We start from the raw sequence: 57,671 nt of genomic DNA, 5'->3' as shown, positions 1-57,671 counted from the left end.
TGTTCGGCCAACGCCGCTGTCATAGCCGACGTATTGATGATTGAGGCTTGCAGTGGATTGTTGACCTGATAGTTTACCGGATCAGTACGAAAAGGCAGCCACGATAGCCGCAGCAAATCCCAGCCATCACCCGATACGTTGACTTTGACAGTACGGGGCAGCACTGTGGTGGGAATGTACGAAGCCTCGTTAAACTGAAAATGAACCGGGTACTCTACATTCAGTGAATAGCCTTCTTTGTTCAATGCGTTCATGATCCAGAATAAACCAGCTCCGACAAAACAGATCAACCACTTTCCTGGATTAAATGGCTGCTTGGGTACGTTGGCTTCAGCATTCATCATAGAACTGCGCTCATCAGAAGTAGTAAGTTCGCCCAACTGGCTACTGTCAACTGCCACTTAAAAATATGTCTGGAGTGAATATTACGCCTTGTCAGCTTCTGGCTTTACGGTAGCCTCGCGTGAAATAGCTGATTTTTCGAAGGTCAGCTTTGTGCCCCGGTCAACTTCCAGTGTTACCGTGGTGGCTTCTACCGAGGCGATTTTGCCGTGCAGTCCGCCAATGGTAACCACTGAATCGCCTTTTTTCATGCTACTGACGAAGTTTTTCTGGTCTTTCGCTTTTTTCTGCTGTGGTCGGATCATGAAGAAATACATGACCGCCAAAACGCCGCCCCAGAGAGCAAATGTGAATACTCCCTGTGGAATCTGACTGGTGGCTTGTGCCAATACTGTATGCATTGTTTGGGGGGAAGAAAAGCCCGTTACTACCCAACATGGGCGGCAACGGGCCGGTGGTTGACGTGCTTACTTAGCTGTTTTAACTGAATCGGGCTTTGGGTTGACCATCACCTTAAATTCAATATCGGTCATTGTGGGCTGGGTGTTGGCGTAAACGGTAACGGTTTTCCGCTGTTCGCCCTGTTTTCCACGGCTGTTGAACCGTACACGAACCGCTGACTCCTGGCCGGGCGCTACCGGCTCACGGGGCCAATCGGGGGTAGTGCATCCGCAGGAAGCTGTGATGTTATTGATCACCAGCGGCAGTTCGCCTTTATTGACAAACTTATAGAGGTGTTCAACGGTGTCACCCTCCGTGATCTGCCCAAAATCATGAATTCCGGTTTCAAGGAACTCAATTTTGGCTCCTTTACCGGCAACGGCATTCTGCTCGCCAACCGGCTGGCCATTGGTATCACGACGATTACTACAGCTACTCTGACCAAGTAAGGTTAAGCTAACTGCTGCCAACAGGCAGATCCGATTCAGTGAATCTCTCATGGTTATGGCTGCTTAAGCACCCTGCTGTTTAATCTGAGCCATCAGCCGGTCTACATCTTCCAGCAGCCGTTCGGCCTTCTCGCGCGCATCATTGACAACGCGCTGACCTTCCGATTTCTGGAAGTTTTCCGGCAATTCGGTTGAATTCATCAACTCGGTCAGTAGCTGTTCGAGTTGCTCCCGATATTTCGACAATCGGTACGACAACCGATCGCGGGTTATTTCCCCTTTCTCGGGGGCATACAACAGGCCAATGATAGCCCCTGTGGCAATTCCGGTCAGGAAAAACGCCAAATCACGTCCTGATCTGCTCATTACGTTAGTAGTTAGTTCGTGCACTTACCGCAGGTACGTTGCCGGGTTACCCAGCCTTCCGCTCAAAACGGCAGCTCCCTATTTATTTGTTATCGATCAACCCACGGCCACTCTTTCGGAGCGAACCGTCGGCGGTTAATTTGGCCGACAAGTTATCTAAAATTCCATTGACAAAGGTACCGCTTTTGGGTGTGCTATACGCCTTTGCCATGTCGATGTATTCGTTAATTGTTACTTTGACCGGAATGCCTGGAAACGTAAGCATTTCGCAGACAGCCAGTTTCATGATAATCAGATCCAGAATAGCCACGCGGTCAACTTCCCAGTTTTTTAACTGATCGCCCAGTAACTGTTCAAAGTCGCCGTCGCGCTGGATGGCGTTATTGAATAGCTCGTTCAGGAAATGCTCATCGGCCTCCCAGTCGTCGGTGAGTTGTTCCAGTGTCAGCCCGGTAATGGCCTGCGTGGATTTCAGGGTGCGAATAGCCATGCCCCGTACTACCTCACTGTTTTCGGCCCAGGCCAGGTCTATTTCGGCCAGGTAATCCCTGATGGTATCCTTTTTGAGGATCAGCTGCCGTAACAGGTACTGCACCAGCTGCTGGTCTTCGTCGGGCGTGTGGTCGTGCTTCAAACAGTAGGCAATAACTGTGTCGTCGGTTTTCAGCACCTCCCGGTACGTTTTCCGAATAAATGCCAGATCATCGGCCCAGGTAATGCCTCTGCGCACTAACTCGGTCTGTAAGGGCTGATGCGCCGCCAGGGCGCTAATCACTATATTCTGACTTAAATCAGATTCATAGACGAATGGGGTTTCGTCGGGGTCCGGGAAGACCCGCTCCCTGTCAAGGCGCGACATGTGGCCATACTCGACCAATAATTGTAAAATACGGAGGTAATCGCTGTAAATATCTTTTACCGCCTCCAGCAAACGGCCCGAAAGAAACTGCTGGTCTTTACGGTAGCGATTCTGATAATAAACCAGGGCAGAATTGGCCGCGTCGAGTACCGACTTGGGGGCATCATCATCCTGCGCGGTCTGTCCCGCTTTCAGGGCCTCTTCGAAAAGCAGTGATGCGAGTTTCCGGTAGCCTTCCAGTTGCCGCTTGTTCTGCGGCTTCATGGAGTTTAGATCGGGTTGAAATTGGTCGTTGATGCCGTCGAGGGCGAGTTGTTTATTGGAGTGTATGGCCTGCCGAAGCGCATAAAGCGTCTGCATAACCTTAATTCGGAGTAATCGCCTGCTTAACATAGAGCCGCCTAAAACCGTCTGGAACTACCGGGATGAAAAAGAACAATTGTGAAATCGGGTGCAAAAGTACAGCTTTTTCGTAAATGGCGCACGAATTGAATGGATTTAAAGCGATCAACACGGATCGTACGCATACGCTGTTTCAAGGAATTGAACTGATTGGCACGGATGCCTGGATGTAGCTCAATCCGTTTATGATCCTACTCTGCGCCAATCGTTTTGCCTCTATTCGATCCGCGTACCATTTATCTGGCGAACCCAACCGGGCCGTTTACGCGTTGACCAGTTTGAACGTACCTGATTTTTTGTGGAAACTATACGTGCCCTGGCGCATCTGAATAAATACCTTGCCCGCTACAAGTGGTACCTGATCTGGGGCATCGTCTTCACGTTTATTTCTAACCTCTTCGGCATCTTTCCGGCACAGCTGGTGCGCTATGCCCTGGACCTGGTTCGGGAGACGCTCGACATCTACTACCTCTACGCAGGTACGTCGCTGCAACCCGATCTCTACGATATTTTTGCCTTCACGATCACACTCTACGGCCTGCTCATTCTGGCGCTGGCCCTGCTGAAGGGCTTCTTTTTGTTCCTGGTACGGCAAACGCTGATCGTCATGTCGCGGCATATTGAGTACGATCTGAAAAACGATATCTACGACCAGTACCAAACCCTGCCTCTGGCCTTCTTCCGCCAGCATAATACGGGCGACCTCATGGCCCGTATCTCCGAAGATGTGGGCAAGGTGCGCATGTATGCGGGTCCCAGCATCATGTACGGAATGAATCTGCTTATTCTGTTTATCCTGGTCATCGGCTATATGCTCAGCATCAACGTTCGGCTCACCATTTATGTGCTGCTTCCACTACCTATCCTGTCAATCGGTATTTATCTGGTTGAAAGTATCGTGATCCGGCGTTCGGAAGAGATACAGCGGGCCTTATCGCAGATGAGTACATACGTGCAGGAGGCTTTTTCGGGTATCCGGGTCTTGAAAGCCTTTGTGCAGGAAGAGAATTCGGTTAAAAATTTTGAAGGAGAAGCCAATAAATACCAGGAAAAATCGCTCCGCCTTACGCTGGTAGATGCCCTCTGGCAACCCATGTCTGTGCTGCTGATTGGCCTGAGTAACGTGCTGGTTGTTTACGTCGGTGGGCAGGAAGTCTTGGCCGGACGGTTAACGGCAGGAAACATCACTGAGTTTATTCTCTACGTCAACATGCTTACCTGGCCCGTTATGGCTCTTGGCTGGACCACCAGTCAGACGCAACGAGCGGCGGCATCGCAACAACGGATCAACGAATTTATGGCGGTGAAAACAACGCTGGTGTCCCTTAAAGACATTAGCCGGGAGATTACCGGGCGCCTCACGTTCGACCACGTTCGATTTGTGTATCCAGACACCGGGATTGTGGCCCTGAACGATTTCTCGATGGACGTACAGGCTGGCGAATCAGTGGCTATTCTGGGAACTACCGGCTCCGGGAAAAGCACGCTGGCCAACCTGATGATGCGGATGTACGACACGTCGTCTGGCGAAATCAGGATCGACAACATCCCTATCCGTGACTACAACCTGGGTCATCTGCGCGGGCAGATGGGCTATGTTCCCCAGGATGTGTTCCTGTTCTCCGATACGATCAGTAATAATGTGCGGTTCGGCAAACCCGACATGCCCCAGGACCGGGTATTGCGCGCGGTGGATGAGGCAGACCTGACGGATAATATTTCGTCGTTTCCGGAAGGATTCGAGACGCGTATCGGCGAACGCGGCATTACGCTGTCAGGCGGGCAGAAGCAACGGCTGAGCATCGCCCGCGCCATTGCCCGTGACCCAAAAATCCTGATTCTGGATGATTGCCTGTCGGCGGTCGATACCAATACGGAAAACATCATTCTGAACAACCTGCGCCGCATCATGGCCGATCGCACGTCGGTAATCATCTCACACCGGGTATCGTCAGCTAAATTGGCCGACAAGATTATTGTGCTCGATGATGGCGAAATCAAAGAACAGGGCACTCATGATGAACTGATGGCGCTCGGAGGCATTTACCGTGAGCTATACGACAAGCAGCTTCAGACGGAGGAGGCGTAGGTCCGTTGGCGATTATGTAGCGGCCGTGAAAACATTGCTACGGGCCACTACAAAGTCACGGCCGTGTATAAACCAACGGGCGAAGCGCTACGGGAGGGTGATCGCTACACTGATTTCGAGTACAACTATGCCCCCTCTGCGACCGTCGGCTTTACCGGACGCGAGTCGGCTACCCGTGCCAACATAATGGGAATCAGCTATACCAACCGGCGATAGCCTACCCGGTGTATCCGTAGCCAGATGCAGTTATGGACTTGATGCTTCGACCGCCACAAAGCCTGACCAAGTTACGCTGGGGTTTGCGGAGGTCAATACGGTAGCCAGTCAACATAAACAGGGTAAGCACTTAGGGGTCTGAACAGGTACGTCCCTAGCCATTAGGTGCAGGTGTGTTACCCGTGCGCGATGAGACGTTTTTTGTCAGGAATGACCAAGTATTGAAAACTAGGTACGCATGCCTGAGTGACAAGTTTTCCAGGGTCTAGCTACTCTTTCCATTCATTGAATAACTGTACAGCTTCTTCGTTGCCCTGCTGAATAGCCAGGTCGTAAGCTGTCAGGCCCCGAACATCCCGAAGGGTCGTATCGGCACCTGCTTCCAGCAGCAGTTGAACCAACCTGTTCCGGCCAAAAAGCGTGGCAAACATCAGCGCTGTTCCCCCATTGCCATTCTGGCTGTTCAGGTCAGCCCCGTGCTCAATGAGCAGGCGGGCAATGTCGGGGTAGCCCTTGAAGCTGACGCCCATCAAAGCTGTATTGCCCGTGACGTCCTGCACGTTTACATCGGCACCAGCCGCCAGTAAAAGGGTAGCGGCTTCCTGCTGCCCGTCATACGTGGCGATGATTAGCGGCGTAAAGCCTTTCCCATTCTGTGTGTTCACATCGACACCGCTGTCAATCAGTTCGGTCAGGTACGTTGTATCACCCCGACGGGCGGCATCAAAGAGAAGGTCTTCTGGTCGAGTCGACGAAAATGTCATAGTGTGTATAGATAAATGGCGGGTTGAGTCAATGGCTCAACCCGCCAGGTTTAGTTAATAAGCCTGGGCTTCGTGCGCCTTTTCTTCGGCTTGTTGAACGGCCTCGTGGCCCGCTTTCAAGTTGGCCTGTCCGTTGCCAGACGACAGCTTGTCCAGCCCTTCACGCACGCGCCGACCGTAGTCTTCGTCACACTTCGTGAAGAGTTCCACCATTTTATGCTGAACCGATGGGATGGCACCCGACAGCGCACCAACCAGGTTATTGATCAGGTCATCACGTTCCCAATCCTCAAATGTACGATATCGTTCGCCTGCCTGCTGGAAATTGTTAGTCCGGTCAATTGGTGAACGCATCAGGTTACCGGCACTATAAGGCTGGTGCTCGGTGCCCTTCTTCGGCGCCTCCGTTAGTCCATTCATCGACGATGGCTCGTAGTTGACGTGCAGGTTTTGGCCCGGCGCCGTATCGACCCGATAGGCCATTTGCCCGTCGCGCTGATTGGTTGCCACGTGTTTTTTCGGCGCATTGATCGGCAACTGCAGGTAGTTGGTACCAACTCGGTAGCGTTGCGTATCTGAATACGAGAACGTGCGGCCCTGAAGCATTTTATCGTCCGAGAAATCCAGCCCATCAACCAGTACGCCGGTCCCGAAGGCGACCTGTTCCACTTCGTGGAAGTAATTTTCGGGGTTCTTGTTCAGCGTCATCATACCCACTGGTAGCCAGGGGAATGTATCGGGCGGCCAGAGCTTCGTATCATCCAGCGGATCAAAGTCCAGCTCGGGATGTTCGTCATCGCTCATGATCTGTACCAGCAGTTCCCACTGAGGGAAGTTACCCGCTTCAATAGCATCGTACAGATCCTGCGTGGCGTGGTTGAAATTCTTCGCCTGAATCTGCTCCGCTTCTGGTTGAGTCAGGTTCTTTATGCCCTGTTTCGGTTCCCAGTGATATTTCACCAGCACCGCGTTCCCTTCTTCATTTACCCATTTGTAGGTGTTCACGCCCGACCCCTGCATCTGCCGGTAGTTGGCCGGAATGCCCCAGGGCGAAAACAGGAACGTGATCATGTGCATGGCGTCGGGCGTATTGCTGATAAAATCAAAAATACGTCCACCATCCTGCCGGTTTGTTAGCGGATCGGGTTTGAACGCGTGTACCAGGTCCGGGAATTTCATGGCATCCCGGATAAAAAACACTTTCAGGTTATTGCCGACCAAATCCCAGTTGCCGTCTTCGGTATAAAACTTCACGGCGAAACCACGGGGATCGCGTAACGTCTCGGGCGAATGTCCCCCATGAATGACGGTCGAAAAACGCACGAAAACGGGCGTCTGCCTGCCTCTCTGTTGAAACAGTTTAGCCCGGGTATATTTTGATACCGGCTCGTTGCCTACCGTGCCATAGGCTTCAAAAACACCATGAGCGCCAGCGCCCCTGGCGTGCACGACCCGCTCTGGAATGCGCTCCCGGTCGAAGTGCGAGATTTTTTCCAGAAACGGGTAGTTTTCGAGGGTGGTTGGCCCTCTGTTACCAATTGTCCGAACATTCTGGTTGTGCGTCAGCGGATGACCCTGGCGCGTGGTCAGGGTTTGATCGGTGGGCTGATCCTGCGGCTGCAGACCAGTAGCACCAAACGTGGTTTCAGGCACCGCGGTCTGTTCCTGCTGATGCCCCGACTGTCCGTTAGGAAGGTTGTTGTTTTGCGTATTGTCCATAATTCCTATAGAATACATTACAACAAGCCTAACTCAGTGGGCAGAAAATGGTTTGACAGCTTCCAATTACAGTCTTCTGTCCTCAGTTGCTCTGCCAAGGAACGTACCCAGGCTCAAGCGGAGTAACAGAAGACAGAAGACAGTAAACTTAAATTTACATCAGCACCCCCTGAAATACTTCATCCAGTTTCGCAACCGGGCGGATCACAATGTTGAACTGACTGGCATCCAGCCCTTTCAAGTTGTACTTCGAGACGTAAATCTGCTTGAAACCAAGTTTTTGTGCTTCCGCTATGCGGGCTTCAATGCGGCTAACGGCACGTACCTCACCACCAAGCCCGACCTCCGCCGCGAAAGCCACGGTAGTGGGAATGGCAATATCTTCGTAGCTCGACACAATGGCCGCGCATACGGCCAGATCAATCGCCGGATCTTCGACGCGCAGCCCACCGGCTACGTTCAAAAACACATCCTGCTGGCCTAACCGGAAACCGCCCCGTTTTTCAAGTACAGCCAGCAACATCTGAAGGCGCTTGTTATCGTATCCGGTGCTGCTCCGTTGGGGCGTTCCATAGGTGCTCACGCCGACCAGCGCCTGAATCTCGATCATCAACGGCCGATTCCCTTCCATCATGGACCCAATCGCGACGCCGCTCAGCGCTTCGTCGCGTTGCGAGATCAGGATTTCTGACGGATTCGACACCTGTCGTAGACCGCTGCCCTGCATTTCGTAAATACCCAGCTCAGACGTACTGCCAAACCGGTTCTTGGTCGTGCGCAGAATGCGGTAGGTAGTGTGGCGGTCGCCTTCAAAGGTCAGCACAGTATCGACCATGTGCTCCAGCACTTTGGGGCCAGCCAGTGATCCTTCCTTCGTGATATGACCGATCATGAATACCGGCACACCCGACTCTTTGGCGTATTTCATGAATTCGGCGGTGCACTCACGTACCTGCGATACGCTACCCGCCCCCGACTCAACCAGCGACGATTGCATGGTCTGAATGGAATCGACGATCAGTACCTCCGGCTCGAAATGCTCCACCACCCGGAAAATGTTCTGCGTCGACGTCTCGGTCATGATGTGGCAGTCGCTGGTTGGCGTTTCGAGTCGCTCAGCCCGCATCTTGATCTGCTGTTCGCTTTCTTCGCCGGAGATATAAAGCACCCGCATACCGGTCAGGCTCAGGGCAATCTGCAGTAAGAGCGTTGATTTACCAATGCCGGGTTCACCCCCAATCAGCACCAGTGAGCCGGGCACAATGCCACCACCCAACACGCGGTTCAACTCCGCATCGACCGTGAGCGTGCGGGGCTGCTCTTCGTAGTTGATCGCGTGAATGGCTTTGGGTTTCGCCGCAATTTTGGCCGGGCCAGCTGTTACGCGCCAGCCACCTTTATCAGGCTCGTCTTTCTGCACGACCTCTTCAACGATGGTGTTCCATTCGCCGCAGACCGGGCAACGGCCCAGCCATTTTGGTGATTGATGGCCACAACTCTGACAGAAGTACGAGGTCTTTATTTTCGCCACGGGAGTTATTCAGTGAACAGTTACGGAAGAACAATTAACATTTTTTCACAAAGGCATTAAACGGTCGGTGCAGTCGTTAATCAAAGGTCAACAACAGGCAATGTATGGTACGTGCGTGGTTCATGAACACGACCGGAACGATCCTTGCTACCCGTTCATCCTATACTAAAACAACGCCGTTGGCTCAGAAATAGTTGATTTTTGACCTGTCTGTAGTTGTATTCCCGTTAATCTGCTGTATTCCATGAAGACCACTATCGCTTCCATGAAGAAAATCCTATTCGGCCTCGCCATTGCCGTTTTACCCGCGCTTACGTATGCGCAGGGTTTCCAAATTGGCGTTAAAGGAGGAGTCAATCTCTCAAGACTTACATTCGGCGAGTTTGTCAGCACTGGCACGAATGGGAACGGTTCGCCCACTGTCGATGTGAATGGGCAAACACTGCGAAATAATATCTCCGACAGCTACAAAAGCCGCACGGGCACGTCTTTTGGCATTTATACCCGATTTGGTAAAAACCTGTTTCTTCAGCCCGAGTTGATGTATACCACGCAGGAAGGACAGTTCGACGTGGTTAGGAATGGCGTAACAGAAAACGTTACGATCAAAACCACCAGCTTCGACGTACCGGTATTGCTGGGCCTCAAAGGTGGCCCTCTGCGGTTCATGGTTGGCCCGATGGCTTCGTTCCGGGTCGACAACAACGCCGGTCTAAGCGACGCGCTCAAACAATATACTACAGGTACGTTGAATGACGCCTGGTCTAAAGCCTGGTACGGCTATCAGATCGGTGGTGGGCTTGATCTGGGCAGTCTCGGCCTTGATGTGCGTTACCAGGGTAACCTGTCCGACGTGGCGCAGGTAAACACCAATGGCGGCAGTTTCAGTCAACGGGCTAAATCATGGCAGATTACCCTGGCCTATAAAATCTTCTGATTGGCCAGGTAGGTTGCCAACTAGTTTTACGGCCTAAAAAAACCCGCCTCAGCATCTTTGAGGCGGGCTTTTTGAATAAAGCGTAACCAGGTTGGGGATTGTTGCCAGCACATAAGTTATCAGTGGCGGCAGGAACGGATCTTCGGCCTAAAATCTATCTAGTTCAGGTGCTCCTGATATTGATTCATGAGTTGGGTAATTTCCCGCATCCGGCGACGCGAAATAGTCACCTCCCGATTGTCGGCCATGCGGATGATGCGATCACGCGCAAACACACCGTGCTGGACATAAGCCAGATTGATGATATTCGATTTGTGAATACGAATGAAGATGCTGTTGTCGAGCGTTTTCTCAAACTCTTTCAGCGTCTTCGACACCAGGTATTTCCGGCGATCACGGGTGTGTATAAAGGTATAGTTTCCCTCTCCTTCCAGACAAACGATATCGTCAACGGAAACCATCACCGTACGGTTTAAATACGGAAGAGCGATCCGCTGGGCGTTACGAGTGTACGAAGCAGGGTAATGAGGCGTTACGGATGGCGTTGGCGGTGTTAGAAATTTAGCTTCCATAAGTTCTGGGTATTTAATAGGAGTGGTTAGTAATACTATGTTTGACTGGTTCAAAACTACAGGTCTCCTACCGTTTCCTAAAAAAGCCTTTTTTCACACAAACCTGATTTATTTTTCTAATCAATTGATCTACAGATATTTATACAATTGTTGTAGTCCTTTTTTACGTGAATTTCCCCGCACGATCACGTAGTTATACGTATAGTTTATCAAACGGTAGTGCTCTTGTTGATACGCAAAAAACCGGGTCAGCGTAGCTATAACTACGCTGACCCGGTTCGGGTAAGTTCGCTGACGAAGAGTAGAGTAGAATCTAGTTTACCAAGGCAGGGCTGTAGTCACGGATGCGATCCACAAACATCTGGGCACGACGGCGCGAAATTTTCACCTGCTGACCATCAGACAATTCGAGTTCACCTTCCTTTTTAACAAAAAACTTACGTACAAAGCTTAGGTTGACAATGCATGACTTGTGCACACGGACAAAGGCCTGGCCGTCGAGCAGTGTTTCGTATTCTTTCAATGTCCTGGAGACCAGCATTTTAGTGCCGTCTTTCAGGTAGAAATTGGTGTAATTGCCTGACCCTTCAAGCCGAACAATTTCGTCGACGGAGACAGTACGCTTACGGTCGAAAAACGGAATCAATAACTTCTGGTTGTTGCTCGATGGGGTATTTTTTTCCACACTTTTGGGGAATGGCATCGACAGGGCATCAAAGAATGATTCGGACGTCATGATTTTCATAATGGTTTGAGTGAAACGTTAGACTAAGGGTCCTGACTCTAGTAATCAGGCAATTAGGCAGCTCATTTCCGGTAGTGTAGCGAGAGAAATGAGTTGCCCACTGTAATCCTAAGGTTCAATAATCAGGCCCTTTTCGGCTGGTGGGGCAATTTGATGTAACTTTGTGCTTTAGAAACTAACGATGGCCACCGAACAGATTCTGATTATCGATTTTGGTTCACAGTTCACCCAATTGATTGCCCGCCGGGTACGTGAACTGAATGTGTATTGTGAGATACATCCCTACAACAACCTTCCTCCTGTCTCTCCCGACGTTAAAGGCGTAATCCTGTCGGGCAGTCCGTGTTCCGTTCGAGACAGCGACGCCCCCACCATTCATATGGCTACGTTCCGCCATAAATTGCCCGTACTGGGTGTCTGCTATGGCGCTCAGTTACTGGCACAAAGCAGCGGTGGCGAAGTACACCCCTCCTCCATCCGTGAATATGGCCGGGCTCGGCTCGGCACCATAGACGCTGCCAGTCGGCTGATGAAGGGCATCGACCAGCATTCGCAGGTCTGGATGTCACACGGTGACACGATTACGCAGATACCCGACAATTTCGAGGTGATCGCTTCAACAGAAACCGTTCGGGTGGCGGCTTTCCAGGTACGTGACGAAGAAACCTTTGGCATTCAGTTTCACCCCGAGGTAACTCATTCGTTACAGGGGAAACAAGTGCTACACAACTTTGTGGTCGACATTTGTGGCTGCTCACAAAGCTGGACCGCCGACTCGTTCGTGGATACCACCGTAGCTGACCTGAAAGCTAAACTAGGTGATGACAAGGTCGTTCTTGGCCTTTCGGGCGGTGTCGACTCGTCGGTAGCGGCCATGCTCATTCACCGGGCAATCGGACCAAACCTGTACTGTATTTTCGTTGACAATGGCCTGCTCCGGAAAGACGAATTTCAGGGCGTACTGGACAGCTATAAAACACTGGGCCTCAACGTGAAAGGTGTAAATGCACAGGAACAGTTTTACCATTCTCTAGCCGGCCTTACCGACCCTGAAGCGAAACGGAAAGCCATTGGCAAAACATTCATCGACGTCTTCGATCAGGAGTCGCACCTGATCGAAGACGTCAGCTGGCTGGGCCAGGGAACGATCTACCCCGACGTGATCGAGTCCGTGTCGGTGAAGGGCCCTTCGGCTACGATCAAATCGCACCATAACGTAGGGGGGCTTCCCGATTTCATGAAGCTGAAAGTGGTTGAACCGCTCAACACCCTGTTTAAAGACGAGGTACGGGCTGTTGGTCGGTCAATGGGGCTTCCCGAGTTCATTCTGGGCCGTCATCCTTTCCCCGGCCCGGGGCTGGCTATTCGGATCCTGGGCGATATCACCCCCGAAAAAGTGGCGATTCTTCAGGAAGTGGACGCTCTGTTTATCAATGGGTTGAAACGCGAAGGGCTCTACGACCAGGTGTGGCAGGCAGGTGCCATGCTCCTGCCTATCCAGAGCGTTGGCGTGATGGGCGACGAACGTACCTACGAGCGTGTGGTAGCACTCCGCGCTGTAACCAGCGTAGACGGCATGACGGCCGACTGGGCACACCTCCCCTACTCGTTTCTGGCCGACATCTCGAACGAGATCATCAATAAAGTAAAAGGAGTGAACCGGGTCGTGTATGATATTTCGTCGAAACCACCCGCGACGATTGAGTGGGAATAACCAAAACGTAAACGTGTAGTGCATCGTGGCCATTGGCGAAAAAGGTGGATAACTCTTTTCGCCAATGGCCACATCTTTACCATCAGGATTTAAGCACGACCATCCCCCCAGCATGCTTCCACGTTCTGGCTGTCTACTTATTTTTCTGTTACTGGCGGTTTGCCTCGGACAATCACCCCGGCACAACTTGCTCCGCTCACTGGACAGGCAGCGTTTCACGGCTCTAATCAGAAAAGACAGCCTACTGCTAAACCGGCTATTGGCCAACGATCTAGTGTATACTAATTACATTCCTCCACCTACCTGCTTTCGCCCGACCAGGCCCGACAGGACTGTCTATTTTGTAGGCTAGCCAACGGCTGTTTTGTAGTTTAGCGGCCCCATAAACGCTGGAACATTAGGCGCTCCCAGCGGCAAATTCCTCTTATGCAACAGAAAATCAGGCGCGAAGACGCCCTCGACTACCACGCCAACGGCCGTCCCGGCAAGCTGGAAGTCATTCCCACCAAACCCTACAGTACGCAACGCGACTTAACGCTGGCTTATTCGCCGGGCGTTGCCGAACCCTGTCTGGCCATTGCCGATCGGCTCGAGGATGTATATAAGTATACTGCTAAAGGCAACCTGGTGGCCGTGATCTCGAACGGAACCGCCGTGTTGGGTCTAGGCAATATTGGCCCCGAGGCTGGTAAACCGGTCATGGAAGGCAAGGGCCTGCTCTTCAAAATTTACGCCGACATTGATGTGTTTGACCTCGAATTGAACACAAACGATGTGGATGAGTTTGTCAGAACGGTCAAGATCCTGGAGCCTACGTTTGGCGGGGTCAACCTGGAAGACATCAAAGCACCTGAATGTTTTGAGATCGAAGAACGACTGAAACGGGAGTTGAATATCCCGATCATGCACGATGACCAGCATGGCACGGCGATCATCTCCGGGGCCGCCCTGCTCAACGCGCTTGAATTGGTTGGCAAGCAGATCGCCGACGTTAAAATAGTGGTCAACGGAGCCGGGGCATCCGCTATCTCCTGCACCAAACATTACGTGGCGCTGGGTGCCCGGATCGAAAACATTGTCATGTGCGACTCAAAAGGACCAATCCGGGCAGACCGGGCTGATCTCGACGTGCGTAAAGCGATGTTCGCTACCAGCCGCGACCTACCAAGTCTGGAGGCCGCCTTTGCCGGAGCCGACGTGTTCATTGGGCTGTCTAAAGGCAATGTGGTGAGTCAGGCAATGGTGCAGAGCATGGCCGGCAATCCGATCGTGTTTGCCATGGCCAACCCAACGCCCGAGATCAGCTACGAAGAGGCGATGGCGGCCCGCCCCGACCTGATCATGGCAACGGGCCGGTCAGATTACCCCAATCAGGTAAACAATGTACTGGGCTTTCCCTACATTTTCCGGGGGGCGCTCGACGTACGGGCTACGGAGATCAACGAGGCCATGAAACTGGCGGCTACGCTGGCCCTGGCCGAACTAGCCAAAAAGCCGGTGCCCGACCTGGTGAACATGGCCTACAGCACCGACAACCTGATGTTCAGCCGAACATACATCATTCCGAAACCCGTTGACCCCCGCCTGCTGGTGACCGTAGCTCCTGCCGTGGCGAAAGCGGCTATGGATTCGGGGGTTGCCAAACAGCCCATCACCGACTGGGAAGCGTATGAACATCAACTGGCCCGCCGGTTGGGGCAGGATAATCGTATCTCGCGGGTAATCCTGAACAAGGCCAAGAGTAACCCGAAGCGGGTTGTATTTGCCGATGCCGAGAACCTGAAGGTGCTGAAAGCCGCCCAGCAGGTACGTGACGAAGGCATTGCCCAGCCAATTCTGCTCGGCGAAACGGCAATGATCCGGCAGATGATCGAGCAGAACAGCCTGGACCTGGGCGACACGCCCATTCTGGACCCGCGTTCGCCGGAGCAGGATGCGCTGATCGGCCGGTTTGCTGATGTGTTCTTCCAGAAGCGCCAGCGGAAAGGACTGAACCCCCGCGAAGCCCGTAAGCTGATGTACTACCGGAATTATTTCGGGGCCATGATGGTCGAAACTGGCGAAGCCGACGCTCTGATTTCAGGCCTTACCCGTAATTATCCCGACACGATCCGACCAGCGCTACAGATTATTGGCAAGCAGGACGGCGTGAAGAAAGTGGCCGGTATGTACATTCTGATGACCAAACGGGGGCCCCTGTTTTTCTCGGATACGACCGTTAATTTCAACCCTACGGCCGAAGAGATTGTTGAGATTACGGAATTAACCGCACGGGCCGTTGAGCAATTCAACATCAAGCCGCGCATCGGCCTGGTTACGTACTCAAACTTTGGCTCGGCAGCGGGCGACGATGCGCTGAAAATGAGTAAAGCGGTTGCGCTACTCCAGGCAAAATACCCCGACATGATCGTTGACGGTGAAATTCAGGCCCACCTTGCCTTCGACACGGAGCTGCTGAAACAGAACCATCCGTTCAGCAAACTGATCGAAGAAGGAGCGAATACGCTTATCTTCCCGAACCTGTCGGCCAGCAACATTGCGTATAACCTCATGTCGGAGGTGGGTGGAGCCGACGCGATTGGCCCCATTCTGCTGGGGTTACACAAACCGGTACACGTATTACAGTTAGGCTCGTCGGAGCGCGAAATCGTTAACATGGTAGCCATCGCCGTTGTGGAAGCACAAGGTAAATAACCCAAAGTATACGCAGATTTTGCGGCTCAAACAGGATTGGCACTGATTTCATCCAGTCTCTATTCGTGTACATCCAGTCAATCCGTGACCTTCGCGTACCAGTCAACATCATGTCAAGAATATTAACGGGTATCCAGAGTAGTGGACGGCCGCATCTGGGGAATATTTTGGGGGCCATTTTACCGGCCGTACAATTATCGCAACAAGCGAATAACGAGTCGTTTTTATTTATCGCCGATCTGCATTCGCTGACTACGCTGCGGGAAGGCAACACCCGTCGCGAGTTTGTGCGGGCCATTGCCGCCACCTGGCTGGCCTTCGGCTACGATACCGTCAGGAATACGCTCTGGCGCCAGTCGCGGGTGCCGGAACATACCGAATTGGCCTGGTACCTGAACTGCTTCACGCCCATGGCGATGCTGGAAAACGCCACGTCGTATAAAGACAAGCTGGAAAAGATGCCGTCGGCGGCCAATGCCGGTCTGTTCACGTACCCAGTGTTGCAAACGGCCGATATTCTGCTCTATGATGCCGAACTGGTTCCCGTGGGGAAAGATCAGCGTCAGCATCTGGAGATGGCCCGCGACATTGCCGGTGCCGTAAACCGACATTACAACGCGGACGTGTTCGTGATGCCCGAAGCCCGCATCGACTCAAAGATCATGACGATACCGGGAATCGACGGGGCCAAGATGAGCAAGTCGTACAACAACTACATCGACATCTTTTTGCCCGCCAATGACCTCTACAAAGTCGTTAAAAAGATTTTGTCGGATTCAACGCCGTTGGAAGCGCCCAAAAACCCGGACACTGATATTACTTTCCAACTTTACTCGCTCCTGGCTACCGAGGAGCAGATAGCCACCCTGCGGCAGCAATACGAAGCGGGGGGCTATGGCTATGGTCATGCCAAAAAAGAGCTGTATGAATTGATCATCGAACGCTTCGCCACTGAACGGGAACGCTTTACCGAGCTCATGGCCGAGGGTAACCCGGAGCTTGAGCGGGAGCTACGGGCAGGAGAAGAAAAAGCCCGTGCCGTGGCGGCGAAAACGATTGATCGCGTACGGACCGTCATGGGATTCAATTAACCTCGATGGAGAACTCAATGGCTACCAACCCAACCCTGATCCGTGAACTGGCGAAGATGATCGACCATTCGCTGCTACACCCAACGCTGACCGACGCCGAACTGCGCGAAGGCTGCGCTGTAGCGCTACACTACGATGTGGCGTCGGTCTGTATCAAGCCTTACGCCGTACCGCTGGCCGCCGAACTCCTGGCAGGCTCCGACGTGCTGGTTGGAACGGTTATCGGCTTTCCGGCGGGCAATTCAACGACTGCCATTAAAGTAGCGGAAACCATACAGGCCTGCCGCGACGGAGCCGTCGAGATCGACATGGTCGTGAACATCGGCAAAGTGCTGGGCGCCGATTTTCATTACGTTCAGCATGAGATCCTGGCCGTTCATGAGGCCTGTTTGGCTCAGGGCGCCATTCTCAAAGTGATTTTCGAGAATGATTTCCTGCCCGATGACCGTTTCATCATCAAACTCTGTGCGATCTGCACCGAGGTAGGTGTCGAGTTTGTCAAAACCTCAACGGGGTATGGCTTTGTGAAAGGTGCCGACGGTACGTATTCCTACCAGGGGGCTACCCTGCCCCATTTGCAACTGATGCTCGATCATGTGGGGCCGAACGTCCGGGTAAAGGCGGCGGGCGGCGTTCGTACCCTCGATGGCTTGCTGCAGGTGAAAGCCATGGGTGTTTCGCGTCTTGGTGCTTCGGCCACGGCGGCCATCATGCAGGAGGCTTACCAGCGTTATGGCGACGGTAGCCACCGCCCGCTAGCCGGTACCAGTGAGGCAAAAGGCTATTAGGGTATCTCTTACTTCTGGAAGAACCCAGACCGTTTGTGCCTTGCGTCAACGTCTATGACCGACTGCAGGAAACGCTTGTTGCCTGTCATGCCTCCGATACCCAACGCCATCATCCGGCCGATTTGGCTGCCGGTGGCCCCGTCGATATAGCTGATCGACCCACGCGGCATCTGTTGCCCCGCCTGCTGAACACTGGGTTTTCTTCAGCGATCGTTTCACTATGACGCGTTGACCTGGTGTTGTCTTCATCGATAAGTAATCTGTTGAGACACGACAGTCGAAAGCAAATTTTACGAAGCGGCTGCATCGAGCTGCCGTTTAAAGGCTAAAGCATCCTGTTTCATAGAGCTATTGTTGAAGAAGACGTACCCAGCCTGTTGCGTTGGCAGTAACTCGGCTAAATCGACTAGCTCGGATGGCTCATATTGGTACCGCCAATCCTGCCGCCCATGCAACCGAAAATAGCACCGGTCTGGTGTCATCGTCTTACGGACAAACGGATCGACCACATGCCACAGAGACAGGTCTTCACACAGGTCGCTCAGCAGCTCATTGTCCCAGGGGCCACGCGGTTCCCAGCAGCATTTTACCCCATTTCGGTCAATGCGGGAAAAGAAATGGACCAGACGCCGGACATTCTCCGGCGTCTGGGTAAAACTGGCCGGGCATTGAAACAGGATTGCTTTGGCCTTTACTGCCTGAGCACAGGCCAATGTAGTATGCCAGGCCTCATCAACGAGGGTGGTCGGCTTGAAAGACCCGGCCGCTTGTTGCTCCGCCGTTGTGAGTTGCCGCCTCAGCCGTTTGTAGGTGGGGCTTTTGGCCGAATGCGTAATGAGTTGCCAGGCTTTGAGGGTAAACTCAAAGTTGGCCAGCACCTCGTTACGCCAGCGGGCCAACGTACCCAGCTGAGGCGGCTGGTAAAAGGTTTGTTGAATCTCAACACAAGAAAATTGCCTGGCATACTCAGCTTTTGAGCCGCTAAGGCCACAAGTGCCAACCTGTACATTGCGGTTCATATCGCTCTCCGTTAACTAAGGTCCCTAGTCTACCAAAACCTTGATAGCTTGTCAGTCAATACACTAACTCGCTGTCAGACTACGATTAACGGTCGATCTGCGCAGGAATCACCCGATCTGCCCGCAGTTGCTCGAACAAGTCGAAAAAGGACTCCCTGGTAGGCTGGTAGACCATAAAGCCCAGCTTACGGCTTTTCGACATATCCGTCATTACTTCAATGGGGCGTCCTAAATCAAGATCGGTGTGCCAGGCCGAGGCCAAACGCATCAGATTCGGTTCGATCAGTTGGTAACGACTGGCGATTTCCTGCCAGCGTGGGCCGTCATTGGCCATTTCAGTGTCCAGCGGGTGAATAGCCCCCTCGTAGCCAACAGATTCAAGGCCAAAGAAATCAGCCAGTTGTTTCCACAGCCAACTCCACCGGAAGACATCGCCGTTGACCACGTTAAACGCTTCGTTATGGGCCGCTTCGGTTGTAGCGGCCCAAATGAGGTGCCTGGCCAGCACGCGGGCGTCGGTCACGTCAGAGAGCCCTTCCCACTGCGCCTTGGAACCCGGCCAGCGGAAGGGTCGCCCGGTCTGCTGACAAAGCGTGGCGTACACAGCCAGGGTGGTGCCCATGTTCATCATGTTGCCTACCGCTTTTCCGATTACGGTATGCGGGCGATGAACGCTCCAGCTAAAGCCATCCCGTTCGGCGGCCGCATAGACCTCATCTTCCTGTGCATAGTAGAAATTTTCGATAGCCAGGCGGGGGTGTTCTTCCCGGACGGGCGTTTGAGGCAAAAAACCATCTTTAGCATAAGCGTCAAATGGCCCCAGGTAATGCTTCAACCCCGTAACCAGCGCCACGTGCTGTACCGACCGCTTGGGTCTCAGCACATCCAGCAGATTGCGAACCATGGTGCTATTGACCCGGATATTCTCGGCCTCTGTCTCGTTGCGCATCCAGCTTGTAAAAAACACATGCGTTGGCGCTAAGTCGGCCAAAGCAGCCTGTAGGCTATCTGGGTTAAGCAGGTCGGCGGCAATAGGGTATATGTTTGGTATATCCTGGTTCGGCCTACGGGCCAACCCGTAGGTTACCCATCCCTGACTGATCAGTTCATGAGCGAGGTTGCTACCAGTGATGCCACTGGCACCAACGACTAAAGCAATGTTAGGCATGGTTTTCTAAACGTTGAGAGGCTGTAGGCAGGTCCGCACGGATTCCGTGCGTTTTTATGAAAGTGACCTTAATTGGCCCGTAGCGATGAAGTAGACGCGACAACCAGCGCATCGTCGATTACTCAACACAGTCTGGCTGGATAAGTTTGCACAGTCAACTCAGGCTACGACAGACAGCCGACAAAACCACCCTACGGCCACGTAGCAGCCTATCAGAACAGCCCTGTCCTGATAGGCTGCGGCTAGAAACGACAGCCGCCCCACGCTGATTAACGAAGGAATGGCGGGTAATTGGCTGCTTAGGCTACTACATTAGCCCCTGTATCGAGAAGAATAGGGGCAGCCTGAAAAGTAGAATGACTGTAAATTTGCCATTTGCAGACGCGCAGAAGCAACTGCCAGGCAGGCTACTTTACTCACCCGGCAACCACTTAGTAAACCCAACGTACCTATGTTACACCTTGGTTTTGTCTCGGCCATCCTGGCCGACTATGATCTGAACTCAACGCTCAAATTCGCCTCAGAACATGGGTTCAAGTGCGTCGAACTGATGTGCTGGCCCTCGGGAAATGCCGACGCGCGCCGGTACGCAGGCGTCACGCATATTGATGTCGACAACCTGGATGTAATGTACGTGCAGACACTTTGCCAGCAGTATGGCGTTTACATCTCCGGCCTGGGCTACTACCCGAACCCATTGGATGCCAACGCTGAACAGGCCGAATTTTACCGCGAGCACATCAAGAAGATGATCCGGGCGGCGGCCAGGCTGAACGTGCCGGTGGTCAATACGTTCATTGGTCGGAATTCCGCGCTGAACGTACCGGATAATCTGAAACTGGTCGCCCAGCACTGGCCTGCGATTGTGAAGGTGGCCGAAGAAAACAACGTGAAGATCGGCATCGAGAATTGCCCGATGTGGTTCAGCTACGATGAATGGCCCGGCGGTAAAAACATCGCCACAACACCCGCCATCTGGGATCGGCTCTTCGAGATTATTCCATCACGGATACTGGGGCTTAATTATGACCCCAGCCATTTAGTCTGGCAAATGATGGATGAGGTGCGGCCCATCTACGACTACCGCGACCGGTTGCACCATATTCACCTGAAAGACGTAAAACTTTACCGCGACCGCCTCGACCGGGTGGGCATCATGGCCAATCCGCTGGAGTACCACTCGCCAAAGCTCCCCGGCCTCGGCGACGTGCGCTGGAATGCGTTCTTTGCCGCCCTCACCGACGTTCGGTATCGGGGGCCCGTTTGCATTGAGGTAGAAGATAAAGCCTATGAAGGGTCTGCCGACGACGTACAAACCGCTATTCTCACCGCCCGGAATTATCTCCGCCAATTCCTGGGATAAGGTTACCTTGCTTTTTATATGAAAGACCACCGTCAGCTAAGCGATGACGACTTCGCGCATCAGTTCGAAACAGCTGTTCTTGATCCAGCCCTCTTCAACCACGAGGCACATCTGCGGGTAGCCTGGCTCCATCTTGCGAAACACGGCGCTGAAAAAGCCGTTGTAACGGTCAATGAACAGCTTATCGGGTACGTTGCCTGCCTGGGGGCCCGGGACAAATACAACAGAACCCTGACGACGGCGGCAATCAAGACCGTTCATCATTTCATGCAAAGGGCTCAGGGCGCTTCATTTCTAGAGCTTATCGATGCGTTTCCCCAGTTGACACAAAACTTCCGGGGGTTGCTCGCCAGCCATTACTCGGTCGATATCTTCGGACTGGATCTGGCCAAGGCAACGTACCTGGAACCCGACCTGTTGCCCTTCGACTAACTCGATTGACTGGCTGGGCGAAGTACGACTGCAACACGTACTTCGCCCAGCAGATTAGTTCACCTTAGAACATGGGTTCGTCGGCGCTGGGGCCGTAGCTACCGGGAATGGGTATGTCGAGCAGGCGCAGGTACACACCCAGTTGGGCGCGGTGGTGCACGGTTTGAGAAAACGCCATCCGAATCACTTCGCCTTTGGTATCGGTACTGATGATCGTCTCGCTATGACGCATGGTCCAGGGCCGCTCAAACTGAGCTTCATTCGCCTGGCTCAGTGCCGCCTTTCCTTCAGCCAGTGATTTTTCAAAGATGGTCAGTACCTCGGCCGTATGGGCAACAGGGGTTGGCGTGTAGTCCATGGTGGCAAAGTCAATGCCATCGGTGTGAAGTGCCATTGACACCCAGGCAGGTAGTTCGGCGATGTGAACAGCCAGGTTGCGCATCGGCATACTCCTGGGGTGCGGAGCCCAGTCATATTGGTCGTCTGGAATCCGGCTGAGCATTTTGCGCGTCGTGTTGGCTTCCATATCCATTTCCTTCAGCATCAGTTCGATGATTGACATAGCGAGTTGATTTGGTTGAGCAGCAAAGGTCGCGGGCGGCACTGACAGCCCTATGTCAGTAGGGGTTGGCTACCGCCAACAAAAAGAGCGACCAGCCCGGTTGCCCGAACTGGTCGCTCTTTTTGTTGACAGGAACGCGTTTATTTTCCGAAAAACTGGTCCAGGAATAGATAACGGTCGCGGTGTGCTTCCGTCTGCGCCTGCGTGGTTACGTCGATACGAAGTACCGGTGCCGGCTGGCCGGGCTTTACCGCCCCCCAGGCAGGCAAACCGGCTCCGTTGGGGTTGCCTGTTTTAATGAAATTGGCGAAATAGGCCTGCATCGTCTTCGACACGTTGTAGTCGTCGGGTGTCCAGGCATACACCTTGTTACCGGCCAGATTGCCCATCGCGTATTCGATCTCCGCCGAGTGAACGGCTCCTTTTGGCACCGGTGGACGAGGGGCCGACGCATCGTTATTACGAACGACACCACCTGCTAAACCGGCTGTTGCGTTACCCATTTCGGGAACCATCTCCGGGCGGGGGCGGGCGTAGAAATAACGGTATACGGGCTTACCGCCTGTCTGGCTGTGTACGTCGGTCCACTTCCAGGTGCTGAAGCCAATGAAACGGTCGCCTGCCAGGTCAGTAGCTACCTGTTCAACGTCTGCGTCAGAGGCTGGGGCATATACTTTCAGCGCATCGGCTGCCTTATCCCCATATAGTTTCTGAACCGCTTTCGTGTAGTTGGCTACCGTGAGGGCCTCGTTACCCATTATCGCCTTATAGCCGGACTCTTCTGAGTTCCAACCAGCCAGCAAAGGAACGTGGGCCTGCTCGCCCGACGTAAAAATGGCCGCCACTGACTTGGGAAAGAAATAACCATCCACGCAGGTGCTGAACCGGGGTGTACCGGGCTTGGCGGTAGCCTCCAGAATCTGTTCGGCCGGTAATGCCCGCAACTCGGCCAGGGAATTCGCGCCCAGGCTGCTGCCAAATTTCGTCCCCATGGCTTCGGCATCGCTCAGGCTCATGGGCGTTAACGTACCCAGCAGCGAACCACTCTCGCCGATCGCACCGGCAATCAGGTTGCGCGACAGCGGTGAGGCCATCTGCGCACTGACCGAGGTGGAGCCCGCCGATTCACCGGCAATGGTCACTCGTTTTGGATCACCGCCAAACGCCGCAATGTTTTTCTGGACCCACGTCAATGCCGCCGCCTGATCGAGCAGCCCGTAGTTACCCGAGGCTTTATGCGGCGACTCTTTGGTGAGTTCAGGATGCGCCATGAAGCCAAACACACCCAATCGGTAGTTCACCGTTATGGTAACGATGCCCTGCCGGGCCATGCTTTCGCCATCGTAGCGGGGTTCCGACCCGTCGCCAGCGATATAACCGCCACCATAGAAATAGACCAGCACCGGTAGCTTCTCTTTCGCCGAACTGGCAGGCGTCCACACGTTCAGGTAGAGGCAGTCTTCTTTCACCCCATCTGACCGGAAGTTCATATCGCCAAAAATGGCCCGTTGCATGGCGCGTGGGCCAAAATGATCGGCCTTACGCACCCCCGTCCAGTTTTTAGGAGGCATCGGTTCCCGCCAGCGCAGGTCGCCTACGGGCGGCTGGGCAAAGGGAACCCCTTTGAACGACCGCAGACCACCCGTTTCCTGTACGCCCTCGAGCGTTCCATTGGCAGTCTGCACGCGTGGGGGCGAATCCGTTTTTGTCGACTGGGCGAGTGAACCGGCGGCCAAACCAGTATACGCCAGAAATAGAATAACCAGTGATTTCATCAGCTAGTAAGAGTAATTGAGAGTATAGCTGTGAAAGGTAATCGGCCCCTGTTTCTTACTGTATTTTTTACGGTAAGGTCCTGTACGGAAAAACACCCTCTATTTTTTCCAGGTACGTTGTAGCACCGCTTCAGCCGGTTTCCCCTGCGGGCTGTACATATCCCGTTCCCGATGGTTATCGCCGGGCCTGTTTCGTTCAAGCATGAACCACTTCCAGACAAACCCACCGGCGAACCAGGGCTGTGGACTGAGCGCTTCGTACAGAGCCGTATACGCGTTGGCCTGTGCTTCCATGTTCGGCGTACAATCCGTCTCCGACTCCCAGGGCTTCTCGGCCGTGTGGTCGCAGGCGCGGTAGCCAAATTCAGTAAACAGGATCGGTTTCTGATATGTAGCACTCAGCGTAGCCAGCTCGGCAATGGGTTTCTTCCAGCCCTTGACCATCGCTTTAACCGAAGGTGTTGTGGCTTCAGATAAGGGGAAGTAGGCATCCACGCCAATGTAATCGAGCTGGTCCCAGAAAGGCAGTTTATCATAGCGGTCCCAGTTGGCGGCGTAGGTCAGTTTTCCTGTATAGACTTTCCGTACATCAATGATCAGTTGCTTCCAGAAATCAGGGCGGGCCTGCGCAAATTTATCAAGCTCGGTGGTCATGCAGAACAGTTCGATCTTCAGTGAATCGGCCAGTCGGGCATGGGCCAGCACGTATCCCCGGTAGTCGGCTTCAAACGATTGCCAGTCGGATTCTTTCTCGAAGGCAAGGTCAAGGTGCGAGCCGCCCATCATCCAGACGTGGGGCTTGAGCATCACCTTCAGCCCTTCGGCGCGCGCCATCCGCACGGTTTCGGCTACGCCTTCGGGCGATTCGCCCCACCACCCACCGCCGCGCCGTTCGCCCGGTGGGCGGTTGCCCGACCAGAAAAAGTGAGGATCATCTTTCCGGCAAAAGCCATAGGGCACCACCGCCACCCAGGTGCCGCCGTCGGCTTTAAGGGCATGTAGGGTGGTGTCGACTGGCTTTCGGGGCGGCGCTACCAGGTTGGCCCCGTGAATGGGTTCGCCCGTGTGCCGATAGGGCGGCTGGTTCTGACACGAAGCCACCAGACAGATGAACAAACAGGCCAGGCATGTCAGTTGACTTATTGGATTTGGGTAGATTGCAACCATAGTTTTCGCTTCATCAACAGATATGATTACCACCTCCGTTTTCGATTTATTTAAAATTGGCCCCGGTCCGTCGAGTTCACACACCATTGGTCCTATGAAAGCGGCCTTCGATTTTGTGCAACGGCTGGCGCACCTGGCTCCCGACCAATTAGCCGAAGCCGATGCCATTCATATTCACCTGTACGGCTCACTCAGCGCCACTGGCAAAGGTCACGGTACCGACCGTGCCATTGTGGCCGGTTTGCTGGGCTGGCAACCCGAAACTACAGACCCCGACGCGCTAAACCAACTGCTGCGCGATCCTGCGATAACGTACCCCGTACATTGTGGGCAGCAAACCTTGCCGGTTGGTCATGCATCATTTCATTTTGAGCGCATTCGTTACGACTCCCCTTATGCCAACACCATGGTGTTAACGCTCACCGGCAAAGGCAGTTTGCTGACCAGCGAAGAATATTATTCGATCGGTGGCGGTTTCGTTATCCGAAAAGGCGATACAGCCGAGGCCCACCGGTCGATCAGGGTACCGTATCCATACAGTACGATGAAGGAGCTGAAGGCGCACCTGACCAGCTCGGGGCTTCCGCTGGCCGAGGTCTTACTGGCGAATGAAATGGCCGTATCGGGCCGGTCGCTTCGGGAAGTTAATCTGCGGCTCGATCAGCTTATCGATGCCATGCACAAAGCTGTCCGGCGCGGACTTCGGCACCGGGGTACGTTGCCGGGGAGCATCAAGCTTCGCCGAAAAGCGCCACTGCTTTTCCGGCAGGCCCGTTCCCTATCGCAGAGCGCCGACAGTTTTTTAATTTTCCTAAATGCGTATTGTCTGGCCGCTTCGGAAGAAAATGCGGCGGGGGGCATTGTGGTTACCGCCCCCACGTCAGGCGCATCGGGCGTCATTCCGGGCTTAACGTACCTGGCCAAACATCATTTTCACTACAGCAAAACCACCCTGCGCGAAGGCATGCTGGCGGCCGCCGCCATCGGGTTTCTGGTGAAGCACAACGCCAGTATTTCGGGTGCTGAAATGGGCTGCATGGGCGAAATCGGTACGGCGTCGGCCATGGGGGCCGCTTTTCTGACTCACTGCGCCGGTCACCGCATCGATGCCATTGAAGCAGCCGCCGAAATCGGGATCGAACATCACCTGGGTATGACCTGCGATCCCATTGGTGGGTACGTTCAGATTCCGTGCATCGAACGCAATGCCATGGGCGCCGTGAAGGCCTATAATGCGTTTCTCCTGGCGTCGTCAGGCTCGCCGGGTATGCAAAAAATCTCCCTCGACGCGGTCATTAAAGTCATGAAAGCTACCGGCCGCGACATGTCGACAAAGTATAAGGAAACTTCCGAAGCTGGCCTGGCGCTGAGCGCCACTGAATGTTAAGATGTGTTCGTATCGACTTAGCAAGCGATCAGATCTGAATACGGGGCAATGTCCAGTCGTTACGAATAGCCACCAGCCTGAACAGGGTAATCAATCCTGCCGACGCAACAACATTTACCGTTGCGTCCATGCCTAAGGCGCTGTTAAGTTGATAGAGAAGCGCACCGGTCAAACAGGGTGTCACATAAAGCTGCCGGTCTAAAATCAGTGGCAAATCGTTGACTAACGTGTCCCGAATGACGCCACCAAACAGCGCAGTGATGATGCCCAGCAGTATGGCGGCCCAGTCGTTCACGCCGGCCAGCAAGGCTTTCTGCATACCGAAAATGGTAAACAGACCAATGCCGATGGTATCGAAAATCAGCAACGGTCGTTGGAGAGCACCCAACCACCAATGACGGCACCACACGGCGACAACAACGTTGAGGGTAATGACAATCAGGTAGTTAGGGTCTCGTATCCAGGCAATTGGGTGGGCGCCCATGATCACGTCGCGCACGGTTCCACCGCCAACGGCCGTCAGAAAGCCGATGAAAAATAAAGCGACTATATCATGGTACATTTTCTTTCGCAACGCCGATAGCACGCCTGAAATGGCAAAGACACTCGTACCTACCAGATCGATGATATACCAGATGGTCATGCGCGTAAGGAGTAACTACCATTTGGCGATCAGGCAGTTGCCCACACCTCGGCGAGATGAACAATCACTTCGGCGGCCTTCTGCATGTCCTGCACCGACACCCATTCCTGGCGCGAGTGAAACGCGTGTTCACCGGCGAAGATATTCGGACAGGGAAGCCCCATAAACGACAGGCGTGAGCCGTCGGTACCGCCCCGAATGCTGCGCCGGTTTGGGGTAAGGCCCGCTCTGCGAATAGCCTCCAGCGCATGGTCGACCACCGCCGGGTGCCGGTCAAGCACTTCTTTCATGTTCCGATACTGCTCTGTTACCGTGAACGTTGCGCTTGAATTTGGGTAATCGACCAGCACTTTGTTCAGCAGGTTCTCGAGCAACGTCTCGTGCGTATGCAGCCCTTCCGTCGTAAAGTCCCGTACAATGAACCCCAGCACTACGCGGTCCTGATTACCCTCCATGTGCGTTGGATGCACGAACCCCTCTTTGCCTTCAGTCGTTTCGGGCGAGCGGTGTTTCTGCGGTAGTCCGGCCAGTATATCGCCCGCTATTTTCAGGGCATTTTCCAGTTTTCCTTTCGCAAAGCCTGGGTGCGTACTCACGCCCTGAATCACGATACTGACGGCATCGGCCGAGAAGGTTTCATCTTCCAGCGTACCCAGCGATTCGCCATCAATGGTATACCCATAATCGGCATTGAGCCTGGCCATGTCGATGTTGGCCGTGCCTTTTCCTACTTCTTCATCAGGTGTAAACAGCAAGCGAATGCGGCCGTGGGGTACGTCCGGGTTGGCAACAAGGTACTCGGCCGCGGCCATGATCGCCGCTATGCCCGATTTGTTATCGGCACCAAGTAATGTGGTGCCGCTGGCGGTAATGATGTCGTTTCCTACCTGTGCCGACAAATCGGGATGGTCTTTCTGACGAATGATGATGTGGGCATCACCCGCATCGGCCACTTCAGGCAGCACAATATCGGCACCGTCCCAGTGGTAATGAATGATCGGCTTCACGCCCGCTCCAGTCACGTCGGGCGAGGTATCCATGTGGGCGCAAAAGCAGATAGTAGGTACGTTGGCCACCCCCGCTGACGCCGGAATCGTGGCGTAGATATAACCAAAGTCATCCAGTTCGGCGTCGGAAACGCCCAGATCGAGCAGTTCCTGTACCAGCACCCGGCCCAGGTCTTTCTGCTTCTCGGTTGTCGGGCTGGCCGTTGAATGCGGGTCAGACTGGGTATCGATCTGCACGTACCGGATGAAACGGTCGGTCAGTGTTTTGGGGTTGATCATAACGGGATTGATTTATGCCTCCAGGATAGAAGCCAGATCGGCTGGTGAGTAATTCACGCTTTTCAGCGTTTTGTGGTCGGCATCACGGTACACGAGGTATTTCCCGTCCGACTCAACATAGTGGCAGGGAAACCCTTTGGCCGTGTATTGGGCCACGGTAGCTTCTGCCTCATCTACGGTCAGGCAGGCCTTACTCATGTTGGAGCGCTGCACTTCATTGAAGAGCGCCTTGAATTTTTCGCCCAGGCCGAATTCCAGCACGGCTCCCGACAACACGTACTGCAGGTCGCATAAGGCGTCAGCTATCTCAACAATATTTTCCTCCGCGATGGCCTGACGCAGTTCGTCCAGTTCCTCTGCGAGCAGGGAGATCCGCAACCCGCAACGGGCATCTGACGGGATGGTCGGCGTGTCGAGTACAGGTGCGTGAAACGTACGGTGAAACTCGGCCACGGCGTTCAGTGAATCAGGGGTAGTCATAGATAAAGTGATCCGTCGTTTTTGGTGACTAGAAGGAAGTGGGTAACAGATTTGTTTTGATGAGTTTAATGGAAATCGCCAGGAGAATGATGCCGAATATTTTTCGGAGCACATTCAGTCCACCCGGACCAATTCGGTCTTCGAGCCATTCCGATGATTTGAGTACGGCATAGACAAGCATTAGATTCAGTACCACGCCAACCAGTATATTAACGGTCTGATATTCGGCCCGTAACGAGATCAACGTGGTTAACGTACCCGCACCGGCAATGAGCGGGAACGCAATCGGCACGATATGGGCGGCGCCATCGGCCTCCAGTTCCGATTTGAAAATAGTCCGGCCCAAAATCATTTCCAGGCCAATCAGGAAGATGATGAGCGCACCCGCCACGGCAAACGACGCCACATCGACACCAAATAATTTCAGGATCCGTTCGCCCAGGAATAAAAAGACGATCATCAGTAAGCCCGAGGCAAACGTGGCCCGTTCGGCCTCAATTTTCCCGACTTTTTTCCGCAGGTCAATTAGCACAGGCAATGACCCCAGAATGTCAATGACCGAAAAAAGAATCAGGGTGACCGAGATAATTTCTTTAAAGACGAGCATATTAAAGTGGCACCGGTAGTACCGAAGCGGTCCGCCGCTGCGGCTCCAGCTTCGGTAGTCTTGATATAATCTAATCTTTCCCTATCGAAGCTGGAGCCGCAACGGCGGACCGTTTCGGTGCTACACGTAAAAATCCTTTCAACTGCTCAATTTCTCCGTCCGTTATGGCCGGAAAATTAGCGATGCGAAACGTCGTATCTTTCCAGTCGCCGTAGCCGTTCCCGAGCAACAAATCGGCTTGTCGGGCCGCTTCCTTAATCGCTGCGATCGCTTCTTTATCTCCCTGTACCGCAATGACGGTGTCGGACCGTAGGGCGGGATCGCTGATCAGCAGACTAAACGGTGAGTCGTCGGTCAGTTCCTGCTCGAAAAAGGTGTACCAGGCAGCGGCTCGCTGCTTCGTTTGCGCGTCAACAGCCGCAATGGGCGGCACTTGTTCCATCACCTGTTTCAGCAGGTAAATACCCAGTCCATTGGGTGTGTAGGGCGTCTGGAAATTCTGGAAATTTTCGTGCAGGAAAAGCAGGCTGTTGTAATGGGCCTTCTCCCCTATTTCGGCTGCCCGTTGCAATGCCCGGGGCGAATAGATCAACACGGCCAGTCCAGCAGGCAGGCCAAAACACTTTTGCACAGAGGCAAACCAGACATCCGCCAGCAACCAGTCGAACGCGATACCAGCCATCGACGAAACGGCATCAACGGCGATCAGCGCGTCTGGAAACTCCTGTCGAAACTGGTGTAAAGTCGACCTACGTACCTGGGTTCCGTTCGATGTTTCGTTCTGGACCACACAGAGCACGTCGGCTTCGCCGGGCTGGGTCATGGGTTTCAGCTTGTGGGCATACTCCATCCATTTCTTCCCAAAGGCGCCACTGTACGGGTGCAGGCTCGTTTGCCTGGTTAGCGACTGCGCGACGATCTCCCAGCATTCCGTGGCCGACGAAACCAACGCTACATGGTAGGCCTCCGGTACGTTCAGCTTCTCCTTAACGGCCCGAATGGCTCCTTCCGTAATGGCCATGAACTCCGGGCTACGGTGGTTCATGCTGACAATACCCGACCGGCAGGCCTCCGCCGCATAATCGGCTACCTGCGGGTAAATCTTGGCAGGGCCTGGGTAGAACGTAATCATACTGCGTTAATCAAGCTTCTGATTGCCAGTTCGTACCCCTGCAATCCTAACCCAAGAATAACGCCTTTGCACTTGGCAGATAAATAGCTGTGATGGCGGTATTCTTCACGGGCGTGTACGTTGCTGATGTGCACCTCTACCGCCGGCGCCGTAACGGCCGACAGGGCATCGGCCAGCGCAATGGACGTATGCGTATACGCGCCCGCATTGATCACGATCCCGTCGACGGTGAAGCCCAGTTCATGAATTTTGTCGATCAACTCCCCTTCATGGTTCGACTGAAAATACCGGAGCTGCACATCGGGAAACAGCGGCTCAACCGTTTTCAGGTAGTCGAGAAACGTCTGGCTACCATAAATGTGCGGTTCGCGTTTACCGAGTAAATTCAGGTTTGGGCCGTTTATGATCAGAATCGTGGGCATGGTCGTTGTGTAGTTTCGCCGCTGCAAAGTAACGGGGCCAACGCCGATTATTCACCAACAGGTGGTGGTTTCAACCGCATAACCGATTTTTACAGGATCATGTGGGAACGCTATAGCAACGCTTTTAAAAATTACATGCGGCTGGAACGGTCGCTGTCCGAAAACTCCATCGACGCCTATCTGCACGATGTGGCGCGGCTGCACGAGTACCTTCAACTTACTCACCCGGAAGTTGGCCCCTTACAGATCCACGAAGGTCATATCTCGGGCTTTCTACAATATATAGGTGAACTCGGCCTTGTGGCCCACAGCCAGGCCCGGATGCTGTCGGGTGTGAAAGCTTTTTTCAAATACCTGTTGCTCGAAAATCTGATCCAGCACGACCCGGCGCACCGGATTGAAGGACCCAAACTGGGCCGAAAACTGCCCGACACGCTCAGTTTCCCTGAAATAGAACAGATCCTGGCCGCCATCGATTTGTCGACCCCCGCTGGCCCCCGCGACCGGGCAGCGCTGGAAGTCCTGTATAGCTCAGGTTTGCGGGTATCGGAGTTGCTCGACCTAAAACTCACCGACTGCTACTTTGATTCGGGCTTCGTACGGGTGATGGGCAAAGGCAACAAAGCCCGGTTGGTGCCCATTGGTGGTGATGCCATCAAGTATACGACGCTATACGTAGCCCATACCCGTAGCCAGATCGATATACAAAAGGGGGATGAAGACACGCTCTTTCTGAACAGGCGAGGTACCAAACTCTCGCGCATTACGGTGTTCACCACCATCAAAACGCTGGCTACCACCGCCGGGATAACGAAAACGATCAGTCCGCATACGTTTCGGCATTCGTTCGCGACGCACCTGATCGAAGGCGGCGCCGACCTTCGCGCCGTTCAGCAAATGCTTGGTCACGAGTCCATTACCACCACCGAAATCTACACGCACCTCGACCGCGATTACCTCAAGCAGACCCTGACCGACTTCCACCCAAGGGGAAAAAAATGAACTGTACCTGTCGGCCTCTTACGCTTAATAATTTTTAGATGATCCATTCCAACCGTTCCGCCGCATCTTGACTCTCACCCGCGTTAAAACGCATTGTTTCTCCCTGAAAAATTGCTCTGTTCTATGAAAAAGCTATTTCTATTCGCCTCCATGTTAGCCCTGCTGGGTGGCTGTACAAAGTCGCTCGATGGGGCGGGTCCCTATCTTACTACTAGCTTCAGCGCAGACGGTGGTTTTGGCGCCACCAGCACAGAACGGTACAACCCAATTACTGAGAATCCATTTGTAGAGGTAAGCAAAGAAGCTATTTCCACCTTTTCGATTGATGCCGATGGGGGCTCGTACGCCAACATCCGTCGGTTTTTAACCGCAGGTCAGCTTCCCCTCGTCGATGCAATCCGTACTGAAGAGCTGATTAACTATTTCCCCTTTCAGTACGCTGACCCAACCAATGGGGAGCCGATTGCGGTAAACGGGGAGGTGAGTGGGTGCCCCTGGGATGAAACACATAAACTGATTCGGGTCGGGCTGAAAGGGAAATCAACCGCTATGGCTGATCTACCACCGTCCAACATCGTCCTGCTTATTGACGTATCCGGCTCAATGAGCGACGCCAATAAACTCCCTCTGCTAAAACAAGCGCTCCCCACTTTTGTCGATAATCTACGCGCGCAGGATAAGCTGTCTATCGTAACCTACGCCGGACAGGCCGGTGTGCCACTCGAAGCAACCAGCGGGGCTGACAAGGGAAAAATCAAATCAGCCATTGCTCAATTAGGCGCAGGGGGCAGTACGGCGGGCGCACAGGGTATCAACAGAGCCTATGAAATTGCTGAACAAAACTTCGTTCAGGGCGGCAACAATCGGGTAGTGCTGATGACAGACGGCGATTTCAATGTCGGCGTAACTAGTCAAACTGCGTTGGTTGGCCTGATCGAGAGCAAGCGGGACAAAGGCATTTTTCTGACCACCGTCGGTGTTGGCACGGGGAACCTCAACGAAGGCATGATGGAACAGGTGGCCAACAAAGGCAATGGTAACTTTGAATACATCGACAATCTGAAGCAGGCCCAGAAGGTATTCGTCGATGAATTCAGTAAGTTTTACACGGTAGCTCAGGATGTCAAGATTCAGGTCACCTTCAACCCGGATCATGTAAAGGCCTATCGGTTAATTGGTTACGAAAATCGAATCCTGAAAAGTGATGACTTTGTCGACGACAAAAAAGATGCCGGTGAAATAAATGCCGGTCAGACCATAACAGCGCTCTACGAATTGATACCAGCCGCATTGACCGGAACGCCGGGGCAGATCGATAGTAAATCGATACCCACGTTCACGATAAATTTTCGGTATAAAAAGCCCACAGCGGCCACTAGTCAGGCGCTGAGCCTACAGATTTTCGATCTGGACAATAACTTCTCCTACGCCAGTGAGAATATGCGGTTTGCCGCTTCGGTGGCAGCCTACGGGCTACTTTTGCGGAAATCGGCCTACAAAGGCAACGCCTCATTCGACAAGGTACGTACCTGGGCCACCGCTTCAATGGCCTACGATCCGTACGGCTACCGCACGGAGTTTCTCCAATTGCTGAACAAAGCCAGTCAATTGCAGTAACCCGTTTCGGCCTGTCGATCATTCGCCTGTCAGACAGCGTGTCTGCTATTCCAGTCGGGGCAGCAGACACGCTGTCTGACGTTTACGCCTCAACCTTTTCGCCTACGAAGGATTGTTCGGTGTTTTTGAAGAGGAGGTTGAACGAGGTGAGGCTGCCGTAGATGCGGGTAATGTATTGCTGAATATTTACTTTTTCTTCGTCGTCGAGCTGGCTGGCGTTCACGCGCTGTTCAAGCACGCGCAGCCGGTCGCGCACCATCACGATCTTATGAAAGAACGCATCGATGGGCATTTCTTTGCTGGCCAGATCGGCACGACCCGGTTTCAGGATGAGCTTACCCCCTTTCCATTTGTCGCCAAGAGGCACAATTTCGGTCAGGCCGCCCCATTTCTGTAGCACCCGCGACAGGGCCTGCTCAACATCGAGCAGACTGACCAGGTCATTATCTGGTTCAATGAGTTCAATTACCTCAAACGGGGCCGTAAAGGCCAGTAGCTTCGCTCCTTCGTCCATGAAGGTGACCGTGTAGCCGTTTGATTTCAAGTTAATAATCACCCCATGCCCAAATTCAGGGTGTTTAATGCGAGAGCCTATGCCGAGAAGCTGCATCTTATAGTACACGGATTAAAGAGACGTAGAACGATTGTCGCGGGTTGTGGTGGTACGCAGATTGGGCTGATTAACAGGGATTCACACTGATTTTTTTGATTAAAAACGGATTTGCGCTGCTATAGGCTAGCGAATCTGCTTACATCAAAAAATCAGTGTGCCCCCCTTTTAATCAGCCAAATCCGCGTACCCGTTCATTAATCCGTGTACTATAAATACTGTGCCAATATGCTACCTTCCCCTATGATTCAGCAACAATTTGATCTTCACTGCCAGCGCAGTCAGTACACGTACCCAGCCGACGCGCATTACCTTAACTGTGCTACCCGTGCCCCGTTGAGCAAAGCAGTTACCCAGGCTGGGCTGAACGCCATTCATCTCCAGACAAACCCAATGGGGTTAACGCCCGATGATTTTTTTAGCGGGGGTGTCATCGTCCGGCAGCTTTTTGCTCAGCTTATCAACCAGCCCGATCCAGATCGAGTCGTCATTATTCCGGCGATCTCCTACGGCATGGCCGTGGTAGCCCGGAACCTGCCCAACAAACCGGGGCTTCGGCCTGGCCAGCGTATAGTCTTGATCGGCAGCGAGTTTCCTTCCGATGTCTATGCCTGGGACCGGGTCAAAGAAACCGAAAACCTAACGATCCACACGGTCGACATGCCCGCCGGTTTGCCCGCCGCCGACGCCTGGAATGAGGCGATCCTGGAAGCCATCACGCCTGATACAGCCCTGGTCGTGGCGCCCATGATTCACTGGATGTACGGGACGCGTTTCGACCTGGAAGCGATCGGCGAACGTTGCCGCGCCGTGGGTGCCTGGCTCGCCATAGACGGCACCCAAAGCGTAGGCGCGATGCCCTTCGACTGGCAGCGCATTCGTCCCGACGCACTCGTTTGCGCCAGTTACAAATGGCTGATGGGACCGTATTCGATGGGGGTAGCCTGCTATGGGCCTGCTTTTGATGGGGGGGTGCCGCTGGAAGAAGCCTGGATGAACCGCCTCGACAGCAATCAGTTTCACCGACTGGCCGAGTACCAGCCCGCTTACCGCCCGGGTGCGTACCGGTACAACATGGGCGAACATTCGAATTTTACCCAGATGCCCATGATGGAAGCGGCCCTGCGCCAGCTACTGGACTACCAGCCTGAGCGAATTCAGCAGTATTGTCGGGAGTTAATGGCCGATGCTATTCCAGAATTGGAAGCGTTAGGCTACCAAATTGAGCCAGCATCTGGTCGGGGGCATCATTTACTGGGTGTGTGGGTACCGTCCCATGCAGACCCGATGGCCATCTCGAAATCTTTACTGTCCCGGAACGTATCCGTGTCAGCCAGAGGGCGCGCCATCCGCGTGTCGCCGCATGTGTACAACACGGAGGCAGACGTGCAGGCACTGGTACAGGCGTTAAACTAGTTTACAGTTTGCTGTTTACTGTTGCTCCGCTTAAACCATAACCAGGTACGTTAGCGGAGCAACAGAAGACAGTAAACAGTAAACAGAAGACAGTAAACTTATTGTCTGCTGACGGAATCTAGACCGGTGGTATCGATTTGTAGTGATTTGTCTTCTACCCGATTGCCGGGCAAGGCACGTACGGCCTGCTTTTTTCGATTCCAGGGCGCTGTAGTCCGACTGGCCATATCGACCGTGAGCATCACAACAAGCAGGGTAAAAGCCAGAAAAACGATAATGAAGATGCGGCGATTGCGGTTCATTGTTTCAGGAGTTCTTTCGGCGTAACGTAGAACTGTAGAGAACCCGTTCGGCCCGATATTTCTGCCCAATGCAGATTCCCGAAGGTTATGGCCACAACGCTCCCTTTACTCATCGACCCAACATCCTGATGGGTCAGGTATTCCGAGAAATAAGATACATCGGGGTTATGCCCGAAAATCATGACCGACTCGCAGGTCTCGGGTAAACTGTTGACAGCCGCCAGGTACGCTTTGGGGCCTCCTTCATATAGTTTCTCATCGAGCTCAATCGTGGCCGGATCAACGCCAATCTGCTCGGCGATCACTTTGGCTGTATCTTTTGCCCGGTGGGCTGTACTGCTAATAAGTCGATCAGCGCTAATCTCTTTTTCCGCTAAGTACCGGCCTATCCGTGCCGCTGCCATGATCCCTTCGGGTAATAGCTCCCGGTCATGATCACTCATAAAAATAGCCCGGTCTTCTGCTTTAGCATGCCGAACGACGTATAACGTACGCTTCATAATAAAGTCAATCATGAATGATGCGGTATCTGGTAACAGCGCTGTTACCAGATACCGCATCATTCATGACTGGTTAAAGTTCTCTGATCCAGATGTTGCGAAAGCCAACCGGGTTACCGTGATCCTGAAGCAGGATTGGGCCCGCTCCGTGTGGTTCCATAGTTGGGTACCCAATATAATCGGTGTTTCCTTTGATGGCCGTATGATGCTGCACCACAATGCCATTCAGCAGTACCGTTACATAGCCTGGCTCAGCAAGAATTCCACTTTTGTTGAAACGGGGGGCCTGATAAACGATATCATACGTCTGCCATTCGCCTGGTTTCCGGCTAGGGTTGGCCAGAGGAATAGCCTGTTTATACACCGAGCCAACCTGCCCGTTCGAATACGTCGGGTTGTCGTAATTGTCGAGAACCTGAATTTCATAATAGCCCTGGAGAAACACCCCGCTGTTTCCTCTGGCCTGGCTTTTCCCTTCCGGTTTTTCTGGGGTGCGGAACTCCACGTGCAACTGAAAGTTCTCGAACTCCCGCTTGGTACGGGCGTAGGAGCCAAGCGTAGAATACATGGCACCGTCTTTAACGGCCCATTTCAGCGGACCCATGTTGGTATCTTTCCAGTCTTTAGACACGTGGCTTTTCACGGAAACCCACTCATCTGTGTTTTTCCCGTCGAACAGCACGATGGCATCTGATGGAGCGGTTAGGCCTGACGCATTGGCCCCCATCGTTCCCGGGGTGACGATGGGGGGAACGGGCGTCCAGGTTTCGGATGATTCAGGTGTTTTTTTAGCCGCTTCATTCTGGGCAAACGCAAAGCCGGCGGAAACGAGCAGAAACGCAAACGTGGAGGTTAATTTTTTCATGATTTAATAAAGGTATGAGTCAAATATAGGGGCCTACCGGGTAAAAAGTAAACAGTCTTTTTTCTTACCCACTCAGTAGGCTAATTGCGTCAGATTCGCTATTCAAACGATATACAGACTACTTTTAGGTTGTTTTTTTGTCAATAATCAACTCTTTTCATGCGCATAGCATCTACTCTGGCCTTGTCTCTAGGCAGTTGTCTGCTTAGCAGTCTGGCCACCGCTCAGTTGGCTACCAAACTACCGCTCAACGATTTAAGCGCTTTCCGACAACCCGTTGCGGCAAACTGGAAAGTCGTTTCAGACGTTACGGCTACTCTCAGTCAAGCCAACTCCCTTCAGGTTAAACCAGCACAAACCGGCACCCCTGCCAGTGTACTGGTCTGCCTCCCAACGGGTCAAACGGGTAGCCAAACCAGCCTTCAAACGACCCTTGAGCATGGTGATGCCGATCTGGAGTTTGACTTCATGCTGGCGAAGGGAGCCAATTCGGGCGTGTACCTGCAGGGACGCTACGAAATCCAGCTGGCCGACAGCTGGGGCCTAACCGTACCAAAATCGTCTGACATCGGGGCGATTTATGAACGGTGGGATGCTAGCCGGGGCACTGGTCAGGAAGGCTACGAAGGGCACCCCGCCCGTCAGAATGCAGGCAGGGCTCCCGGTTTATGGCAACATCTGACAATTTCGTTCCAGGCGCCCCGTTTCGACGCGGCCGGGAAAAAGACAGAGAACGCTAAAATTATTCGTGCTGAGCTTAATGGCGTGTTGATCCACGACAATGTTGAGCTGACGGGACCAACCCGTGGGGCAGTCAGCAACAACGAAGTAGCCCGCGGCCCGGTGGTCATTCAGGGCGACCACGGTGCTGTTGCCTTCAAAAACATGACCTACACGCTCTTCGACCGGAAAAAGCCTCGCCTGACTGATTTGGCATACAAGCTCTATAAAGGGCAGTATCGCGATGAAGCATCGTTCGGTGGTGCCGCTCCTGAATCGAAGGGGACGTCGCCCGTTCTGTCGGCCTCGGTCTCGCCCATTCCCAACAATTTTGCGTTGCGGTACACAGGTACGTTACACGTGGAGGACCCAGGCGAGTATACATTCGCGATGAATACAGCTGGGGGGGGTGGTCAACTGCGGATCAACAACCAGCCGCTAAGCAAATGGTCGGACAACAGGCATAGCGGCAACATAACGCTCCCCGCCGGTGATCTGCCCTTTGAAGCGATCTATACGAAGTATGAAGAATGGAGCCGACCTGACCTCCAGCTGGCGGTATCGGGTCCCGGTATTCGTCAGTTTACGCTAACCCCGGCCAGCCTGAACGAGCAGGGCGACAGTGACCCTATTCTGGTTACCGCTGAAAACAACACCATTCTGCGCAGCTTCATGGACCTGCCCCGGTCTAAAAACGCCCAGGGACGTAGCTACCGCGTTACACACGGCATCTCGGTCGGAAGCCCCGAACAGGTACACTACACCTACGACGCCGATTTTGGTACCATTGTACAGGCGTGGCATGGCCTATTTCTCGATGCAACACCCATGTGGGAAAGCCGGGGCGATGGCTCATCTCGCCCAATGGGGGTGGTAACGTACCTGAGCGGTAAACCTCAATTATTTCTGGCCCGTCTGGCCTCAGCAGATGCTCCCTGGCCAACTGACACGACGGGTAGTGGTTTCCGGCCAAAAGGGTATCAACTCGACGACAAAGACCGCCCTACGTTCCGGTACCAGACTGCTGCCACGGCCGTTGAAGACCAGATACAGGTATTGCCTGATGGCCACGGCCTTCGTCGGCAGCTGACAATGACACAACCTGGGAGTGGTTTATATGCCCGGTTGGCTTCTGGCACGTCGGTCGAGCCGATGCCCAACAACACGTACCTGATCGATGGTAAAACGTATATGATTGACGTCTCGGAAGCAGGCGGCAAACAACCGATAGTCAGAACCAGCCATGGTCTGCAAGAGCTAATAATCCCCGTTTCCGGCAAACTCACCTATTCGATCCTGTTCTAAGCTGTTATGAAAAAGATACATCACTACCTGCTGCTCGCTGCCCTGGCTTTCCCTTCGGCTGTGCTGGCACAGGAATCGCCTAAAGAAGAAGATTTTTTCCGCATCACGAAGGTGCCGGCCCCCGAGGGAACCCTGCTTGAGGTAGGTGGCCTGACCATGCTCCCCAATGGCGATCTGGGTATCTCGACGCGCCGTGGCGACATTTTCATCGTGCAGAACCCAACCAGTCGGCGTCCCTATTTTCGGAAGTTCGCGTCGGGTTTACACGAAGTGCTGGGTCTGGTCTACAAAGACGGATCGCTTTACTGCGCACAACGGGGCGAACTGACCAAACTGACCGACACCAACAATGACGGCAAAGCCGACCTGTTCGAGACGGTCTACGCCTGGCCTCTCTCGGGCCACTACCATGAGTATAGCTTCGGGCCAAAGCTCGCGCCCGACGGTACCTTCTTCGTAACGGGCAATGTCGCCTTCGGCGATGAGGAATGGTGGCGGGGCGAAAGCCGGGTGCCCTGGCGCGGCTGGACCATGAAGATCTCGGAAGACGGAAAAATGCAACCCTGGGCGACGGGCATGCGCTCACCAGCCGGGCAGGGCATGATCGACGGTGAGTTTTTCTACGCCGATAACCAGGGCGACTGGCAGGGATCGGGCGGCGTGGTTCACGTGAAGAAAGGGGCATTCACCGGCCATCCGGCGGGCCTCCGCTGGACAGGGCTCCCCGGCTCTCCCCTGAAGCTTACCGACAGCCAGTTTTATGCCAAAGTGGATATCCGGCAAAAGCGCGACGCGAATGGGCGAATGATCAAGCCGGAAAACGTGGTCAACGAAACCCCGGACCTTCTCTACAAAGTGAAGGAGACGTTCCCCGACATACAGACGCCCGCGGTCTGGCTTCCTCATGGTATTCTGGGTATTTCAAACTCGGAGATTGTAACCATCCCAACGGGTGTGTTTGGTCCGTTCGCTGGTCAGCAACTGGTGGGTGATCAGGGCATGAGCAAGATCTCGCGGGTGATGCTCGAGAAAGTGAATGGTGAATACCAGGGCGCGGCTATCGAGTTTCGGTCAGGTTTCCGGTCGGGTGTGATGCGGATGGCTTTTGCACCCGATGGGTCGCTGTTCGTGGGTGAAACCAACCGGGGCTGGGGGTCAGCGGGCGACGCCAACGAAGGGCTGCAACGCCTTGTCTGGAACAACGGAATCCCCTTCGAGATGCGCACTGTTCGCGCCATGCCCGATGGCTTTGACGTGGAGTTTACCAAACCCGTCACGAAGCTCTCGGCCGAAGATCTCGCTTCCTACTCGGTAGAGAGTTTCATCTACAAATACCACCCGGTCTATGGCAGCCCGACGATCAACAAAGAGAAGCACACCATCAAGGGAGTGAAGCTCTCGGAGGATGGCCTTCGGGCGCGGATTGTGGTCGATAACCTCCGCAAAAATTACATCCATCAGCTCACACTCGACGGAGTGCGGTCGGAAGACGGTAGCTATTCGCTGGTTCACCCGATAGCGTACTACACGCTGAATAACATTCCAGATGGGCAGAAGCTGGCCATGTCGGAACTGAGCGTGAAAAACTCGGCCACGAAACCGGCTGTCACGCCCGCATCGGCAAAACCGGGGGCTGCGGGAAAATCAGCAAAACCGGGGGTCAAGGGGAAACCAGCGCTCCAGCTAGGCCAGGCTGTTACGTTAGCTAAAGCGCCTACGTATGAACAGGTGAAAGGGTTGTTGACGAAGCATACGTGTCTGGCCTGCCACAACGCCGACAAACGGCAGGTTGGCCCGGCCTACAAAGACGTGGCCAAACGGGGCTATACCAATGACCAGTTGGTTGAGCTGATCTATAACCCCAAGCCCGCCAACTGGCCCGATTACGCTACCGAGATGCCGCCGATGCCGCAGGTACCTAAAGCCGATGCATTGAAAATCGCCGCCTGGATTACCTCATTGGCACCCGCCAGCAAGAGTAAAGCGAGTACATCAGACAATAAGGATAACCCCAACGCCCAGTAGTCAGCATTCAGTTTATAGTGCAGAAGGGCCTCACAACGTGCGTTGTGAGGCCCTTCTGCATACACGGTTTGCTCAGTCAGATTAAATCTTGATTTAACTGATTGAGCGTGATGCTTCGTAACCAGTAGGTTAGCTACCTTTTCTGATCCAACTGTGTACTATCGATCCTATACACATGCATTTCTCGCAGGCAACGCTCATTTTTCTCGGTATGGCTGGTATGATGACACTCTACGTGGGTGGTCAGGCCGTTGTCACGGGTGAACGGGCCTATAGCTGGTATGCTGGCTATGCTTTGTGTTGGGGCTGTTACTTCGTGATTAAAATCTTTGATCCGTTCGAGCAGACGGCTATCGACGCCAGTATCTATGGTTTTAGTCGTGTTGGTTTCCCGATGCTCTCCTATGTTTGTTATTACAGCTTTGCCGATGCGCTCTTAAATTTCCAGGTACGTTTCCCTTTTATCTATACCCTTTTCCGCCGCACACAACTGGCACTACTCGGCTACGTGCTGGTCGAGGCAGTGGGGTGCCTCGTCAAACCGGAATGGGCATTTTCTACGGCCCACGAATGGCTTCACACCCTGGCCCGGATTGGCGTAGCGGTAGTGTCGGTAACGGGGATACTGGTGGCCGCCCGCCGACGAGATACGCTGACCAATTATTTTCTGCTGGGTTCCTCGGTGCTGTTAGCTGGTGCATTGACGGCCATGGTCTTGTCGATTTTCGCTCATGTTACTCGTGAAGTTCCGGTCTGGCAGGAACCCCTTTTTTATTTACAGACAGGCATTGCAGTCGAGCTTCTGTGTTTTTCATTGGGGTTGAGCTACAAGAACAAACTAACCGAGGCAGCCAAAGCAACCACCGAACAGGCCTTGCTGCTGGAACGGGAACAGCTAAAGGTGGCGCAGTTGCGGACACATTTTTTTACAAATGTGTCTCATGAGTTTCGCACACCGCTGACCCTGCTGCTCGGGCCGTTGACCCAGCTTATACAGGCCAATCCGGGCGATACCACTTTCCGGCTCATGCACCGGCAGGCCGACAGACTGTTAACGCTGGTTAATCAGTTGCTCGATTTAACCAGGCTAGATGCTGGCCAGCTTCGGCCTGATCTGAAACCCGGCCCGTTGCCACAGTTCCTGCGTGGCCTGATCGGGTCGTTCGCTTCGCTGGCCGACAGCCGGGACATTACACTACAGGTAGCGATTGACGACCAGCCTGAATACGCCCTGTACGATGCCGATAAGCTGGATAAGATCGTGACGAACCTGGTGGCAAACGCCCTGAAATTCACCCCGGCGGGTGGCGTGGTCCAGGTACGTTGCCGGTACGATAGTTCAGTGCAGGAGGCTACCATTCAACTTGTCGATTCCGGGCCAGGCATTGCTCCCGAGCAGCAGGCCCGCATCTTCGAGCGTTTTTACCAAAGCCCACAAAATACCCAATCAGGCACGGGCATTGGTCTGGCCCTTGTTCAGGAACTGGTTGCTGTGTTGAACGGGCGGGTGACACTCGTTAGCCAGCCTGGCCAGGGCGCTGCCTTTACCATTGTGCTGCCCATTACCCCCCACCGGGCAACTATGCCTGACTCGGCGCTTGCGCCAGCCAGACCGGAAGCCCTGCACCAGCCAGCCAGCTCAACCGGTTTATCAACTGACCCAGCCCCCGCCCTGCACGAGTCGACCGAATTACCCCTGTTGTTGTTGATTGACGACAATGCCGATGTGCGGCAGTACCTGCAGATGCTGTTCACGTCTGATTACCGGGTAGTCGACGCAGAGAATGGTCGACTCGGCTTGCTCAAAGCCACCCGGCTGCTTCCCGACCTGATTATCTGCGACCTGATGATGCCCGACATGGACGGCCTTGCTTTTTGTGAAGGGCTTCGGCAGCAACTGGCTACCGACCATATACCGGTTATTTTGTTGACAGCCAAAGCGGACATTGACAGCCGGATCGACGGCTTGCGACACGGTGCCGACGACTACCTGGCGAAGCCATTTCATCCGCTTGAGCTGCAAACCAGGGCCAGAAACCTGCTGAATCAGCGGCAACGTTTACGTGAGCGTTACAGCCGCGAATTACGCCTACAGCCTGCCAATGTGGTCGTTTCGTCGGCCGAGGAGCGCTTTCTGACCCAGGCGATCGCCGTGGTTGAAGCCCATCTCAGTAACAGTTCATTTGATGTAGAGCAGCTCAGTAAAGCGCTCAATCTCAGCCGGATGCAATTACACCGTAAACTAAAAGCGCTGACCAACCAGTCGGCCACAGAATTTGTCCGACAACTCCGGCTACAGCGGGCGGCAGATCTGCTGCGCCAGCGCAGTGCTACTGTTTCAGAGGTCGCCTTTGGAGTAGGGTTTGAGAGCCTTTCTTATTTCACTAAAGCCTTCCGCGATCAGTTCGGAACAGTACCCTCAGCGTTTGACCAGTAGTTTTGTTAAACGATTAGTTCGCCACCGCCGTCTCTGCATAGTGATGGATTGTTCTGATCACCTTGGGTATGGTGAAATAAAAGGTCGTACCCATCCCCTCCGTGCTTTCGAGCCAGATATCGCCGCCGTAGCTGGTAACTACTTTTTTGCAGGTCGCCAGCCCGATGCCCGTACCCGAGTATTGGTTCCGGCCATGAAGGCGCTGGAAAAGCTGAAAGACCCGGTCAAAATATTGAGCACTGATGCCGATCCCGTTATCGCCAACAGAAAATTGGTACTGCTCTTTTTCGTCGATAGCCCAGATCACAATGTGTGGTGGTACACCCGCGCGCCGGTATTTCAGACTATTTGACAATAGATTTTGAAATACCTGCTTCACATCTGTCCGGTGGCCCATAATGGTGGGCATTGGTCCTACATCGACGGTGGCGCTGGTTGCTAATATCTCGGCCTGTTGCTCGTCCAGTATTTCCCCAATAATCTCGTTAAGGTCCAGCATCGCGAGCGATACACTGCTCCCCAGGCGCGAGAACTCAAGCAAATCATTGATCAGACCACGCATTCGCTCGGCAGCAGACGTTGACACGTCTATCAGCCGCTGCGCGTCCTGATTCAACTGATGCCCATGCATGGTTTCAAGCAGCTTCAGGTAGCTGGAAATCGTTTTAAGTGGAGACTGCAAATCGTGCGAAGCAACGTAGGCGAACTGTTGTAATTCCTCATTCGAGCGGGTCAGCTCCTGAACGGCCAGTTGACGGTACGCTAACTCACGGTCATACTCCTGCGACGTTCGCAGTCCGACGGCCTCATTAAAGTAACGAATGAGGGCAACGACGGTCAGAACAGACACGATACCCGTCAGAAATCGAACCAGCGCATTGAGGCGATAAGCCGGGTACCAGAACATCATGGCGTCGATCAGGTGGGTGAGGCCACAAAGCAGTATGAAGGCACCGAATAACCAGAATACACCAGCCAACGGAACGCCCCGCTTAATCATAATGAACCGGATCAGGACGAGGGGAATGGCCATGTAGGCTAGCCAGATGGTCAGATCAGACGCGATATATAACCAGCCGTGAAAGTCTGACCAGCGGCCACAGAGCCAGCGCGGCGGCCAATCGCCCATATCGGTTAAGCGACTAAAAAAATCGTAAAACTGCTCCATAACCTAAGTCTCTTGAGTAGTGGATGTAGTAGACTAAGCGATAAGATAAACGACTAAAATACGTGCTCTGGCAGGCGTAACGAACGTACCTGGATTTGGCACCGGAAAATAAATACCGAAAAGCCAATTTAGTGTGCTAACTCTATAGAAAGAGCAGTACATAGATACCATTTCTCATTATTTTTGGTTTCACAACCCCAAAAAGGCATCAACATGGTAATCAGTTATTTCCGATTGTTTACATCATCTGCGCTCATTGCGCTGACGCTCACGGTCGCGTCGGCGCAGGACGCCCTTACCTACCAGACGCCCCCTAAAGCGCTGGCCGATCTGGTAACGGTCCCGCCCACTCCGGGCGTCAGTGTCACCTCGAAGGGCGACCAGATGCTGATCCTGGAACGGGCTTCTGCCCCCTCAATTGCCGAACTGGCACAACCCGAACTCAAAATCGCGGGCCTTCGTCTTAATCCAGCAAACAACGGACCAAGTCGGGCGTCCTACATCACCGGCTTACGGGTAAAGAAACTACCCGGAGGTACCGAAATCGCCGTGAAAGGACTTCCCGCTACTCCGCTTATCTCCTACGTTCAATGGTCGCCCGACGAAACCAGGTTTGCCTTTGCGGTGTCGAGTGATGCCAAAATCGACCTTTACGTAGCCGACGTAGCGACGGCCACTGCCACCCGGCTAACAGATCGGGCCCTAAACGCCACCTACGGCGCTCCTTTTCAGTGGGTATCCGACAGCAAAAGTCTGATCGTCAAACTCATTCCCGACGGACGGGCCAGTGCGCCAGCGGCCAATCTGGTTCCTGTCGGGCCAACGATGCAGGATAATAGCAGCGGCAAACGAGGACAGGCCCCCACCTACCAGGATCTGCTGAAAAACCCATCCGACGAAAAGCAGTTTGCCTATTATGCGACCTCACAGGTTGTGAAACTTGGGCTGGATGGCAGTGTTCAGGCTATTGGTCAGCCTGGCATCATTGCCACCGCTTCGCCGTCGCCAGATGGTAAGTATGTCCTGCTGGAGACGGTACACACCCCGTTCTCTTACCTGGTACCCGTGTACCGGTTCCCGCTTCGTACCGACATTTTTGCCATCAACGGCCAGTTGGTAAAGACCCTGAACGACGGCCCCTTGCAGGAGAGCGTACCTTATAGCTCCGATGGCGCCCCGAGTGGCCCCCGCGATTTTGAGTGGCGGAACGACGTACCTGCCTCTGTTTATTACACCGTAGCCCAGGACAAGGGCGACCCCAAAGTGAAGGCCGACGTTCGTGATCGGGTGTTTCTGGTCGAGGCGCCATTCACCGCAGAGCCGAAAGCCATTTATGACGCTGCTTTCCGGTTCAGAGGCTTTACCTGGGGAAATGCCAACACGGCCCTGGCAACCGAAGGCTGGTGGCAGACACGGAAGATCATTACGAAAGTGGTGAACCCGTCTGCTAATTTCGCGGCCACTGTCCTGTTCGATCGTTCATCTGAAGATCGGTACGCCAACCCCGGCCAACCCGATACCCATCCCAACCAGTTTGGGCGCGACGTTCTGAACATCCTGCCTACCAATGATATTATGCTGGTAAACGGTCAGGGTTCGTCTCCCGAAGGTGACCGACCTTTTGTGAGCGTCATGAACCTGACCAGCAAAAAGATCACGCCACTCTGGCGGTCTGAAGCACTGGTGTTCGAGCGCCCGATCGCCGTACTGGATGCCGCCACCGGCGTCATTCTTACTACCCGCGAAACACCCGATGAAAACCCGAATTACTTTATCCGCAACCTGAAGAAGCGTATTGCCCCCGTTCAGATCACGTCGTTTCCGCATCCGTATCCACAGTTGAAAGGCATCACCAAGCAGCAACTCCGTTACAAACGGGCCGATGGTGTTGACCTGACAGCTACCTTGTATCTGCCCGTCGGCTACAAGAAATCGGATGGGCCGCTGCCTACGTTCATGTGGGCGTATCCGGCCGAGTTCAAGAGCAAGGAAGCAGCGGGTCAGGCACAGGGGTCGCCCTACCAGTTTAACCGGATTGCCGCGATGGGCGGTGCCGTATTCGCTACGATGGGCTATGCTGTTCTGGACAATGCGAGTATTCCGATTGTGGGCGAGGGCGATAAGGAACCAAACGATACCTACGTGGAGCAACTGGTGGCCAGTGCCAAAGCAGCCATCGACGAGGGCGTTCGGCTAGGGGTGGTCGATGCCAGCAAAGTAGGCGTTGGCGGCCATTCATACGGTGCTTTCATGACTGCCAACCTGTTGTCGCACAGCAATCTGTTCAAAGCTGGTATTGCCCGGAGCGGTGCCTACAACCGCACGCTGACACCCTTTGGTTTCCAGAACGAGCAACGTACCTACTGGCAGGCCCCTGAGGTATACAACAACATGTCGCCGTTCATGAATGCCGATAAAATGAAAACGCCGTTGCTGCTCGTGCATGGTGAAGCCGACAACAACACAGGTACGTTCCCGATTCAGTCGGAGCGGTATTACAACGCCCTGAAGGGCTTTGGCGCCACCACCCGCCTGGTCTTCCTGCCCTACGAATCGCACGGGTACGCCGCCAGAGAATCCCTGCTGCATATGCTCTGGGAGATGAACGGCTGGATGGACAAGTATGTGAAGAACGCCCCCGCTGGCGGAACCGCCGCTACGGCGCCGGCTAAAATGTCGGGCGGTAAAAACTAGCCTGTACGGCCAGTAAAAAGCCGCTCTACCTGCCCTATTTGGCCGGGTAGAGCGGCTTTTTACTGGCCAACGGTTGATGTTACATGGGAGCAAAACGATGTTACATCGGCGTTAAGCAGCGATGTGGGCGATCGAGTAGGTTTGTCGATGTAGAACAGACCCAAATTCTTTCCCATGAAAACGCTTATCCTTCTTGCGGTCACGTTGCTGGCCCTCCCTACCTATGCCCAGTTCGGCAATGTGCTCGACCGCGTGAATAATGCCGCCGTCAACCGGGCCAACCAGAAGATTGATCAGGGCATTAACAAGGGCCTCGATAAAGTTGAGGACGGTGTAAAGAATGGCACGAAGAAGCCCGCCAACGGCAAAACGCCCCCCTCGCCAACCGAACCGTCAGACCGCCAGGAAACCAGCCAGAGCAACTCAGGTACGTCCTCGTCAGCCAGCAGTGTGCCTGCCAGAGCAGCTTCGCCGTCCATGCGGTCGTATACGAATTACGACTTTGTGCCGGGCAACAAACTCATTTTCGAAGACGATTTCCACACCGATCAGGATGGTGAATTTGCCGAACACTGGGATTTGCTGGCAGGTCAGGCCGTGCTGAATAAGTTCGGTGATGGCCTGGTGATGAAAATCACCGATGGCAACTACGGAAAGGTCACGCCACTCATGAAAGAGAAGGCCTACCTGCCCAAAGAGTTCACCGTTGAATACGACTACTACCAGACCCCCGGTGCCTATGGGCTTGTGTTCTGGTTTGACAATGCAGACGGAACAGAAGTGCTTTCTGTCAGAGCCAGTCGGGATGGGGCATCGGCCTCCTTTCAGGTCAATGACGACATGCGTGATCTGACTGGCAACCTACCGGACGAACTGAAATTCGAGCAGTTCAACGATCGCTGGCATCATGTGGCCTTCATCATGAAAGGCCGGAGTGTTAAACTCTATATCGATCAGTTTCGGGTACTAACCGTGCCCAACACAACGGCGAGCCCCGCAAAGCTGGTTTTTGGCGGCATCGGCAACCAGAACGACCCGTTGATTTTTAAGAATGTGCGCATTGCCGAAGGTGGTGGCGCCAACCTGATCGGTACGAAGTTCGGGGAGGGCAAATACATTTCGCACGGCATCAATTTCGACGTAAACAAGGCCGTGATCAAGCCCGAAAGCATGGGTGAACTGAACGCCATCCTGAAATCCCTGACTGAAACACCCGGCACCCGGTTTGAAATCGGTGGCCATACCGACGCCGATGGCTCCGACGCCAGCAACCTCGCCCTTTCGCAGAAACGGGCCGACGCCGTGAAAGCACAACTTGTCAGCATGGGCGTCGATGCGGGTAGGCTCACTGCAAAAGGATACGGCAAGACCAAACCCGTGGCCGACAACGCCACCTTCGAGGGCAAAGCCCAGAACCGCCGCGTTGAATTCGTGAAATTATGATCCGTTGGCTCCAACGCACGATGAAACTTCCCGTCCTCACCCTGGCGGCCCTGGTGGCATTCGCCACTGGGCAACTTGCCCATGCGCAACCGCTTCGGAACGTACCCAACGGCGATTTCAGTCGCTGGAGCACCAACGAACCCGTTGGCTGGCATACCAATAATGTGTATGACGAACAGGGCACGCTGCAACAGAGCCTGGTGGCCCCTGCGGGTACAGCGGGCGTTCGTTTGCTGGCCAAACAGGTGATTTATCGCTCCGAAACGCCCGTTATCGATGCCTGGTATGGTGGCCAGCTCAGCAGCCCGTCTATTCCGTATATGCCCGAAGCAGGCAAGCCCGTTGCGCTAACGATTCGGTACCGGTTCAAACCCGACTCGGCCGACGTGCTACAGGCCGAGGTGCGTCTTGAGTCGCGGGACAAACTAGCCGACCACGTAACCCCTAACCCAGCCTGCACCTGCCGGTTCAACAGCCTGGATGGGCCGTTGAACCTGTCGCCTGTCGGCAATTCGGTGACGTTGCGAGCCCAGTTTGCCGGTCCCGATCCGTCGGTGCGTCCGGCAGGCTGCGCCATGTATGTCTGGAAAATCAGGGTTTGGCTAACCAACAAAACCACCCACCCGCACACAGCCTCCGAGGCTATCATCGAAAACATACGTCTGGAACCATGATCAACCATCTGCTACGTAGTTGCCTGCTCGTCGGCTTCGGCTGGCTAACCGGTGGTGTTGCCAACGCACAGGGCTGGGCAATGCTTGGCCCCAAAACAATGCTAACCAATGACTGTCAGCACTTCATTGTGGGCCGAATAGATACGGAGAGTACCCTTGTCAATGCACAGGGTTATCCGATAGGGCGTGTATACGGCGACTCCTATAACCCTAAACTTTCGATCAAGTTTTTCGTCAATGGCCAGCCCAATACTATTGAACAGCCAGACCCCAACGGTGCCATTCTGAGTGCTACAGAATACAGCGGCGACCTGAAAGAATATCTGCGAAAGATCTATTACCGGGCTCCCTCACGCATGCCCGACAAAAATCCGGTTGAGATCAAAGCGGTTGTCACGCCTGCCACAGGCCCGCCCATCACCGTCACGGCGCAGGTGTATGTGCTGGCCGAAAACTGGACATTCCAGTTTTTCCAGGCCCTCCGCTATAAGTGTTACGAAGGCGGAACCTCGAACCCCCGCAATGGGCTGGCGGTCGATATGGGCATGGCAACGGGTATGCAGCAGCCCTTTTATTTTGAGGCTGGCAACATCAACTTTTTCACTGGCGAAGCCACGGCCACGCTCGATGGGGACCCGACGATTTATCAGACCAAGAAATATGCAGGCGGCATCTGCGACCCTACCTATCTGGTGGCGAACCTGCTCTGGGGCGACGACGACCAAAGCAAAATCAAACATGTGAAGGCGCGCTTCACGGGCACTCGAATGAAAGTCGATTACCAGATTGATTACATGAATTACCTGGGCTGGACATTCACCGAAAAAACGACGGGTAAAACGATTCCCGGCCTTCCGCGCCGACCGGGTTCGCACGATGTGAAAGCCGGCTTCGAATGTCCGCTTCAGGGTCAATATCGCAGTTTATACAAGATGCCGCCCGAGCAACAGGTCATGCTTCATGTTGTAGGGGGCATTCAACTCCACGCCGATCAGTAAACACCTGTCCATTCGTTCAGACCATGAACCAATTCTTTCTTTTTCTGGTGTCGCTTCTGCCGACCCTGCCTGCGCTGGCACAAACGCCTCAGCGCATTGATTTTGCTTCGCTTATCAGCCAGATGCCTCCCTTACCGGGCACGGCTCAGGCGGCGCTGGCTGCCAGTCAGCAACCAAACCCCTATCTGGCTTATTCTGACAACCTGCGCAAGGCCCTCGATGCCATTCAGCAGCTAAATCCGGTAGCACAGCGGGCCGTTCAGAAAGGCATGGCAATGGACGCCCAGTTCAAAGCCGATGGTGTTGAAAAAATGAGCGATGCCCAGAAAATAGCGTATGCCAGAGAGAAAAACCTGGCGGGTGCCGGTTCGTCAGCACGCCTTGATTTTGCGCAGAAAATGAAAGACCCGGCCTTTCAAAAGCAATTCCAGGCCATGAGTCCGCAGGAGAAAATGGCGTTGATGCAGCAGCAGGGCATGATGGCTCCCCCAACGGCCGTACCCGCTACGGGTAACCCGATGCAGGCCGATATGCTGGCCATGATGCAGGATCCCGCCATGCGCGACAAATGGAAAAACATGAGCCCGGCCGAGCGACAGGCGTTCATTGAGCAGCAAAAGAGGGCGAAAGGCTACGATGCCAGCCGCCGCCCGTCTGCGCCGGCTTCAGCCACCACGGGTAGTTTCAGCGATATGATCGACGACCCATCGGCCACGGCCGCCAATACGCCTGTTCTGAACGCCATCAATGCCTCTACGGCCCTGCAAAACGCCCTTACAGCTTACGCAAAAAGTGTACAGACACTGGCCGATTTACAGCGGCAACAGGCAGATCAACGGCAGGCCGCTATGCAACGTACCCTGACCGAAGCCGGGAAAGTGCAGGAAAATGAGGGAATGACCGAAGCCAAAAGACAAGGTAAACCCGGTAAAAACTGGATACTGACAAACCCCGCAGCCGACCGTCAGATTCGGGTGAATACGGGGCTGGAACAACAACGTGCAGACAATACCGCGCTGGCGACGGCCACCAGCCAATGGACCCGGCAACAGGCTAGCCTTCAACAGGCCATGGCCACCTATCAGCAAGCCATGGCGGCGATCAATTACGGGGAAAGCCTGTATGCTGATGATACACAATCGCAAAATCTGGCCCTACTATCCGGGAAACAGGCGGCGGCCCTCTCGGCCCTGCAATCTGTGGCCGACTCGTTCAATAAACTGGCGTCAATGGCCGCCAACAATCAGACGAACCTGAACAATAACAGCCAGCCGGTAACCAGCCCCCGGCAACTGATGCAGGGTGACGGCGGGTAAATTCCTAAGACCATCTTTCTTCCGTTTAATACCGAACGAAATCGGGCGTTTTCTGGCTTTTTAGTCAGGGACTCCCGATTTTTGAATGTAGTCTTTTCCATAGTCAGTCAATACCCAACCGTACGATGCCGCTTTACATTACCTCGTTGAATTCTGGCAGTAATGCCAATTGTTATTACGTTGGCAATGAGCAGGAAGCCGTGCTGATCGACGCGGGCTTATCGTGCCGACAAACCGAGGTACGTATGCAGCGACTGGGATTATCGCTGAGAACGGTAAAAGCAATTTTTATTTCGCACGAGCATAGCGACCATATCAGTGGCCTCGCCCAACTCTCGGGCAAATACCAGATTCCGGTTTATATCACCACGCAAACCTTGCGTTCGTCGAGGTTATTACCCGCCAAATTCCCCATTCGCGGCCTAACGGCCTATGAGCCCGTACCGATTGGGGCGCTCCGCATCACGGCCTTCCCCAAACAGCACGATGCCGCTGATCCGCACAGCTTTCTGGTTGAAGACGACGAAACCCGAGTGGGCGTATTTACTGATATTGGCATTGCCTGCGAGCACGTGGTGCGCCATTTCAGCCAGTGTCATGCCGTTTTTCTGGAAGCCAATTACGATGAGGATATGCTGGCCACCGGACGATATCCCGCCTTTTTGAAACAACGTATCCGGGGCGATTTTGGCCACTTATCTAACCAGCAGGCCCTGGCCCTGCTGAAGGAGCACAAACCTGCCTTCATGAGTCACGTCTTATTGGCCCACTTGTCGAAAGATAACAACAGTCCGGTAGTAGCCAGGGACCTTTTCCTGCCTCATATGAACGACACCGCACTCATTGTGGCCTCCCGGTTTGCCGAAACGCCCGTATACAGGGTGCAGGCCACCTGTCAGCAGCCGATCTCCTGCGAGGAAGAACACCTGTTTGGCGAGCCCAGTAGGTAAGACAACCGTACAGATGTGAACAGAAGCGGCCTTTCGCTGTTCTCCTTAGAGTTTCATCCTATATCAATCACTCAACGTATGAACCTTAAGCGAGTATTCGGCGTAATCCTAACCCTGCTAGGGCTGGTAGGCCTGTTAATGGGCGGTAAAGACCTCATGTCAGGTGGTGTAGCACAGGCGTCAATCGTCTATCTGGTGCTGGGCGGCATTTTCTTTTTTACAGGTATCAGCCTTATTCGCACCACTGGAGATACCGCTTAACACAGGCGCTCCAGCGGCCCTATATCCATAGCTACACGGGCTGACAGGGTCCAGGTTATGTCCTAAAAATAATTTTTCAGGTACCATTAAACCCTGTCAGCTATCGCATTGTCAAAAGCCCGGTTACACCACCGGGCTTTTTTGTTATTATTCGTCGTAAACTTGCTTCTAAATACCTATCGATTCTACACATGTACAAGCTTATCGCCACTGTTCTTCTGTCGGCCTGCCTTTCGGTTGGCCACGCTCAGATTAACCTTCCCGCTGCCAGCCCGGCAGCTACTATAGCCCAGCAGATCGGATTAGGCACCGTTACTGTCGAATATGGTCGCCCCTCTTTGAAAGGGCGTACCATGTTTGGCGACCGGGTGCCCTACGGCAAAGTTTGGCGTACGGGCGCCAACAAAATCACGGACATTACCCTGTCTGAGCCGATGAACATTGAAGGCAAAGCCGTTGAAACGGGTAAATATGGCCTGTATTCCATTCCGAACGCCGACTCGTTTACGTTCATCCTGAACAAAGACGCCAACGCCTGGGGTGCTTATGACTACAAGGAAGCCAACGATGTGCTTCGGCTGGTGGTGAAAAGTGAGAAAACGCCGACTAAAACGGAAACACTCACCTTTGAATTTGTTGACCTGACGCCTTCGTCGGCCGTACTCCAGATGCGTTGGGAAAACACAATGGCCCGGCTCACGATTGCCGACGATGCCGATTCGCACGTGATGGCGCAGATCAAAGAGTTAACCGCCTCGCCAACCGCGTCGACGGATACGTATTTTGGCGCTGCTCAGTATTATCTGGATACGAATCGGGATCTGAAACAGGCGTTGGAATGGTCGAATAAAGTAGTGGCTAAAAGTAACGAATACTGGACCTACCACCTGCGGGCCAAGATCCTGGCTCGGTCGGGCAATTGCAAAGCCGCCCGTGTCGATGCCCAGATGTCGCTCGATCTGGCCAAAAAAGCGGGTGACGATGCGTACATCAAAAACAACGAGAAGATACTCGAAGACTGCAAGTTGTAGGCAGCAACGTACCCAGCACATCCCGACCTGCCTAACAGTAACGGTCAGGAGTCGACAGGCTGGTGGCGAACCCGGCTTGCCATAGCATCATGTTCTTACGTCACCAAAAACCAATTCATACGGAACGCGTTTATGCACTGGTACTTAGTCGTATCGCTAAACACATACGTTATGAAAAAGAGAACTTTGGTGTATTTGCTGGCCATGAGCTGCCTGACATTCCAGGCCTGCAACAGTGAAAAAAAGGCAACGAGTGATAGTGTCGAAAATGCGGAAAACGCCAACGAGACGAAAGAAGAACAGGGCGCAGGCGCTGAAGAAGACGATAGCGAGTTTGCCGTGAAAGCAGCCAGCGGTGGCCTGCTCGAAGTTGAACTAGGTAAACTGGCGCAGGAGAAAGGGCAGGACGCCGAGGTGAAACAGTTTGGTGCTAAAATGGTGGAAGACCATACCAAGGCCAACGACGAGTTGAAAGCACTGGCTACACTGAAAAACATCACGATCCCTTCAACGCCTGGCGAAGACAAGCAGAAAGATATCGACGATATGCGTAAACTATCGGGCGCTGAATTCGACAAAAAGTACATCAGCTACATGAAAGATGATCATGAAGAAGATGTGAAGGAGTTCAAAAAAGCCGCTCAGGACGCGAAAGATCAGTCGATCAAGGAGTTTGCGGCTAAGACCTTACCCACGCTACAGATGCACCTGGATATGGTAACCGCCATTGACAAGAAACTGAACTAGGCGTTCCGTATTTAGTAAAAAAGCTTCGCGTAGCTGATCGCTTCGCTAGTCGTGCCCTTCGACTAGCGAAGCGATCAGCTACGCGAAGCTTTCCTTTTATTACAGCCGCTGCTTATACGCTTTGAACGCTTCGGCATTCGTGTATTTATCCGTTGTAATTTCCAGGAGTTTGGGCTTGTCAGACGCCTCGAAGAACGTACCCAGCGCGGTGGCTAACGTACCTGAATCAGCTACCTGTTGGTAGGCAACACCAAAGTCGGCACAGGTACGCTCGGCGGTGAGCTGATGAGGCGTTTCAAAATACGTTTCCAGTTCAGGCTGTTGCGACGATCCATCGATGATTCGGAAGATATGCCCCGATGCATTGTTGAGCAGGACAATGCGCAGGTTGCCTGGTAATTCAGGTTGCCACAACCCATTACGATCGTAAAAAAACGCCACATCGCCAATCAGTACCGTAACGATGGCCTCTGTTCGCAGCGCCGAACCCACGGCCGTACTTAAACAACCGTCAATACCGCTTGTTCCCCGATTTGCCCAAACCCGCACTGCCTGACCTGCTTCCAGACCGCACATATTGGCGTACCGAACGGGCATACTGTTGGCCAAATGCAAGTGCGAATCGGTGGGTAGTGCTTCCAGAACAGCCTGCGTAGCCACCCAATCGGTAAACGGTGAATCACGTAGCGACTGGGCCACCACCCGCCGGGCGGCCTGCTCGGCGGCTTGCCAGGTCGTTAGGTACTCCGTGTCTTCATCGTCATCTACCCCCTCGCGAAAGTGCTGGTAATCGAGATCGCCAAACAGCTTTTGGAAAAAGTAAACCGGCTCAACCGGAATGCGTGTCGTCAATGACTGGAATGAATCGATCAGGCGGTCGCCATATGGATGAACGTGCCAGTGCTGAACGGCTGGGTATTTTCGGAAATACGTTTTCAGATTACGCGTCAGAAACGAGTTACCTAGTGTGATCAGCAGATCGGGGCGCAGGTTCTCCAGTTCTTCTTCATCGGGTTGCCCCAAAATCGTATCCGTCTGACTGATGAACGCATCGCTTCGACCGAGGTTACTGATGATCTCTCCTACTACAGGTACGTTCAATTCGCGACTGATCTGGGCCAAAACCTGTTGCAGTTCAGGCTGGAACGTGGTTTGACCAACCAGAATCAATTTGCGTTCGGCGCGTTCCCAATCTGCCAGTAACCGGTGCCAAACGTCGGTCGATAATTGTGGCGAAACAGGTAGCTGTTCCACCACCCGACCACGTTCAAAACGGAATGGCTCATCGGCTTTTGGATAAAACGGTTCGCGCAGGGGCACGTTTATATGAATTGGTCCGGCTGGCCCCGAGCGGCTCAGCTCGAAGGCTTCGTTTACGCTTCGTTCGATAAACCAGCGTGCATCGGCGTGTGCATAATCGGCGGGCAGATCGTAGCTTCGTTTGACGTGTGGGCCAAAAATACCAGCCTGATCGATCGTTTGCCCATCCTGCTGGTGCAGCCATTCGTGGGGACGATCGGCCGTTAGCAGAAGCAACGGAACCTGCTGAAAATAGGCCTCTACCACCGCCGGGCTCAGGTTGTACACCGCACTGCCCGACGTGCAGATGAGCGCCACCGGTGTTTGCGTCTGCTGGGCCATGCCCAGGGCCGTAAACCCAGCGGCCCGTTCATCAGGCACCACACGTACCCGCAGGCCAGGGTGCCGGGCTACGGCAATCGTCAACGGAGCTGACCGCGACCCCGGCGACACGACCACATCGCGCAGCCCTTTCTGGTACAGCAGTTCAACAAAATTCAGAATGGGTTGAAGCAGGGGCATGAAATAGAAGGTTCAAGGTTCAAGTCTCAGGTTTCAAAAGGTGCGCTGCTGATCAACCACCTCTTGATGATGCAGCGGACCGCGGCATCAGACCGTCTGAAACTTGAAACATGAAACCTGAAACTTAATTCCCCATTTTCACGATCAGATCAAACTCGTCTGGTTTGATGGGCATGACCGAGAGGCGGGATTGCTTTATAAGACCAACATTGGCCAGCATTGGTTCGGCTTTGATCTGCGCCAGCGTAACGGGTTTCTCAAACGCCATGGCCGGCTCCAGTTCCACCACGCACCAGGGCGTTGGTTTACCGGTTGGGTCGGGTTGAGCCGTGGGGTCGGGATACGACTCGCAGACAACACTGGCCAGACCAACCACCTGTGGATTGGTGACGCTATGATAGAACAGTACCTGATCGCCCTGGCGCATGGCTTGCAGGTTATTGCGGGCCTGGTAGTTACGAACCCCGTCCCATGTGGCGCGACCCTGTTCAATGAAATGATGCCAGCCGTAGGTCTCCGGCTCAGACTTTACTAGCCAATAATTCATGAAAGCAAAAGTAGGTTTTAGGGAGGAAAGGAGGAAAGGGGGGGGGGGAAAGGAGGAAGG

The 57,671-nt window shown here is 53.8% G+C and carries 53 protein-coding genes (1 of these 53 running past the window's edge); 25 read left to right on the top strand and 28 right to left on the bottom strand.

The features are described from left to right. The 5 genes from ACAW75_RS15730 to nusB all read right to left on the bottom strand — a co-directional run. Positions 1-344, bottom strand: the 5' portion of a protein-coding gene (locus tag ACAW75_RS15730) for a YbbR-like domain-containing protein (RefSeq protein WP_370729685.1). The gene continues 382 nt to the left of window position 1, outside the view; only the first 344 of its 726 coding nucleotides appear in the window; the start codon lies at positions 342-344; its stop codon lies beyond the left edge, outside the window. An 81-nt stretch (positions 345-425) separates the two neighbouring features. Further along, the gene (yajC, locus tag ACAW75_RS15725; protein WP_370729684.1) at positions 426-743 is read right to left on the bottom strand and encodes a preprotein translocase subunit YajC; all 318 of its coding nucleotides are present in this window, start codon (positions 741-743) and stop codon (positions 426-428) included. A 66-nt stretch (positions 744-809) separates the two neighbouring features. Continuing rightward, positions 810-1,283, bottom strand: a complete 474-nt coding sequence (locus ACAW75_RS15720; protein WP_370729683.1) for a DUF1573 domain-containing protein — start codon at positions 1,281-1,283, stop codon at positions 810-812. 12 nt (positions 1,284-1,295) lie between these two features. Then, a complete protein-coding gene (locus tag ACAW75_RS15715) occupies positions 1,296-1,598 on the bottom strand; it encodes a YtxH domain-containing protein (RefSeq protein WP_370729682.1) in 303 nt (100 codons plus the stop codon). A gap of 82 nt (positions 1,599-1,680) precedes the next feature. Beyond that, the gene (nusB, locus tag ACAW75_RS15710; protein WP_370729681.1) at positions 1,681-2,817 is read right to left on the bottom strand and encodes a transcription antitermination factor NusB; all 1,137 of its coding nucleotides are present in this window, start codon (positions 2,815-2,817) and stop codon (positions 1,681-1,683) included. 349 nt (positions 2,818-3,166) lie between these two features. On the opposite strand from nusB, the gene ACAW75_RS15705 reads away from it, so the two are divergent. Further along, complete coding sequence (locus ACAW75_RS15705; protein WP_370729796.1) at positions 3,167-4,948, top strand: ABC transporter ATP-binding protein; 1,782 nt, start codon at positions 3,167-3,169, stop codon at positions 4,946-4,948. A gap of 63 nt (positions 4,949-5,011) precedes the next feature. After that, on the top strand, positions 5,012-5,164 hold the full coding sequence (locus tag ACAW75_RS15700) for a hypothetical protein (RefSeq protein ID WP_370729680.1): 153 nt from the start codon (positions 5,012-5,014) through the stop codon (positions 5,162-5,164). Between the two features lie 269 nt (positions 5,165-5,433). Here ACAW75_RS15700 and ACAW75_RS15695 read toward each other — a convergent pair whose 3' ends face one another. From ACAW75_RS15695 to radA, 3 genes are all read right to left on the bottom strand, one after another. Then, positions 5,434-5,928 carry an ankyrin repeat domain-containing protein gene (locus ACAW75_RS15695; RefSeq protein ID WP_370729679.1) on the bottom strand — a complete coding sequence of 165 codons (495 nt, stop codon included), beginning with the start codon at positions 5,926-5,928 and terminating at the stop codon, positions 5,434-5,436. A gap of 54 nt (positions 5,929-5,982) precedes the next feature. Further along, positions 5,983-7,647, bottom strand: a complete 1,665-nt coding sequence (locus tag ACAW75_RS15690; RefSeq protein ID WP_370729678.1) for a catalase — start codon at positions 7,645-7,647, stop codon at positions 5,983-5,985. A 154-nt stretch (positions 7,648-7,801) separates the two neighbouring features. Continuing rightward, positions 7,802-9,178: a DNA repair protein RadA gene (gene radA / locus ACAW75_RS15685; protein WP_370729677.1), complete on the bottom strand. Its 1,377-nt coding sequence runs from the start codon at positions 9,176-9,178 to the stop codon at positions 7,802-7,804. A 265-nt stretch (positions 9,179-9,443) separates the two neighbouring features. Between radA and ACAW75_RS15680 the strand changes: the two genes are divergently transcribed. Continuing rightward, positions 9,444-10,115, top strand: coding sequence for an outer membrane beta-barrel protein (locus tag ACAW75_RS15680; protein ID WP_370729795.1), 672 nt, complete (start codon positions 9,444-9,446; stop codon positions 10,113-10,115). Between the two features lie 158 nt (positions 10,116-10,273). Here the strand turns inward: ACAW75_RS15680 and ACAW75_RS15675 are convergent, their stop codons facing one another. Together ACAW75_RS15675 and ACAW75_RS15670 are read right to left on the bottom strand one after the other, a co-directional pair. After that, entirely contained in the window at positions 10,274-10,687 is a 414-nt protein-coding gene (locus ACAW75_RS15675) for a LytR/AlgR family response regulator transcription factor (RefSeq protein WP_370729676.1), read from the bottom strand. A 313-nt stretch (positions 10,688-11,000) separates the two neighbouring features. Then, entirely contained in the window at positions 11,001-11,432 is a 432-nt protein-coding gene (locus tag ACAW75_RS15670) for a LytR/AlgR family response regulator transcription factor (protein WP_370729675.1), read from the bottom strand. A 181-nt stretch (positions 11,433-11,613) separates the two neighbouring features. Between ACAW75_RS15670 and guaA the strand changes: the two genes are divergently transcribed. The 4 genes from guaA (at position 11,614) to deoC (ending at position 17,719) form a co-directional block, all read left to right on the top strand. After that, the gene (guaA, locus tag ACAW75_RS15665) at positions 11,614-13,146 is read left to right on the top strand and encodes a glutamine-hydrolyzing GMP synthase (RefSeq protein ID WP_370729674.1); all 1,533 of its coding nucleotides are present in this window, start codon (positions 11,614-11,616) and stop codon (positions 13,144-13,146) included. 426 nt (positions 13,147-13,572) lie between these two features. Further along, the gene (locus ACAW75_RS15660; RefSeq protein ID WP_370729673.1) at positions 13,573-15,840 is read left to right on the top strand and encodes an NADP-dependent malic enzyme; all 2,268 of its coding nucleotides are present in this window, start codon (positions 13,573-13,575) and stop codon (positions 15,838-15,840) included. A 110-nt stretch (positions 15,841-15,950) separates the two neighbouring features. Beyond that, positions 15,951-16,931 carry a tryptophan--tRNA ligase gene (gene trpS / locus ACAW75_RS15655; protein ID WP_370729672.1) on the top strand — a complete coding sequence of 327 codons (981 nt, stop codon included), beginning with the start codon at positions 15,951-15,953 and terminating at the stop codon, positions 16,929-16,931. Positions 16,932-16,936: 5 nt separating this feature from the next. Beyond that, positions 16,937-17,719 carry a deoxyribose-phosphate aldolase gene (gene deoC / locus ACAW75_RS15650; protein WP_370729671.1) on the top strand — a complete coding sequence of 261 codons (783 nt, stop codon included), beginning with the start codon at positions 16,937-16,939 and terminating at the stop codon, positions 17,717-17,719. Positions 17,720-18,009: 290 nt separating this feature from the next. Here deoC and ACAW75_RS15645 read toward each other — a convergent pair whose 3' ends face one another. Both ACAW75_RS15645 and ACAW75_RS15640 read right to left on the bottom strand, forming a co-directional pair. Then, positions 18,010-18,738 (bottom strand): DUF72 domain-containing protein, encoded by a 729-nt coding sequence (locus tag ACAW75_RS15645; RefSeq protein ID WP_370729670.1) that lies wholly within the window; start codon positions 18,736-18,738, stop codon positions 18,010-18,012. An 85-nt stretch (positions 18,739-18,823) separates the two neighbouring features. Continuing rightward, entirely contained in the window at positions 18,824-19,906 is a 1,083-nt protein-coding gene (locus ACAW75_RS15640) for an SDR family oxidoreductase (RefSeq protein WP_370729669.1), read from the bottom strand. 451 nt (positions 19,907-20,357) lie between these two features. Between ACAW75_RS15640 and ACAW75_RS15635 the strand changes: the two genes are divergently transcribed. After that, positions 20,358-21,269, top strand: coding sequence for a sugar phosphate isomerase/epimerase family protein (locus ACAW75_RS15635; RefSeq protein ID WP_370729668.1), 912 nt, complete (start codon positions 20,358-20,360; stop codon positions 21,267-21,269). Positions 21,270-21,287: 18 nt separating this feature from the next. Beyond that, positions 21,288-21,701: a hypothetical protein gene (locus ACAW75_RS15630; RefSeq protein WP_370729667.1), complete on the top strand. Its 414-nt coding sequence runs from the start codon at positions 21,288-21,290 to the stop codon at positions 21,699-21,701. A 64-nt stretch (positions 21,702-21,765) separates the two neighbouring features. Here the strand turns inward: ACAW75_RS15630 and ACAW75_RS15625 are convergent, their stop codons facing one another. The 3 genes from ACAW75_RS15625 to ACAW75_RS15615 form a co-directional block, all read right to left on the bottom strand. Beyond that, positions 21,766-22,263: a DinB family protein gene (locus ACAW75_RS15625; protein WP_370729666.1), complete on the bottom strand. Its 498-nt coding sequence runs from the start codon at positions 22,261-22,263 to the stop codon at positions 21,766-21,768. 140 nt (positions 22,264-22,403) lie between these two features. Then, positions 22,404-24,038, bottom strand: a complete 1,635-nt coding sequence (locus tag ACAW75_RS15620) for a carboxylesterase/lipase family protein (protein WP_370729665.1) — start codon at positions 24,036-24,038, stop codon at positions 22,404-22,406. A 99-nt stretch (positions 24,039-24,137) separates the two neighbouring features. Further along, complete coding sequence (locus ACAW75_RS15615; RefSeq protein ID WP_370729664.1) at positions 24,138-25,205, bottom strand: glycoside hydrolase family 113; 1,068 nt, start codon at positions 25,203-25,205, stop codon at positions 24,138-24,140. A gap of 22 nt (positions 25,206-25,227) precedes the next feature. Between ACAW75_RS15615 and ACAW75_RS15610 the strand changes: the two genes are divergently transcribed. Further along, positions 25,228-26,592: an L-serine ammonia-lyase gene (locus ACAW75_RS15610; protein ID WP_370729663.1), complete on the top strand. Its 1,365-nt coding sequence runs from the start codon at positions 25,228-25,230 to the stop codon at positions 26,590-26,592. A gap of 28 nt (positions 26,593-26,620) precedes the next feature. Here the strand turns inward: ACAW75_RS15610 and ACAW75_RS15605 are convergent, their stop codons facing one another. The 6 genes from ACAW75_RS15605 to aroQ all read right to left on the bottom strand — a co-directional run bounded on the left by ACAW75_RS15605 (position 26,621) and on the right by aroQ (position 31,162). Continuing rightward, entirely contained in the window at positions 26,621-27,235 is a 615-nt protein-coding gene (locus ACAW75_RS15605; RefSeq protein ID WP_370729662.1) for a trimeric intracellular cation channel family protein, read from the bottom strand. A gap of 29 nt (positions 27,236-27,264) precedes the next feature. After that, complete coding sequence (gene pepT / locus ACAW75_RS15600; RefSeq protein ID WP_370729661.1) at positions 27,265-28,521, bottom strand: peptidase T; 1,257 nt, start codon at positions 28,519-28,521, stop codon at positions 27,265-27,267. A 12-nt stretch (positions 28,522-28,533) separates the two neighbouring features. Then, positions 28,534-29,001 carry a pyrophosphohydrolase domain-containing protein gene (locus ACAW75_RS15595; protein WP_370729660.1) on the bottom strand — a complete coding sequence of 156 codons (468 nt, stop codon included), beginning with the start codon at positions 28,999-29,001 and terminating at the stop codon, positions 28,534-28,536. 28 nt (positions 29,002-29,029) lie between these two features. After that, positions 29,030-29,608, bottom strand: coding sequence for a MarC family protein (locus ACAW75_RS15590; RefSeq protein WP_370729659.1), 579 nt, complete (start codon positions 29,606-29,608; stop codon positions 29,030-29,032). Between the two features lie 70 nt (positions 29,609-29,678). After that, positions 29,679-30,740: an aminotransferase class V-fold PLP-dependent enzyme gene (locus tag ACAW75_RS15585; protein ID WP_370729658.1), complete on the bottom strand. Its 1,062-nt coding sequence runs from the start codon at positions 30,738-30,740 to the stop codon at positions 29,679-29,681. Beyond that, entirely contained in the window at positions 30,737-31,162 is a 426-nt protein-coding gene (gene aroQ, locus ACAW75_RS15580) for a type II 3-dehydroquinate dehydratase (RefSeq protein WP_370729657.1), read from the bottom strand. Before aroQ ends, ACAW75_RS15585 begins: the two co-directional genes overlap by 4 nt. Positions 31,163-31,261: 99 nt before the next feature. Here aroQ and xerD point away from each other — a divergent pair, with 99 nt between their 5' ends. Both xerD and ACAW75_RS15570 read left to right on the top strand, forming a co-directional pair. Further along, on the top strand, positions 31,262-32,164 hold the full coding sequence (gene xerD, locus ACAW75_RS15575; protein ID WP_370729656.1) for a site-specific tyrosine recombinase XerD: 903 nt from the start codon (positions 31,262-31,264) through the stop codon (positions 32,162-32,164). A gap of 123 nt (positions 32,165-32,287) precedes the next feature. Then, on the top strand, positions 32,288-33,781 hold the full coding sequence (locus tag ACAW75_RS15570; protein ID WP_370729655.1) for a vWA domain-containing protein: 1,494 nt from the start codon (positions 32,288-32,290) through the stop codon (positions 33,779-33,781). A gap of 82 nt (positions 33,782-33,863) precedes the next feature. Here the strand turns inward: ACAW75_RS15570 and ACAW75_RS15565 are convergent, their stop codons facing one another. Next, on the bottom strand, positions 33,864-34,391 hold the full coding sequence (locus tag ACAW75_RS15565; protein WP_370729654.1) for a DUF8685 domain-containing protein: 528 nt from the start codon (positions 34,389-34,391) through the stop codon (positions 33,864-33,866). Between the two features lie 243 nt (positions 34,392-34,634). On the opposite strand from ACAW75_RS15565, the gene ACAW75_RS15560 reads away from it, so the two are divergent. After that, complete coding sequence (locus ACAW75_RS15560) at positions 34,635-35,807, top strand: aminotransferase class V-fold PLP-dependent enzyme (RefSeq protein WP_370729653.1); 1,173 nt, start codon at positions 34,635-34,637, stop codon at positions 35,805-35,807. Between the two features lie 98 nt (positions 35,808-35,905). Here the strand turns inward: ACAW75_RS15560 and ACAW75_RS15555 are convergent, their stop codons facing one another. From ACAW75_RS15555 to ACAW75_RS15545, 3 genes are all read right to left on the bottom strand, one after another. After that, positions 35,906-36,109, bottom strand: coding sequence for a hypothetical protein (locus ACAW75_RS15555; protein ID WP_370729652.1), 204 nt, complete (start codon positions 36,107-36,109; stop codon positions 35,906-35,908). Continuing rightward, positions 36,106-36,609, bottom strand: coding sequence for a SixA phosphatase family protein (locus tag ACAW75_RS15550; protein ID WP_370729651.1), 504 nt, complete (start codon positions 36,607-36,609; stop codon positions 36,106-36,108). Before ACAW75_RS15550 ends, ACAW75_RS15555 begins: the two co-directional genes overlap by 4 nt. A gap of 73 nt (positions 36,610-36,682) precedes the next feature. Next, a complete protein-coding gene (locus ACAW75_RS15545) occupies positions 36,683-37,474 on the bottom strand; it encodes a 3-keto-disaccharide hydrolase (protein ID WP_370729650.1) in 792 nt (263 codons plus the stop codon). Positions 37,475-37,633: 159 nt separating this feature from the next. Between ACAW75_RS15545 and ACAW75_RS15540 the strand changes: the two genes are divergently transcribed. The 3 genes from ACAW75_RS15540 (at position 37,634) to ACAW75_RS15530 (ending at position 43,961) form a co-directional block, all read left to right on the top strand. Then, positions 37,634-39,499 (top strand): 3-keto-alpha-glucoside-1,2-lyase-like domain-containing protein, encoded by a 1,866-nt coding sequence (locus ACAW75_RS15540; protein WP_370729649.1) that lies wholly within the window; start codon positions 37,634-37,636, stop codon positions 39,497-39,499. Between the two features lie 6 nt (positions 39,500-39,505). Beyond that, entirely contained in the window at positions 39,506-41,524 is a 2,019-nt protein-coding gene (locus ACAW75_RS15535) for a hypothetical protein (RefSeq protein ID WP_370729648.1), read from the top strand. A 175-nt stretch (positions 41,525-41,699) separates the two neighbouring features. Then, on the top strand, positions 41,700-43,961 hold the full coding sequence (locus ACAW75_RS15530; protein ID WP_370729647.1) for an ATP-binding protein: 2,262 nt from the start codon (positions 41,700-41,702) through the stop codon (positions 43,959-43,961). Between the two features lie 13 nt (positions 43,962-43,974). Here ACAW75_RS15530 and ACAW75_RS15525 read toward each other — a convergent pair whose 3' ends face one another. Then, entirely contained in the window at positions 43,975-45,129 is a 1,155-nt protein-coding gene (locus ACAW75_RS15525) for a sensor histidine kinase (protein ID WP_370729646.1), read from the bottom strand. 213 nt (positions 45,130-45,342) lie between these two features. On the opposite strand from ACAW75_RS15525, the gene ACAW75_RS15520 reads away from it, so the two are divergent. From ACAW75_RS15520 to ACAW75_RS15480, 9 genes are all read left to right on the top strand, one after another. Next, positions 45,343-47,823: a S9 family peptidase gene (locus ACAW75_RS15520; protein ID WP_370729794.1), complete on the top strand. Its 2,481-nt coding sequence runs from the start codon at positions 45,343-45,345 to the stop codon at positions 47,821-47,823. A 174-nt stretch (positions 47,824-47,997) separates the two neighbouring features. Then, positions 47,998-49,266 carry an OmpA family protein gene (locus ACAW75_RS15515; RefSeq protein ID WP_370729645.1) on the top strand — a complete coding sequence of 423 codons (1,269 nt, stop codon included), beginning with the start codon at positions 47,998-48,000 and terminating at the stop codon, positions 49,264-49,266. Positions 49,267-49,286: 20 nt separating this feature from the next. Continuing rightward, a complete protein-coding gene (locus tag ACAW75_RS15510; protein WP_370729644.1) occupies positions 49,287-49,940 on the top strand; it encodes a hypothetical protein in 654 nt (217 codons plus the stop codon). Further along, complete coding sequence (locus ACAW75_RS15505) at positions 49,937-50,938, top strand: hypothetical protein (protein WP_370729643.1); 1,002 nt, start codon at positions 49,937-49,939, stop codon at positions 50,936-50,938. The genes ACAW75_RS15510 and ACAW75_RS15505 overlap by 4 nt, the downstream gene beginning before the upstream one ends. A 23-nt stretch (positions 50,939-50,961) precedes the next feature. After that, positions 50,962-52,254 carry a hypothetical protein gene (locus ACAW75_RS15500; RefSeq protein ID WP_370729642.1) on the top strand — a complete coding sequence of 431 codons (1,293 nt, stop codon included), beginning with the start codon at positions 50,962-50,964 and terminating at the stop codon, positions 52,252-52,254. Positions 52,255-52,379: 125 nt separating this feature from the next. Continuing rightward, on the top strand, positions 52,380-53,204 hold the full coding sequence (locus ACAW75_RS15495; RefSeq protein ID WP_370729641.1) for an MBL fold metallo-hydrolase: 825 nt from the start codon (positions 52,380-52,382) through the stop codon (positions 53,202-53,204). Between the two features lie 78 nt (positions 53,205-53,282). Then, positions 53,283-53,465 carry a hypothetical protein gene (locus ACAW75_RS15490; RefSeq protein WP_370729640.1) on the top strand — a complete coding sequence of 61 codons (183 nt, stop codon included), beginning with the start codon at positions 53,283-53,285 and terminating at the stop codon, positions 53,463-53,465. Between the two features lie 191 nt (positions 53,466-53,656). Next, positions 53,657-54,496, top strand: a complete 840-nt coding sequence (locus ACAW75_RS15485; RefSeq protein WP_370729639.1) for a DUF2911 domain-containing protein — start codon at positions 53,657-53,659, stop codon at positions 54,494-54,496. Between the two features lie 171 nt (positions 54,497-54,667). Beyond that, positions 54,668-55,243 carry a DUF4142 domain-containing protein gene (locus ACAW75_RS15480; protein ID WP_370729638.1) on the top strand — a complete coding sequence of 192 codons (576 nt, stop codon included), beginning with the start codon at positions 54,668-54,670 and terminating at the stop codon, positions 55,241-55,243. A gap of 99 nt (positions 55,244-55,342) precedes the next feature. Here ACAW75_RS15480 and menD read toward each other — a convergent pair whose 3' ends face one another. Together menD and ACAW75_RS15470 are read right to left on the bottom strand one after the other, a co-directional pair. Next, entirely contained in the window at positions 55,343-57,064 is a 1,722-nt protein-coding gene (gene menD / locus ACAW75_RS15475) for a 2-succinyl-5-enolpyruvyl-6-hydroxy-3-cyclohexene-1-carboxylic-acid synthase (protein ID WP_370729637.1), read from the bottom strand. Positions 57,065-57,188: 124 nt separating this feature from the next. Next, positions 57,189-57,611, bottom strand: a complete 423-nt coding sequence (locus tag ACAW75_RS15470; RefSeq protein WP_370729636.1) for an EVE domain-containing protein — start codon at positions 57,609-57,611, stop codon at positions 57,189-57,191. Positions 57,612-57,671 lie beyond the last annotated feature (60 nt).

Origin of the sequence: Fibrella arboris, from assembly GCF_041321095.1 — a bacterium.
In the GTDB taxonomy this organism is placed as follows: domain Bacteria; phylum Bacteroidota; class Bacteroidia; order Cytophagales; family Spirosomataceae; genus Fibrella; species Fibrella arboris.
This window is presented reverse-complemented; position numbering and strand designations above follow the sequence as displayed.

Bases quoted from the DNA above. Each gene is read 5' to 3' on its own strand.
- ACAW75_RS15635 (WP_370729668.1), top strand. From the start codon at position 20,358: ATGTTACACCTTGGTTTTGTCTCGGCCATCCTGGCCGACTATGATCTG.
- ACAW75_RS15585 (WP_370729658.1), bottom strand. From the start codon at position 30,740: ATGATTACGTTCTACCCAGGCCCTGCCAAGATTTACCCGCAGGTAGCC.
- ACAW75_RS15565 (WP_370729654.1), bottom strand. From the start codon at position 34,391: ATGCAGCTTCTCGGCATAGGCTCTCGCATTAAACACCCTGAATTTGGG.
- ACAW75_RS15595 (WP_370729660.1), bottom strand. From the start codon at position 29,001: ATGACTACCCCTGATTCACTGAACGCCGTGGCCGAGTTTCACCGTACG.
- ACAW75_RS15645 (WP_370729670.1), bottom strand. From the start codon at position 18,738: ATGAACCGCAATGTACAGGTTGGCACTTGTGGCCTTAGCGGCTCAAAA.
- ACAW75_RS15535 (WP_370729648.1), top strand. From the start codon at position 39,506: ATGAAAAAGATACATCACTACCTGCTGCTCGCTGCCCTGGCTTTCCCT.
- ACAW75_RS15720 (WP_370729683.1), bottom strand. From the start codon at position 1,283: ATGAGAGATTCACTGAATCGGATCTGCCTGTTGGCAGCAGTTAGCTTA.
- ACAW75_RS15505 (WP_370729643.1), top strand. From the start codon at position 49,937: ATGATCAACCATCTGCTACGTAGTTGCCTGCTCGTCGGCTTCGGCTGG.
- ACAW75_RS15690 (WP_370729678.1), bottom strand. From the start codon at position 7,647: ATGGACAATACGCAAAACAACAACCTTCCTAACGGACAGTCGGGGCAT.
- ACAW75_RS15550 (WP_370729651.1), bottom strand. From the start codon at position 36,609: ATGAAGCGTACGTTATACGTCGTTCGGCATGCTAAAGCAGAAGACCGG.
- ACAW75_RS15500 (WP_370729642.1), top strand. From the start codon at position 50,962: ATGAACCAATTCTTTCTTTTTCTGGTGTCGCTTCTGCCGACCCTGCCT.
- ACAW75_RS15540 (WP_370729649.1), top strand. From the start codon at position 37,634: ATGCGCATAGCATCTACTCTGGCCTTGTCTCTAGGCAGTTGTCTGCTT.
- pepT (WP_370729661.1), bottom strand. From the start codon at position 28,521: ATGATCAACCCCAAAACACTGACCGACCGTTTCATCCGGTACGTGCAG.
- nusB (WP_370729681.1), bottom strand. From the start codon at position 2,817: ATGCAGACGCTTTATGCGCTTCGGCAGGCCATACACTCCAATAAACAA.
- guaA (WP_370729674.1), top strand. From the start codon at position 11,614: ATGGCCACCGAACAGATTCTGATTATCGATTTTGGTTCACAGTTCACC.
- ACAW75_RS15555 (WP_370729652.1), bottom strand. From the start codon at position 36,109: ATGAACCGCAATCGCCGCATCTTCATTATCGTTTTTCTGGCTTTTACC.
- ACAW75_RS15640 (WP_370729669.1), bottom strand. From the start codon at position 19,906: ATGCCTAACATTGCTTTAGTCGTTGGTGCCAGTGGCATCACTGGTAGC.
- ACAW75_RS15605 (WP_370729662.1), bottom strand. From the start codon at position 27,235: ATGACCATCTGGTATATCATCGATCTGGTAGGTACGAGTGTCTTTGCC.
- deoC (WP_370729671.1), top strand. From the start codon at position 16,937: ATGGAGAACTCAATGGCTACCAACCCAACCCTGATCCGTGAACTGGCG.
- ACAW75_RS15545 (WP_370729650.1), bottom strand. From the start codon at position 37,474: ATGAAAAAATTAACCTCCACGTTTGCGTTTCTGCTCGTTTCCGCCGGC.
- ACAW75_RS15630 (WP_370729667.1), top strand. From the start codon at position 21,288: ATGAAAGACCACCGTCAGCTAAGCGATGACGACTTCGCGCATCAGTTC.
- ACAW75_RS15515 (WP_370729645.1), top strand. From the start codon at position 47,998: ATGAAAACGCTTATCCTTCTTGCGGTCACGTTGCTGGCCCTCCCTACC.
- ACAW75_RS15615 (WP_370729664.1), bottom strand. From the start codon at position 25,205: ATGGTTGCAATCTACCCAAATCCAATAAGTCAACTGACATGCCTGGCC.
- ACAW75_RS15495 (WP_370729641.1), top strand. From the start codon at position 52,380: ATGCCGCTTTACATTACCTCGTTGAATTCTGGCAGTAATGCCAATTGT.
- xerD (WP_370729656.1), top strand. From the start codon at position 31,262: ATGTGGGAACGCTATAGCAACGCTTTTAAAAATTACATGCGGCTGGAA.
- aroQ (WP_370729657.1), bottom strand. From the start codon at position 31,162: ATGCCCACGATTCTGATCATAAACGGCCCAAACCTGAATTTACTCGGT.
- ACAW75_RS15470 (WP_370729636.1), bottom strand. From the start codon at position 57,611: ATGAATTATTGGCTAGTAAAGTCTGAGCCGGAGACCTACGGCTGGCAT.
- trpS (WP_370729672.1), top strand. From the start codon at position 15,951: ATGTCAAGAATATTAACGGGTATCCAGAGTAGTGGACGGCCGCATCTG.
- ACAW75_RS15660 (WP_370729673.1), top strand. From the start codon at position 13,573: ATGCAACAGAAAATCAGGCGCGAAGACGCCCTCGACTACCACGCCAAC.
- ACAW75_RS15560 (WP_370729653.1), top strand. From the start codon at position 34,635: ATGATTCAGCAACAATTTGATCTTCACTGCCAGCGCAGTCAGTACACG.
- ACAW75_RS15590 (WP_370729659.1), bottom strand. From the start codon at position 29,608: ATGCTCGTCTTTAAAGAAATTATCTCGGTCACCCTGATTCTTTTTTCG.
- ACAW75_RS15695 (WP_370729679.1), bottom strand. From the start codon at position 5,928: ATGACATTTTCGTCGACTCGACCAGAAGACCTTCTCTTTGATGCCGCC.
- ACAW75_RS15620 (WP_370729665.1), bottom strand. From the start codon at position 24,038: ATGAAATCACTGGTTATTCTATTTCTGGCGTATACTGGTTTGGCCGCC.
- ACAW75_RS15675 (WP_370729676.1), bottom strand. From the start codon at position 10,687: ATGGAAGCTAAATTTCTAACACCGCCAACGCCATCCGTAACGCCTCAT.
- yajC (WP_370729684.1), bottom strand. From the start codon at position 743: ATGCATACAGTATTGGCACAAGCCACCAGTCAGATTCCACAGGGAGTA.
- ACAW75_RS15485 (WP_370729639.1), top strand. From the start codon at position 53,657: ATGTACAAGCTTATCGCCACTGTTCTTCTGTCGGCCTGCCTTTCGGTT.
- ACAW75_RS15670 (WP_370729675.1), bottom strand. From the start codon at position 11,432: ATGAAAATCATGACGTCCGAATCATTCTTTGATGCCCTGTCGATGCCA.
- ACAW75_RS15530 (WP_370729647.1), top strand. From the start codon at position 41,700: ATGCATTTCTCGCAGGCAACGCTCATTTTTCTCGGTATGGCTGGTATG.
- ACAW75_RS15625 (WP_370729666.1), bottom strand. From the start codon at position 22,263: ATGTCAATCATCGAACTGATGCTGAAGGAAATGGATATGGAAGCCAAC.
- ACAW75_RS15480 (WP_370729638.1), top strand. From the start codon at position 54,668: ATGAAAAAGAGAACTTTGGTGTATTTGCTGGCCATGAGCTGCCTGACA.
- ACAW75_RS15520 (WP_370729794.1), top strand. From the start codon at position 45,343: ATGGTAATCAGTTATTTCCGATTGTTTACATCATCTGCGCTCATTGCG.
- ACAW75_RS15510 (WP_370729644.1), top strand. From the start codon at position 49,287: ATGAAACTTCCCGTCCTCACCCTGGCGGCCCTGGTGGCATTCGCCACT.
- ACAW75_RS15610 (WP_370729663.1), top strand. From the start codon at position 25,228: ATGATTACCACCTCCGTTTTCGATTTATTTAAAATTGGCCCCGGTCCG.
- ACAW75_RS15490 (WP_370729640.1), top strand. From the start codon at position 53,283: ATGAACCTTAAGCGAGTATTCGGCGTAATCCTAACCCTGCTAGGGCTG.
- ACAW75_RS15680 (WP_370729795.1), top strand. From the start codon at position 9,444: ATGAAGAAAATCCTATTCGGCCTCGCCATTGCCGTTTTACCCGCGCTT.
- menD (WP_370729637.1), bottom strand. From the start codon at position 57,064: ATGCCCCTGCTTCAACCCATTCTGAATTTTGTTGAACTGCTGTACCAG.
- ACAW75_RS15525 (WP_370729646.1), bottom strand. From the start codon at position 45,129: ATGGAGCAGTTTTACGATTTTTTTAGTCGCTTAACCGATATGGGCGAT.
- ACAW75_RS15570 (WP_370729655.1), top strand. From the start codon at position 32,288: ATGAAAAAGCTATTTCTATTCGCCTCCATGTTAGCCCTGCTGGGTGGC.
- ACAW75_RS15715 (WP_370729682.1), bottom strand. From the start codon at position 1,598: ATGAGCAGATCAGGACGTGATTTGGCGTTTTTCCTGACCGGAATTGCC.